The sequence below is a fragment of the Micromonospora mangrovicola genome (genome assembly GCF_047200535.1).
Taxonomy (GTDB): domain Bacteria; phylum Actinomycetota; class Actinomycetes; order Mycobacteriales; family Micromonosporaceae; genus Micromonospora.
The window spans coordinates 1-52,886 of the sequence record NZ_JBJZOG010000044.1 but is presented as its reverse complement, the minus strand read 5'-3'; the positions used below and the strand labels follow the sequence as shown (position 1 = coordinate 52,886).

Sequence of the window (52,886 nt, the reverse complement as noted above, 5' to 3'; positions counted from 1 at the left end):
GGTGGGAGGGTTGGTGGGGGGGCTGGGCCGTGGGGGGGGGGGGGGGGGGTGGGGGTGGGGGGGGGGGGGGGGGGGGTGGCCCCCCCCCCCCCCCGCCCCCGGGTTCGGCCGGCCCGGACTACGGAACCGGGCCGGCCGAACCCACCGGTCAGCCGCGCAGGTCGACCACCGGGCCGACGACGAAGACCGCCGGCGGCCGCACCTCCTCCCGCGCGGCCAGCGCGCCCAGCTCGTCCAGCCGGGACGACCACGACCGCTGTCCGGGGTGCCCGGCGTCGCGTACCACCAGCACCGGGGTGTCCGGGGCGCGGCCGTGCTCGACCAGGGCCCCCGCGATCTTCGCGATGCTCTCCACCGCCATCAGCAGCACCACCGTGCCCCGGCCGCGGGCCAGCGCCGCCCAGTCGACCAGCGAGTCGGGATGCCCCGGCGGCAGGTGCCCGGAGACCACGGTGACGTCGTGGGCGACGCCCCGGTGGGTCACCGGTACCCCGGCCAGCGCCGGCCCGGCGACCGCGCTGCTCACCCCGGGCACCAGGACCGTGCCCACCCCGGCCGCGGCGCAGGCGAGCACCTCCTCGTGGCCGCGCCCGAAGACGTACGGGTCACCGCCCTTGAGCCGGACCACCCGCCTGCCGGCGCGGGCGTGCCCGATCAGCGCGTCGTTGATGGCGTCCTGGGTCATGGCCGGGCCCCGGGGCACCTTGCCCGCGTCGACCACCAGCACCCCGGGACGCAATCCGCGCAGCAGCCCGGCCGGGGCGAGCCTGTCGGCCACCACCACGTCCGCGGCGTCCAGCATGGCCTTCCCGCGTACGGTGATCAGGTCGTCGGGGCCGGGACCGCCGCCCACCACGGCGACCTGGCCGGGGCGCAGCGCCGGCTCGTGGTGGTGGTCCCCGTGGTGATGGTGGTGGCCGTGCCCGTCGGCCGGGTCGTCGGGGTGGTGGTGCGGCGTCTGCGGCCGGCCCACCTTGTCCGCGAAGCCGGGCAGCGCCACCCGGTACGCGCAGGTGTCGCAGTTCATCCGGATGTCGCCGCGCAGCGCCTCGGCGTGCCGCTCGAGGACCAGGTCGGCCAGGGCGTCGCAGTCGCCGATCACGCCGGCCACCCGCACGTCCAACTCCCGGTGGCCGGCGGCGTACGCGTCGGACTGCGCCCCGATCCGTTCGGGCAGCACCCCGGCGAAGAGGAAGTACGGGGCGACCACGATCCGTCGGGCGCCGAGCCGGCGCAGCCGCTCCAGCACGGCCGGTACGGACGGCTCGGCGAGGGAGACGAAACCGGGTTCGACACCCGCGTAGCCGCGCCCCTCCCACAGCAGCCGGGCCACCTTGGCGACCTCGGCGTTGGCGTCCGGATCGGTGGAGCCGCGGCCGATCAGCGCCACCCAGGTGCCGGCCCGGTCGTCCCCGTCCAGCGCCGCGTCGATGCGCCGGGCGAGGACCTCGTGCAGCAGGGGGTGCGGCCCGAGCGGCCGGCCGTACGCGTACCGCAGGCCGGGGTGGCGCTGCCGCTCCCGGGCGAGGGCGGCCGGGATGTCCCCCTTGCCGTGCCCGGCGGCGGCGAGCACCAGCGGCAACGCGACCAGCCGGCGGTGGCCCCGGGCGACCAGCGCGCCGACCGCGTCGGTGAGCGGCGGGCGGGACAGCTCGATGAAGCCGCCGTCGACGTCGTCGACGGCGGCCCGGCGGCGGATCCGCTCGACCAGCGCGGCGAACTGGGCAACGCCGGCCGCGCTGCGCGTGCCGTGCCCGACGATCAGCAGCGGGCTGCGGTCCATCACTTCTCCTCCAGGTACAGCAGGGCGTTGAGCGCGGCGGCGGCGACGGCGGAGCCACCCTTCTCTCCCACGTTGGACACGGCTGGCAGGCCGCCGGCCCGCAGCGCCGCCTTGGACTCGGCGGCCCCGACGAAACCGACCGGCAGGCCGACCACCAGCGCCGGGGCGACGCCCAGGTCGATCAGCTCGACCAGCGCGGTCGGGGCGCACCCGACCACCCACACCGCGCCGGGGCCGACCCGGCCGTACGCGATCCGGACCGCCGCCGCGGCCCGGGTGAGCCCGGCGGCGCGGGCCAGCTCGGCGGTGGCCGGCTCGGCGACCGGGCAGACCGGCGGCCGGCCGGCCCGGGTGATCCCGGCGGCGACCATCCACACGTCGGTGACGATCGGCGCGCCGCCGCGCAGCGCGGCCAGCCCGGCGGCGAGGGCGTCCTCGGCGCAGACCAGGTCGGTGACGTAGTCGAGGTCCGCGCTGGCGTGCACCACCCGCTCGGTGACCGCTCGGGTCAGCGGCGGCAGGTGCGACAGGTCGACACGGTCCCGCAGGATCCGGTACGACTCCGCCTCGATCGGGTGCACGGTCCTCATGAGGTCGCTCCGCCGTAGCGGCGGTCGTGGCCGCGCAGCCGCCAGAGGACGATCGCCCCGCCCCAGGCGAGCGCGAAGAGCGTCACCACGGCGTAGCCGAGCTGCTCGAAGTGGTCGGCGATCGCGGCGTACCCGGTCAGCGCGGTGACGCCGAACTGGTCGGCGAGCAGCCCGGCCAGGTACACGCTGGCGACCAGGCCGCCCACCACCACGGTCATCCCGGTGGTGGCCAGGTTGTACCAGAGCCGCCGGGCCGGCTGCCGGTACGCCCACGAGTAGGCGCGGCTCATCAGCAGGCTGTCCGCGGTGTCCATGGCGGACATCCCGGCGGCGAAGAGCAGCGGCAGGGTGAGCAGGGCCAGCACCGGCAGCCCGCCGGCGGCGGCGGTGCTGGCCGACAACGCCAGCAGGGTCACCTCGCTCGCCGTCTCCAGGCCCAGCCCGAAGAGGAACCCGACCGGGGCCATGTGCCAGGAGGACCGGACCAGGGTCCGCGCCCGGGCGCCGAGGATCCGGTTCAGCAGGCCCCGGTTGAGCAGCAGCAGGTCCAGTTCGGACTCGTCCAGGCCGCCGGCCCGCAGCCGCCGCCAGAGCCGGGCCAGTCCGGCCAGCACGGCCGCGTTGAGCGCGGCCACCAGCAGCAGGAAGCCGGTCGCGGTGACCACCGCGACGGTCGCGCCGACCTCCTGGAGACCGGCCAGCCCGGCACCGCTGAGCCGGGTGGAGGCGAGCCCGATGACCAGGGCGAGCAGCAGCACCACCGCGCTGTGCCCGAGGGCGAAGAAGAAACCGACGCCGACCGGGCGCCGGCCGCGCAGCAGCATCAGCCGGGTGGTGTCGTCGATGGCGGCGATGTGGTCGGCGTCGAAGGCGTGCCGCACGCCCAGCACGTACGCCAGGGTGCCCGCGCCGGCCAGCCCGCCGGCGGCGGCCGGCTGGTCGTGCCAGTACAGGTAGAGGCTGACGCCGGCGACGTGCAACGCGGCGACCGCGCAGACGATGCCGCCGAGGCGTACCCGCTCGGCGCGGCTCCACCGGCCGGTGGGTGGCGCGGCGGCGGTCGGGGTGGCGGTCATGGCTCTCCTCGGGGTTCGGGGTCGACGCGGATCGCGTCCACGGGGCAGATCTCCAGGCACTCCAGGCAGCCGGTGCACCGGTCGGTGACCCGCAGGCCGGCGGGAGTGGGGCGGATGGCGTGGGTCGGGCAGGTGAGCAGGCAGGCGCCGCAGCCCTGGCAGGGGCCGATGGTCACCGGGACGGCGGTCACGGCCGCCACCGGTAGCCCCGGGGGGTAATCATGCGGCCGGCGACGACCCGGGTCTGCGAGCTGCCGACGACTACCACGCTGTACATGTCGACCAGCGCGGGGTCGAGGGTGGCCAGGGTGGCCAGGTGCACCCGCTCACCGGGCCGGCTGGCGTTGCGGACCACGCCGACCGGGGTGTGCCCCGGCCGGTGCGCGGCGAAGGTCGTCAGCGCCGCGCCGAGCTGCCAGTCCCGGGTCCGGCTGCGCGGGTTGTAGAGCAGCGCCACGAAGTCGCCCTCGGCCGCGGCGGCCACCCGCCGTTCGATCACCGGCCAGGGGGTGTGCAGGTCGGACAGGCTCAGGTAGACGTGGTCGTGCCCGAGCGGCGCGCCGAGCAGCGCGGACGCGGCCAGCCCCGCGGTCACCCCGGGCACCCCGAGCACGTCGATCCGCTCGTCGGCGCCCTCCAGGGCGGGGCTGGCCATCGCGTACACCCCGGCGTCGCCGGAGCCGACCAGCGCGACGGCGTGGCCGGCGGTGGCCTCGGCGACGGCGGTGCGGGCCCGCTCCTCCTCGGCGCCGAGTCCGCTGGTCAGCACCCGGGTGCCGGGCCGCAGCAGCGCGCGGACCTGGTCGACGTACTGGTCGAGGCCGACCACCACGGCGGCGCGGCGCAGCTCGGCGACCGCGCGCGGGGTGCGCAGGTCGGCGGCGCCGGGGCCGAGACCGACCAGCGCTAGCCGTCCGCGCGGGGCGTGCCGGGCGATCGCGACGGTGGCCATCGCCGAGGCGGTCTTGGGCACCAGCAGGGTGCCGCCGCCGCGCAGCGCCGCGGCCTCCGCGACGCTCGGCGTGCCGACGACCGCGCGGACCACCTCGCTGGGGTGCGGCACGTCGACCGCCGCCAGCTCCGCCGCCGGCCAGGTCTCCAGGGGTACGCGGTACGCCTCGGCGGTGGCCCGGATGCCCGCCTCGTCGGCCTTCAGGTCCACGCTGGCCAGGCACCGGAGGCTGGCCGGGCTCAGTCCGGCGTCGGCGAGCGCCCGGCGCAGCAGGCCGGTCACCTCGGCGGCGGACACGCCCCGGCTGGAGCCGATCCCGGCGACCAGGGACGGGGGTCGCAGCACCACGGTTCGCCCGTCGAGCGGCACGACCCGGTCGGTGACCAGGATCCGCCAGCGATGGCCGTCGGTTTCGGCGGCCGGCGGGGCGGCGGGCGGCGGGGCGGTCTCGACGCGGACGTTCGGCGGGAGGGCGGGCATCGGCCAGGTGCCGTCGGCGACCAGCCGGACCGGCTCGCCGTCGAGAACGGCCCGGGACACCGCCGCGACCGCGCCCTCCGCCGGCCAGCCGAGGGTGTCCAGCCCGGGCAGGCCGACCGCGTCGGTGGCGGTGGTGATCACCGGCTGGGCGTCCAGCAGCGCGCCGACCTCGGCGGCGAGCGCGTTCGCGCCGCCCGCGTGCCCGCCGAGCAGGGCGACCGCGTGCCGGGCCGCCTCGTCGACGACCACCACGGCCGGGTCGACGCGCTTGTCGCCGAGCAGCGGCGCGAGGATCCGGACCACCGCGCCGGTGGCCAGGAACGCCACCACGGCGTCGCACCGCGTCCAGGCGGCGCGCAGCGCGTCGGCGGTGGCCCCCGCCTCGACCAGCCGGGCGGACGGCCAGGCGGCGGCGAGGATGCCGGCGTGCCGCCGGCCGGCGGCGGTGGCCGCGACGAGGCCGATCGTGGTCATGGCTGCTCCCAGGTGGACGGTGCTTCTGCGGTCAGCACGACCACCGGGTTGGTCGCGGCGAGGCGCAGCGAACCGCCGGGCAGGTCGGCGAGGCGGGCGGCGGTGAGCTGGCTGCCCTCGACCGCGTACCCGCTGGCGCGCAGCAGGTGGACGGCCGGCGCCACCCGGTCGAGCGCGGCGAGGGTGGCCACCACCCGGGCGGGGCGGCGGGCGGCCACGGCGGCGAGCACGTCGATCCCGCCCCCGCCGACGAAGGCGGCGTCCGGGTCGGGCAGCCCGGCCAGCGCGGCCGGAGCCGTGCCGGTCACCACCCGGAGGTCCACGCCGTGCCGGGTGGCGTTGGCCCGGATCGGTGCCCGCGGGTCGCGCTCGACGGCGATCACCGCAGCGCCGAGCAGGGCGCACTCGATGCCGACGGAGCCGCTGCCCGCGCCGACGTCCCAGATCAGCCGGCCGAGCCGGGGGCGCAGCCGGGCGACCGCGAGGGCACGCACCTCCGCCTTGGTGATCATGGAGCCCCGGTGCGCGTACGCGGCCTCCGGCAGCGCCCAGCCCCCGCGGGGCGCGGCTGCGGCCTGGTTGTCGGCCCGCACCCCCGTGGCGGCCGACGGGGCGAGGCTGAGGACGACGTGCGGGTCGGGCCAGGCCGTCGCGGCGGCCTCCTCCGGCGTGGTCCGGGTGACCCGTTCGTCAGGGCTGCCGAGCCGCGCGGCGACGAGGAGTTCGCGGGGCCACCCGGCCAGGCCGGCACCGAGCTCGGCCGCCCCGGCGCCGGGCGCGGTGAGCACCGCGACCACGGGCAGCGCCCGGCAGGCGTTGAGCGCGGGCCGCAGGTCGCGCCCGTGCGCGCTGACCACCACCGCGCCCTCCCAGGGCAGGCCGGCGCGGGCGAACGCGGCGGCGACGCTGGACACGGCGGGCAGCAACCGGACCGGCAGCCCGGCGGCCCGCAACCGGCGGGCGACACCGAAGAAGCCGGGATCGCCGCTGGCCAGCACGACGGCGGGGGTGCCGGCGGCGACAGCGGCGGCGAGCCGGTCCAGCGCGGGGGCGAGCGGTCCGAGCGTGACGGTGGCGCAGCCGGGCGGCGCCGACACGGCGGCCAGGTGCCGGGCCGCGCCGACCACCAGGCCGGCGTCGGCCAGCAACCCGGCGAGCGCGGGGTGCGCCGGCCGGCCGGCGGCGTCCACACCCACGACGGTCACCGGGACGGCGGACACAGTCGGAGGTGCATCGACCGCGGCAGGGTCCCGCGGGGCGGCCGACGCGACGCCGGCGGGCCGGCCCTCGCCTGCCGCGGTGGCGGGCACATCGCCCGGGAGCGGTATGCCGCTCAGGCATGAATGTGCCTCAGCGGCATACCGCTCAGAAGTGATCCGCTGGCCGGCGGCGTCACCGAGCGTCACGGCTTCGCCGGGACGGAGGGACGGGGGCGTCATGCCGCCCACCGCGCGGACGAGGCCACCACCCGGGAGCCGGCGAAGTCCACCATGGCCACGTCCACGGTGACGGCGTGGCCGGCGAAGCGGCGCAGCACCTGGCGGACCCGGCGGCACAGCAGGTCCCCGGCCGGACGGAGCAGCCCGGCGGCCTCCCACAGCTCGTAGGCGTGCCGTCCGGTGTTGGCGGCGGCGACCGCCGCGACCAGGTCGCGGTCACCGCCGGCCTCCGCGGTAACCGCGCCGAGCAGCGACAGGTCCACCTTCGACCGGGTGTAGTGGGTCATCAGGATGCCGGCGGCGAGCTTGGCGAGCTTGCCCGCCATGCCGACGAAGACGACCCCGGCCATCCCGTCGCCGACGGCGGCGGTGACCGCAGCGCCGGTGAAGTCGCCCACCTCGACGAAGCACACCTCGGGCAGTTCGGGCAGGAGCGCACGGGCGGCCCGCTCGGTCCGCCCGCCGGTGCAGAGCACGACGGTCCGCTCCCCCTGGGCGGCCATCACGTGCACCGCCTGCACCACGCTGGCCCGCCAGGAGGCGGTGGAGAAGGGCCGCACGATCCCGGTGGTGCCGAGGATGGAGATGCCGCCGAGGATGCCGAGCCGCCGGTTGGTGGTCTTCCGGGCCATGATCTCGCCGCCCGGCACGCTGATCACCACCCGCACGCCGATCTCGGCCAGGTCGACCACCTCGGCGACGGCCGCACCGATCATGCGGCGCGGGGTTTCGTTGATGGCCGGCCCGCCCACCGGCAGGCCCAGCCCCGGTCTGGTGACCGTCCCGACGCCCGGCCCGCCGTCCAGGCACAGCCCCGGCCGGTCGCGCCAGTCGACGGTGGCGGTAAGTTCCGCGCCATGGGTGACGTCCGGGTCGTCCCCGGCGTCCTTGACCACCACCGCCTCGGCGCGCCGGGCCGGCTCCAGGTCGCACCGGGCGACCGCGAAGGTGACCCGCCGGCCGGCCGGCAGCCCGATCTCCACCTCCCGCTGCGGCACCCCGCTGACCAGCGCGGTCAGCGCGGCCTTGGCCGCCGCGGTGGCGCAGGCGCCGGTGGTCCAGCCGGTGCGCAGCGCGGTCGGCCGAACCTTCGCGGTACGCGGCAGGTCCGGCTCGCGCAGCGGCGGTTCGGCGTACCTCATCGGCCGTCCCGGGGGTGGTCGGCGCGGGCGCGACGGAGGCCGGCGCGGGCGGCGGGCTCGGCCCGGCGGTAGGTGTGGAAGTGGCCGGGGTGGTAGAGGTGCGAGCGGGTGCCGGTGGCGGCGAGGGCCGGCCCGACCAGGAACAGGGTGTGCTTCCAGAGCTTGTGCGCCCGGACCGTGTCCGCCAGCTCGCCGAGGGCGCACCGGAGCAACAGCTCGTCCGGCCAGGTCGCCTGGTAGGCGACCACCACCGGGGTGTCCGGCGGGTAGCCGCCGGCCAGCAGCTCGGCCTGGGCCTGCCCGGAGCGGGCGGCGGAGAGGAAGAGCGCCATGGTGGTGCCGTGCCGGGCGAAGTCACGGACCCGCTCCCTGGGCGGCATCGGCGTCCTGCCACCCTCTAGCCGGGTGAGGATCACCGACTGGGCCACCTCGGGGATGGTGAGTTCCCGGCCGACGCGCGCGGCGACGGCGGTGAACGAGGAGACCCCGGGAACGATCTCCACGGCCAGGCCGAGCGCCTGGCACGCGTCGAGCTGCTCCTGCACCGCGCCCCACAGCGCCGGGTCGCCGGAGTGGATCCGGGCCACGGTCAGTCCCTGAGCGGCGGCCCGTCGGTAGAGCGGCAGCACCCCCTCGACGGGCAGCCGGGAGGAGTCGACGATCTCGGCGTCGGCGCGGGCGTGGACAAGCACGTCGGCGTGGACCAGGCTGGCCGCCCAGATCACCACGTCGGCCTCGGCGATCACCCGGGCGGCGCGCAGGGTGAGCAGGTCGGCGGCGCCGGGGCCGGCCCCGACGAACCACACCTTTCCGGCGGTGGTCACAGTTTTCCTCCCCGCCGGTCCCGGTGGGCCGGGACCAGCAACGTCGACAGGTACGGCAGGTCGTCGGCGTGGTCGTCCAGCGGGCCGATCCACTCGTCGGCCAGGCCGAGGGCGCGGCCGAGCAGGGCGTCGGCGTGGCGGCCCTGCCGGCGCAGCTCGCGGACCAGGTCGGGGTGGCGGCGCCAGCCCTTGTAGACCACGACGGTCCCGGGCCCGGCGAGTGCGTCGGCGACCGGCGCCAGCCCGGCGGTGGCGGGCAGCAGGGTCAGCGGTTCACGGCCCTCGCAGAGCGGCACGCCGGCACGGGCGGCCAGTTCCTGCATGGCGGTGATGCCGGGGACCGTGCGTACCGCGACGTCCGGTCGGCGGGCACGCACCCCGTGGGCCAGGTAACCGAACGTGGAGTAGACGTTCGGGTCGCCGATGGTGGCGAAGGCGACCGCCCGGGCGCCGCCGTCGAAGGCGTCCACCACGGCCGCCGCCGCCGCGTCCCAGGCGGCCTCGCGGCGGGCGGTCACCCCGCCCCGGTCGTCCAGGGCGAACGGCAGCCGGCGCAGCCGCTCCGCCGCGACGTACGCGGCCACCGTGACCCCGGCGCGACCCGGGGACGCGCCGCCGTCGGCCGCCGCCCGGTCCGGCACCGGTACGAAGACCAGGTCGGCCTCGCGCAGCACCCGTACCGCCTTCAGCGTCAGCAGATCCGGGTCGCCGGGGCCCACGCCGACGCCGGTCAGGGCCGGGCTCACCGGCTCGCCGCCTCGACCAGCCGGCGCGCCGCCCCGGGGTGACCGGCCCAGTGGGTGTGCAGGTAGGAGGCGTGCACCCGACCGGTGACGAAGCCGTGCGCGGCGCCGTCCCAGCGCCAGGCCGGCCGGTCCCCGTGCCCGGGGTCGGTGACGGTGCGGTGGAACTCGTGTCCCCGTACCGGGTCGCCGGCCCGGTGCGCCGGAGAGTCGGCGACGGCCACCGCCTCGCGGTAGCCGAGGGTGAGCCGGCCGGTCATCCGGGCGGTGTGGTCGAGCCGCCCGCACATCGGCACCCCGTCGAGGGCCCGGCCCAGGTAGAGCAGCCCGGCGCACTCGGCGACAACCGGCCCGTCGAAGTCGGCCAGCTCGGCGCGGAGCGCGGTGTTGCCGCCGAGCGCCTCGGCGTGCAGCTCCGGAAATCCGCCGCCCAGCAGCACGGCCCGGGTGCCGGCGGGCAGGGCCGGGTCGCGCAGCGGGTCGACGGAAACCACCGCCGCGCCGGCCGCGGCGAGCAGTTCGGTGGTCTCCGCGTACGAGAAGGTGAAGGCCGGGCCGCCGGCGACGGCGACGACCGGGCGGAGCGTGCCGGCGGGCCCGCCGACCTCGATCGCCGGGTCCCAGGCCGGGGCGGTCAGCGGCGGCGCGGTCCGGGCCAGATCGAGCACGGCGTCCAGGTCCACGGTGGCGGCTACCAGGTCGGCGAGCGCGGCGACCGTGGCGACCGACTCGGGCGCGCGTTCGGCGACCGGCACGAGGCCGAGGTGGCGCGACGGCGCAGCCACCTCGGCGGCCCGGCTGACCGCCCCCAGCACCGGCACGTCCACCTCGGCGAGCGCGTCGCGGAGCAGCGTCTCGTGCCGGGGCGAGCCGACCCGGTTGAGGATCACCCCGCCGATGCGTGTTTCGGGATCGAAGGCGCGCATGCCGAGCACCAGGGCGGCCGCCGAGCGGCCCTGCGCGGTGGTGTCGAGGACCAGCAGCACCGGCGCGTCGATGAGCGCGGCGACGTGCGCGGTGGAGGCGTACGCCCGTTGTCCGACGGCGCCGTCGTGCAGCCCCATCACCCCCTCGACCACGGCGACGTCGGCCGGGGTGGGGACGGTCGCGCCGTGGCGCAGCAGCGGGGCGATCCGCTCCGGGCCGACCAGCCAGGGGTCGAGGTTGCGGCCGGGACGGCCGGCGGCGAGCGCGTGGTAGCCGGGGTCGATGTAGTCGGGTCCGACCTTGTGCGGGCTGACGGTCAGGCCGTGGCGGCGCAGCGCGGCGAGCAGCCCGGTGGCCACCGTGGTCTTGCCGTGCCCGCTGGCCGGGGCGGCGACGACCAGCCGCGGCAGCGCGAGGGGGGTCACCACTCGATGCCCTTCTGGCCCTTCTGGCCGGCGTCCATCGGGTGCTTCACCTTGGTCAGCTCGGCGACCAGGTCGGCCGCCTCGACCAGCCGGGGGTCGGCGTCCCGGCCGGTGATCACCACGTGCTGGAACCCGGGCCGACCGGCCAGGGTCTCGACCACCTCGTCGACGTCCACCCACCCCCACTTCATCGGGTAGGTGAACTCGTCCAGCACGTACAGGCCGTGGCGCTGGGCGGCGAGGTCGCGTTGGATCTGCCGCCAGCCCTCCAGGGCGTCCGCCGCGTGGTCGGCCGCCCCGGCGCGTTGGATCCAGGACCAGCCCTCGCCCATCTTGTGCCAGCTGACCGGCGCGCCCTGCCCGGTGCGGGCGTGCACCTCGCCGAGGGCGCGGAAGGCGTTCTCCTCACCCACCCGCCACTTGGCGCTCTTGACGAACTGGAACACCCCGATCGGCAGGCCGGCGGTCCAGGCCCGCAGCGCCAGCCCGAACGCGGCGGTCGACTTGCCCTTCATCTGTCCGGTGTGGACGACGAGCAGCGGCCGGTTGCGCCGCTGCCGGGTGGTCAGCCCGTCGGCGGGTACGTGGGTCGGCTTCCCCTGCGGCATCAGGCGGCGCTCCTGGTGGTGACGAGGGCGGACAGCGGGTGGTGCGGGGCGCGGAGGTGGGCGGCGAGGCGCCGGGCGAGGTGCAGGCGGACCGGTCCGGACTCGCAGTCGACGACGACACAGGCGGCACCGGTGGCGCCGAGCACGGCGGCCGCCCGCTCGGCCCGGTCGAGGGGACGGTCGCCGGCGGTGGCCCGGCCGTCGGTGACGACCAGGACGAGGGGCCGCCGTTTCGGGTCGCGCAGCCGCTCCAACCGAAGCAGCTCGGCCGCCGCGAGCAGTCCCTCGGCGAGCGGGGTACGGCCGCCGGTGGGCAGCTCGGCCAGCCGGGTGGCCGCGGCCAGCACCGACGAGGTGGCCGGCAGCAGGGTCTGCGCCCCGGCGCCCCGGAAGGCGACCACGGCCACCTTGTCCCGCCGCTGGTAGGCGTCCCCGAGCAGGGCGAGCACCGCGCCCTTGACGGCGGACATCCGCTGCCGGGCGCCCATCGACCCGCTGGCGTCCACCACGAACAGCACGAGGTTCCCCTCGCGCCCCTCGCGGACCGCCTCCCGCAGGTCGTCCGGGCGCAGCCGCAGCGGCCCGCCGGCCCGGCCCCGGGCGGCCTGGTGGGGCGCGGCGGCCCGCACGGTCGCCGGCAGATGCAGCGCGCCGGGCCGGCCCGCGGGCACCCGGGAGCCGGTGCTGCGGCCGCGCCCGGTGCGCGCCCGGGACCGCCGGCCCGGCACCCCCTCGCCCACCCCCGGCGCGGTGAGCAGCCGCGCCCGCAGGCCCCGGTCCGGTGCCGCCACCGGGCCCGCGGGCCAGGCCGGGCCGGCGTCACCCGGCCCGGTCCGGCGCGGCCCGGCGGGACCCGGCGAGGCGTCGCCACGGCCCGCCGCGGACCCCCCGGCCGCTGCGTCCGGATCCCCGTCGGCGTGACCCTCGCCCGCGCCGGGCCGCCCGCCGCGCACCCGGTCAGCGGCTTCGTCGGGCCGGCGCCGACCGCCGCCGCCGCCGTCGTCGGCGGTGGACCGCTCGTCCGCGCCGTTGACCGGCCAGCGGGCACCGGCCCGGTCGGGCCGGCCGCCTGTCGCCGCGCCGCGCGGATCCTGCTGCGCGACCGGTCCACCACCGTCGGCCGGTCCACCCCGACCAGGTCCGCCGCCGCCCGGGCCGCCGGTCGGGCCGCCGCCAGCGCCCGGGCCGTCCGGGCCGTCGTCGTCTGGGCCGTCGTCGTTCGGGTCGTCGTCGGGGTGGGCGTCGCGGGCCCGGCGCAACGCCTCGTCGAGGCGTTGCTCGTCCAGGCCAGGGGTGTCGAAGGGGTCGCGTCGGCGGCGGTGCGGCAGGGCGAGCCGGGCGGCGATCCGCACGTCCTCGGCGCCCACCCGGTCCCGGCCCTGCCAGGCGGCGTGCGCCACGGCGGTACGGGCGGTGACGATGTCCGCGCGCATGCCGTCCACGTCGAACGCGGCGCAGACCTCGGCGATCTGCCGCAGCGCCGCGTCGGGCAGCACCACCCGACCCAGCCGGTGGCGGGCGGCCGCGACCCGGCGGGCCACCTCGGCGTCCGCCCCGACCCAGCCGGCGGCGAAGCCGGTCGGGTCCGCGTCGGCGGCCAACCGGCGGCGGACCACCTCGGCGCGCACGGCGGGATCGCGGCTGGCGGCCACCTCGACGGTGAGCCCGAACCGGTCGAGCAGCTGCGGGCGCAGCTCCCCCTCCTCCGGGTTCATGGTGCCGACCAGCAGGAACCGGGCGGCGTGGCTGACCGAGACGCCCTCCCGCTCAACGTGGCAGCGGCCCATCGCGGCGGCGTCGAGGAGCAGGTCGACCAGGTGGTCGTGGAGCAGGTTGACCTCGTCGACGTAGAGCACGCCCCGGTGGGCGGCGGCGAGCAGGCCGGGCTCGTAGGCGCGTACCCCCTCGGCGAGGGCGCGTTCCAGGTCCAGCGAGCCGACCACCCGGTCCTCGGCGGCGCCGACCGGAAGTTCGACCAGGTGGGCGGGGCGACGCTCGGCCGGCGGGCCGGCCGGGTGCGGCCCGTCCGGGCAGCCCGGGTCCGGCGCGGCCGGGTCGCAGGCGAAGCGGCAACCGGCCACCCGGTCCACCGGCGGCAGCAGCGCGGCGAGCGCGCGGACGGCGGTGGACTTGGCGGTGCCCTTCTCGCCCCGGACCAGCACCCCGCCGATGGCCGGGCTGACCGCGTTGAGCAGCAGGGCGAGCCGCATCTCGGCCATGCCGAGCACCGCGCTGAACGGGTAACTGCTCACTGTGCCATCTCCTCCAGGTCGCCCTCGCTGACCAGGTACGTCTCGTGGAGCCGGTCGAGGGTGGCCGGCTCGGGCGCGGCCCACAGGCCCCGGTCGGCGGCCTCGAGCAGGCGTTCGGTGATGCCGCGCAGCGCCCACGGGTTGGACCGCTCCAGGAACTCGCGGGTGTCCGGGTCGAAGAGGTACGCCGCGGCGAGCCGCTCGTACATCCAGTCGTCGACGACCCCGGCGGTGGCGTCGTAGCCGAACAGGTAGTCGACGGTGGCGGTCAGCTCGAAGGCGCCCTTGTAGCCGTGCCGGCGCATCGCGGCGATCCAGCGGGGGTTGACCACCCGGGCCCGGAACACCCGGCGGGTCTCCTCGCCGAGGGCGCGGGTCCGCACGTCGTGCGGGATAGCCGAGTCGCCCACGTACGCGGCCGGCGAATCCCCGGTGAGGTGGCGGACCATCGCCACCATCCCGCCGTGGTACTGGAAGTAGTCGTCGGAGTCGACGATGTCGTGCTCGCGGGTGTCCTGGTTCTTCACCGCCACGGAGATCCGGGCAAAGGATCGTTCCATGTCCTCCCGGGCGGCCCGCCCGTCCAGGCCCCGGCCGTAGGCGTATCCGCCCCAGACGGCGTACACCTCGGCCAGGTCGGCGTCGGTGCGCCAGTTCCGGGCGTCGATCAGCGGCAGCAGCCCCGCCCCGTACGCCCCGGGCCGGGAGCCGAAGATCCGCGCGGTGGCCCGCCGCTCGTCGCCGTGCGCCGCGACGTCCGCGTCGACGTGCGACTTCACGTAGTTGTCCGCGGCCGGCTCGTCGAGGGCGGCGACCCGCCGGACGGCGTCATCGATCAGGGTGACGACGTGCGGGAAGGCGTCCCGGAAGAAGCCGGAGATGCGGACGGTGACGTCGACGCGTGGGCGGCCCAGATCGGCCAGCGGCACCACCTCGACGCCGGTCACCCGGCGGGACCGGTCGTCCCACCTCGGGCGGCACCCGAGCAGCGCCAGCACCTCGGCGATGTCGTCGCCCTGCGTGCGCATTGCGCTGGTCCCCCACACGGTCAGCCCGACCGAGCGCGGGTACGCCCCGGTGTCGGCCAGGTGCCGGGCCAGCAGTGAGTCGGCGAGGGCGACCCCGACGTCCCAGGCGTTGCGGCTGGGGATGGCCTTCGGGTCGACGGAGTAGAAGTTCCGGCCGGTGGGCAGCACGTTGACCAGCCCGCGGGTGGGTGAGCCGGACGGCCCGGGCGGAACGAACCGGCCGGCCAGCGCGCCGAGCACGCGGTCGATCTCGTCGGTGGTGCGGTCCAGCCGGGGCACCACCTCGCGGGCGGCGAAGCGCAGCACCTCGACGGCGTCCGGCACGGCCAACCCGACCACCTCGGCGACCACCGCGTCGGCCTTGGCCGCGTCCCAGCCGAGGGTCTCCATGCCGAGGACCAGCCGTCGGGCGAGGGCCTCGATCAGGTCCACGGCGTCGGCGGCGGTGGCGGCCGGCCCGTCGACGGCCTCGGTCAGCGCCGCCGGCACGGCGAGCCGGGCGCCGGGCGTGGCCAGCAGCGCCGCCTCGTCGAGGCCGACGTGCGCGGCGAGTGCCTGGCGCAGTCCGGGCAGCGCCCGCACCCCGCCCCAGACCTGGGGGGCGCGCAGCACGGCGAGCACCAGGTTGACCCGGGCCTCGCCGGTGGGCGCCTCGGCGAGCACGTGCAACCCATCGCGGATCTGCACGTCCTTGATCTCGCAGAGGTAGCCGTCGAGGTGCAGCACGAAGTCGTCGAAGTCGTCGGCCGCCGGCATCTCCGCCTGGTGCAGGTCGTGGTGCAGCTCGGCGGCGCGGACCAGGTCCCAGATCTGCCGCCGCACCGTCGGCGCCTTGGCCGGGTCGAGGGCCTGCACGGTCGCGTACTCGTCCAGGAGCTGTTCCAGCTTCGCCAGGTCGCCGTACGTCTCGGCGCGGGCCATCGGCGGCACCAGGTGGTCGACCACGACGGCGTGCGCGCGGCGCTTGGCCTGCGTCCCCTCGCCGGGGTCGTTGACGATGAACGGGTAGACCAGCGGCAGGTCGCCGAGGACCGCGTCGGGGGCGCAGTCGGCGGCCAGCCCGAGTCCCTTGCCGGGCAGCCACTCAAGGGTGCCGTGCTTGCCGAGGTGGACCACGGCGTCCGCGCCGAAGCCGCCGTCGGCGACCGGCGCGGCCAGCCACCGGTAGGCGGCCAGGTAGTGGTGGCTGGGTGGCAGGTCCGGGTCGTGGTAGATGGCGACCGGGTTCTCCCCGAAGCCGCGTGGTGGCTGGATCAGCAGCACCACGTTGCCGAAGCGCAGCCCGGCCAGGACGATGTCGTCGCCGTCGGTGTAGAGCGTGCCGGGCGGCTCGCCCCAGTGCTCGCGCATCCGCTCCCGCAGCGGCGCCGGGACCACGTGGAACCAGCGCCGGTAGGTCTCCCCCGGCACCCGGGCCTCGGCGGCGGAGAGCTGCTCCGGGGTGAGCCATTCGACGTCGTGGCCGCCGGCGGCGATCAGGGCGTGGATCAGCGCGTCCCCGTCCGTCGGCACCGGCCCGTCGCCCAGGTGGTAGCCGGCTTCGGCGAGGGCGGCGAGCAGGCGGACCGCCGAGGCCGGCGTGTCCAGGCCGACGGCGTTGCCGACCCGGGAGTGCTTCGTCGGGTACGAGCTGAGCACGACCGCGACCCGCTTCGCGGCGTTGCGCAGCTGCCGCAGCCGGGCCTGCCGGACGGCGATGCCGGCGAGCCGGGCGGCCCGCTCCGGGTCGGCCTCGTACCCGGAGAGCCCCTCGGCGTCGATCCGCTTGAACGAGAACGGCACCGTGACGATGCGGCCGTCGAACTCGGGGATGGCCACCTGCATCGCCGCGTCCAACGGGGAGAGTCCGGCGTCGCCGGCAGCCCACTGGTCGCGGGTGCTGGTCAGGCAGAGCGCCTGCAGGACGGGCACGTCCAGGTCGGCGAGCGCGCCGACGTCCCAGGCGTCCTCGTCGCCGCCGCCGGAGGCGTCGGCGGCAACCGTGCCACCGGCGGCGAGAACCGTCACCACCAGGGCGTCGCACCGGCCGAGAAGGTCGAGCGGGCCGGTGCCGGGGGTCAGGCCGCGCAGCGAACCGCAGAAGATCGGCAGCGCCCGGCCGCCGGCCGCGGTCACCGCGTCGGCGAGGGTCTCCACGAAGGCGGTGTTCCCGGCGAGGGCGTGCGCCCGGTAGAACACGATGCCCACGACGGGTCGGCCGTCGTCCGCCGGGCCCGGGTCGGGTCCGAGGATCCCGTACGGCGGGGTGGGCGCGGGCGGGGCGAAGCCCTCGCCGGTGAGCAGCACCGTGTCGGAGAGGAACCGGGCCAGTTCGGCGAGGTTCTCCGGGCCCCCCTCCACCAGGTACGCGAGGGCCTCGGCGGCCACCCCGGCGGCCACCGTGGACGCCGCCATCAGCTCCGCGTCCGGCACCGACTCGCCGCCGAGGACCACCGTCGGCACGCCGGAGGCGAGCACCGCGGTCAGGCCGTCCGGCCACGCCTGCCGGCCGCCGAGCAGGCGTACGACGGCCAGGTCGACGCCGTCGAGCAGGGCGGGCACGGCGTCGGCGGCGACCCGGGCGGGGTTGGCCGGCCGGTAGCCCGCGCCGCTGGCGCGGGCGGCGAGCAGGTCGGTGTCGGCGGTGGAGAGCAGCAGGATGCGCACGGACGGCTCCGGAGCGTGACGCCCGACGGCGCGGCGAGGCGGCGGCGGGCAGGAGGTGGACGCGGATTCAGCGGGTGCGCGGGTCCGGCCGGCGGCTCACCGGCGGCTGGACCGACGGTGACACCCGGCCGGGTGTGGACCCGGGCGGGGCGGAACTCAGCGGCGGGCGGCGTGGCCGGCCGCGACGCCGGGACGGCCACGGGCGCCGGCGGCGCCCGGGCGATCCGCCACGGCCGCACCGGCGCGACCGACGGCAGCGCCGGGGGCGCGGCCGGGTCGGGGCGCGGTGGGGTGAGCGGTCAACGGCGCGTCGGTGCGCGCCGGCCGAATACGACGATCAGCGTCGATGGCACAGGGGCCGTGCATCGGGTCCTCCTCGGGTGTCCACGCCCTGGGGCTCGCCGACGGCCGAAGTATCCTGGCTCCCGGATCGACGCTCACCCCCGGCCTTCCAACCGCGCACGCACGGCCGTGACTCACGAGGGGGGATCGCTCCCCGGTGACAGTGGCGGGACCGCGCCGGATTCACACCGGCTTCCTTCACTGCCGTCCGGCCGCGAATGCTGCCACAGCCGCCCGGCCCGGGTCAACGGAGGGTCCCGGACCGGACCGGCGCACCGCAGTGAAGCACCGGCGTCGATACCCTCGGGCTGCCACATCCCGCCGTTCGCTAAGACGGGAATCGATCCGGACCGGATCGCGATCGCCCGCCCGACCGGCATTTCCGGAAGACCCGCCGGCAGCCGCGCGGTATCGCGTCCGGGCAGGCGGGACGGTCCGAACCGGCGCGGGCCGGTAGCATCGGGAATCGACAGTGGACACTCGTCGCATTCGCGAAGGAAACCGCCGCCATCGACAGCATCACACCCGTTCAGCTGGCCGGCCGGGTCTGGTTGTTCCCCGGCGATCCGGACCCGTACGCGATCCGCCCGACCGTGGCCCTCGTCGCCGACGACCGCGGAAGTGTGATCGTCGACGCGGGACAGAGCCCGGCGCACGCCCGCGAGATCCACGCCGGACTGCGCGCCGCCGGACTGCCCGCGCCGCGCTGGCTGGTCTACACGCACCACCACTGGGACCACGTCTGGGGCGCCTGCGCCTGGCCCGGCGTCGAGATCGTCGGGCACGCGGCCGGTGTCGCCCCGCTGCGGGCCGAGGCGGCCCGGCCGTGGAGTCACCGGCACCTGCGGGAGGAGGTGCGCGCCAACCCCCGCCTCGGGCACAGCTACCGGGCCCGGGCCCTCGCCGTGGACTCCTGGGACGACTTCGCGGTGCTCCCGCCGACCCGTACCTTCACCGACGAGCTGGCCCTGCCCACCGGGGTCGTCGTGCGGCACGTGGGTGGCCGGCACGCCCTCGACTCGTCGGTGGTCCTGGTGCCGGACTCGGGGGTGCTGCTGCTCGGGGACTGCTGGTACCCGCCGCCGACGCACCTGCGCACCCCGGACGACGGGCCCGACCTGGCGCTGGCGCGCGGCCTGCTCACCGACGACGTCGAGTGGTACGTCTCGGCCCACGACGAGCCGGTACGGCTGGCCGAGGCGCGCGCGGCCCTGGACGGCTGAGTGACGTCACCCCCGAGCCCGGGTCGGCTGTCCTATCCTCGGCCGGTGCGGGACCGCCGGGTGATGCTGCTGTGGGCCGCGTTCGCGCTGTCCGCCATGGTCTCCGTCGGGCTGGTGCTGCGTCGCCCGGACCACCTCTCCGACCTGCACATCTACCGCGGAGCCCTGGCCGATCTGCGGGCCGGGCGGCCGCTGTACGGGTACGTCGCGGAGAACGGCGGACCGTTCACCTACCCGCCGTTCGCGGCGCTGGTGCTCTGGCCGGTCGCCACGCTCCCGGAGTCCGTGCTGGGGGCGGTCTGGCTGCTGCTGACGATCGCCGCCGTGGTCGCCGTCGCCGTACCCGTCGGTGCGGCGCTCGCCGCCGGCCGGTCCGACCGGCCGCTGGCGGTGGCAGCGACCGCCACGGTGCTGATGCTCTCCGCGCCCGTGCAGAGCAACCTGCGCTTCGGGCAGGTGAGCATCTTCGTCGTGCTGCTGGCCCTGCTGGACGGCGTGGGTGTCGCACCGCCCCGGTGGCGTGGGGTGCTGGTCGGGGTGGCCGCCGCGGTGAAGCTGACGCCGCTGCTCTTCGTGGCGTACTTCCTCGTCGCCCGCCGGCACCGCGACGCCGCCCGCGCGATGGGCGCCTTCCTGGCCTGCGCGGCCGTCGCCGCCGTCGTGCTGCCGGCGGAGAGCCGGACCTACTGGGCCGGCACGGTGGTGCAGACCTCCCGGATCGGCGACCTGGCCTCGCTGGGCAACCAGTCGGTGCATGGGATGCTGCTGCGCGTCGGGCTCTCCCCGGCGGCCCTGCCGGTGGTCTGGGCCGTGCTGGTGGCCGGCATCTGCCTCGCCGCGCTGCTGCGGGCCCGGCGGCTCGCGGCGGACGGCCGGCCGGGGCACGCCGCGGTGCTGGTCGGCTGCGCCACGGTGGCCGCCTCACCGGTCTCCTGGACTCACCACCAGATCTGGCCGGTGCTGGCCGGGATGCTGCTGGTCGGCGCCACCGGGTTGGCTCGCAGGGTCGCCGGGGCCGCCCTGCTGGTGACCATGGTGGTGTCGCTGGGTGTGGTGCTCGGTCCGGTGTCGCTCCGCCCCGGCGTGCAGTTTCTCCTGGAGAACGCCCGCGCGCTCGGGGTCTGCGCGCTCTGCCTGGCCGGGTTCGGCGGCGTGACGGCCGCGGCGACCCGGCGCGGCACGGTCGGCCGGGCCTGGCTGCGGCTCGGCGTCGCGGCCGCGGCGACGCTGGCGTTCTTCGCCGTGCAGCCGCTGCCGGCCGGGGCCGACCCCACCTTCAAGTCCTACTCCCTGGCGGACGTGGCCAACCCCCGGTACTTCTTCGTCTGCCGTGGCCCGGCCGCGTGCGCCGCGTACGGCGGGGGCGGGCCGGTCACCTTCGGCACCGCCGTCGAGCCGACCAAGGTACGGGTCAACGGGGTGGTGTCCCCACAGGTGGCCCGCCTGGAGTACTACTCCGCGCCCGGCGGGGCGCCCCGGGTCATCCCGCTGCTGGCCGCCTACCCCGGCTCCCGCACCTTCTCGTTCCGGTCGGCGACGATGACCCACGGCCGGCTGGTGGCGTACGGGGTGGACGGGCGCCGGCTCGCCGTGTACGACGACGAGCTGGCCGCCGCGTTCCGCTGACCGGGCGGCGCGGGGTCAGCGGGCGCGTCGCTCCGGGTGGGCCCGGTTCCAGGCCCGCATCCGCTCCGGGTAGCCGGTGCGGGCGGCCTCGTACAACGGGACCGCGCGCCGCTTGGCGATCTTGGCAGCGGCCCGGGGTGAGCCGGTACGGCGGCGAATCCACTCGCCGTCGTGGGCGATGGCGACCACGGTGGTGTCGGTCGCCGTGGTCTCCGGCTCCAGATAGAACTCGACCCCGCGCCGGCTGGTCACGAAGGCCTCGAGGGCGGCCAGGTCGTCCCGGTTCGCCTCGCGGTCGAGCTTGGTCGGGGTGGTCGGGTCGGTGGCCCGGCGGCTGAACCAGCCCATGGCCGCCTCCTCTCCTCGGCGTCCTCCCAGTGCAGCACCTGTACCTGTCAATCGGCTGCGAGCCGGGTGGGAGTCGGCTGATGACCGACCCCGGTATACCGCACATCGCGGCTTCAAAGTGGCTGGAAGGACCGGACTGGGGCAACCAGAGGCGATCATGGCCCGAGGCGCCCGCGCGCCGGCCGAGCGGGTCAGCGGGCGGGTCAGCGGGCCGGCGGGCGGAGCACCGGGACGAGCGCGAGCGTGGGCAGCAGGAGCAGCGGCACCAGCCCGAGGGCGGAGAGAATGCCCAGGTGGTCACCGAGGAAACCGAGCAGCGGCGGGCCGCCGAGGAAGGCGGTGTAACCGATCATGGCGACCACGCTGACCCGGGCCGGCGCCCGGTCCTCGTCGTCGGCGGCGGCGCTCATCCCGACCGGGAAGCCGAGCGACGCGCCGATCCCCCAGCACGCCACGCCCACCACGGCGAGCGGCCCGGAGCCGGCCAGCACGGCCAGCGTGGCGCCGGCCGCGGCCAGCCCGATGGTGCCGGAGAGCACGCGTACCCGGCCCCAGCGGTCGATGGCCACGGTGCCGGCGGTCCGCCCCAGCGTCATGCCGACCACGAAGACGCCGAAAACGGTGGCGCCGGCCGCCTCGCTGACCCCGTGCCCGTCGACGAACGCCACCGCCAGCCAGTCGTTCGCACTGCCCTCGGTGAACGCCATCACCAGCACGAACAGCCCGATCAGCAGGGTGCGCGGCTCCCGCCAGGTGGCCAGCAGCGCGCGCCGGCGGGCGGCCGCGTCGGCCGGCCCCGCCGGCTCGGCCGGGGCGGGCAGGAAGGCACGGGCGCCGAGCAGGGTGCCGGCCAGGACCACCACCGCGACCGTGGACAGGTGCCACCCGACCGGTACGCCCAGCCGGGCCGCCCCGGCGCCGATCCCGGCCCCGGCCACCGAACCGAGGCTCCAGGCGGCGTGGAACCGGGGCATGATCGTCCGGCCGAGCCGCTTCTCCACCGCGGCGCCCTCGACGTTCATCGCCACGTCGCAGGCGCCGGAGCCGTACCCGAGGGCGAAGATCCCGATCCCGACGCCGGCCAGCGAACCGGCCAGGGCGGCGGAGAGGCCGGCGCCGGTGAGGCCGAGCGCGACCAGCACGGTCGACGCGACCACCGTGCGGGCCGGACCGAGCCGCAGGGTGACCAGGCCGGCGGTGGACATCGCCACCAGCGCGCCGGCCGACATGGCCAGCAGCAGCAGGCCGAGCTGGCCGACGCTGAGCCCGAGCGCCTCGCGGACCGCGGGCACCCGGGAGAACCAGCTGGCCACCGCGAGCCCGTTGAGGGCGAAGACCACGGTCACGCCGGTGCGGGCGGCCAGGACCGGGCGCGGCACGGCCGGCCGGTCGAGCGCCGCCGCGTCGATGGTGCTGCTCACCGTGTCGTCGTCCTCTCCCCCGGATCGTCCGCCGACCATCGCACACCTGAGAGCGCTACCAGCACAAGCGCTCCCACCCCTTACCTCGGGTGACCCGAGCGGGCATGATGCCGACATGGGCACGCCGACGACACGACCCGCCACCCTCGACGACGTCGCGCGGGCGGCCGGGGTCTCCCGGGCCACCGCCTCCCGGGTGCTCGGCGGCTACGGATTCGCCTCCGGGGACGCCCGGGACCGGGTCGCCGCCGCCGCCGACCGGCTCGGCTACGTGCCGAACACCGCCGCCCGGGCGCTGGTACGCGGCGGCGGGGTCCGCCTCGTCGTGGCCGTCGTGGGCCGGGACGACGCCCTCTTCGACGACCCGTACGTCGACCGGGTGGTGAGCGCGGCCGCCCGGGTCTGCGCCCCGCGCGGGCTCGGGGTGACCCTCGAGTGGCTGTCCCGGCACGCCCCGTCCGACCTGCGGCGGCTCGGCGAGGACCGGAGCGTCTGCGGGATGGTGCTGGTCAACACCACCCAACCCGTGCTCGACGCGGTGCCGGCCGGGCTGGGCGGCCGGGTCGCCTCGATCGGCATCGGCTCGCCCACCGTCCCCTCCTTCGACGTGGACAACGCCGGGGGCGCCGAGGAGGTGCTGCGCCACCTGTACGCCGGCGGCCACCGGCGGATCGCCATGATCACGGGTCCGCGCTGGCTCAGCTGCGCCGAACGGTCGGTGACCGCGTACCGGTCGCTGATGCGGGCGGCCGGGCTGCCGGCGCGGGTGGTGCGGGGCGACTTCACCGCGGCCCGCGGCGGCCGGGCCGCCCTGGCGGTCCTCGACCAGTGGCCGGACACCGACGCCATCTACGCGGCCAGCGACGCCACCGCGCTGGGCGCGATCGCCGCGCTGCGCGAGCGCGGCGTCCAGGTGCCGCACGACGTGGCGGTCGCCGGTTTCGACGACATCCCGTACGCGGCGGTGAGCAGCCCGGCGCTGACCACCGCCACCCACCCGGTCGCCCGGATCGCCACCGCGGCGGCCACCGCCGTGCTGGAGGAGCGGTCCGCGCCCCCGGTCACCGCCTTCCCCTCCACCCTGGTGGCCCGGGAGAGCGCCTGACCCGCGCGGTTGGACCGGCGGCAGCCGGGTAAGCCCCGGCGACCCGAGCGGCGGCACCGGGGTGAGCGCCGCCGGCCCGACCGACGAGGGGGCGAGCACGAGGTGACCGAGCCCGCACCGCCGCACCGGCAGCCCGAGCAGGGACACCGGCACGGCCGGCTCAGCGCCGGCGCGACCGTGGTGGCCCAGCCCGCGCCGCCCGGAACCGCCCCGCTGGCCGACCCGTGGGGCGGCCGGCCGGGGCTGCGGCACGTCCCGCCGGGCGACGGGCCGTACCGGCTGGTGGTGCTGCTGCACGGGGCGGGCGGGTCGGCCGGGCAGGGGCTGGACCTGCTGCTGCCGCTGGCCGACGCGCACCGGCTGCTGCTGCTCGCCCCGCAGGCCACCGCGAGCACCTGGGACCTGATCGCCGAAGGGTACGGCCCGGACGTCGCCCGGATCGACGCGCTGCTGGCGGAGGCCCTCGGCACCTATCCGGTGGACGGGGTGACGTTCGGCGGCTTCTCCGACGGGGCCTCGTACGCCCTCTCGCTGGGGTTGACCAACGGCGACCTGGTCGACGCGGTGCTGGCCTTCTCCCCCGGGTTCGCCGCGCCCCTGGTGACCCACGGCCGTCCCCGCGTGTTCGTCTCGCACGGCGCGGACGACCGGGTGCTGCCGGTGGACGTGTGCAGTCGGCGGCTGGTCCCGCGCCTGCACACCCTGGGCTATCCGGTGGAGTACGCCGAGTTCACGGGCGGCCACGAGGTGCCGACGGAGATCCGGCGGCGGGCGGTGGACTGGCTGGTCGGCTGACCGACGTCAGTGCCCCGGCCCGGTGACCGCCGCGTCGACCCGGCTGAGCACCGTGGCGTCGTCGTCGACGCCGACCCCGCGCAGCAGGTCGATGGCGGTGGCCCGGACCTGCCCGATGATCATCGCGAGGGGCAGGGTCTGGCCCGGGGTGAACAGCCGGCCCGCCATCCGGACCGCCTCCAGCGCGGCGGCGTCCGCCCGCTCGGCGTGGGCGTCGGCGATCGTGTCCTGCCCGGCGAGGTCGGCGGCGAGGGCGTCGCCGGCCGAGCGGACCGCCCCGGCGAGGCTCCGCACGGCACCGCCCAGGTCGGCCGGGACCGGCCCCGGGCCACGGGTCAGGGTTACCGCGGCCCGCGCGAGGACCCGGACGTTGCGGACCGCGTAGTCGATCTGCCGGATCGAGCCCTCCACCGAGCGCAGCCGGCCGAGGTGCTCCCGGCGCCGTAGGTTGAGCCGGAGCGCCTCGCCTGCGGCCTGCACCGCACCGCGCAGCCGCTCCACCCCGGCGTCGGCGTGCCGGGCCCGCTCCAGCGCGGCCAGGGCCGCCTCGTCGTCGTCCCGGTCGAGCGCGGCGGCGATCTCGTCGAGCACCCCGGCCAGCTCCTCGAAGGTGTGCCGGAACTCGGCGACCAGCGGAGCCAGCGGCCGGCGGGCGTCGACGAGTTGGCTGGCCACCACCGCCACACCGCCGCCGATCAGCGCGTCGACGAACCGGAACGGGACGAGTCCCTCGGTCGGCGGCGCGACGACCACCAGGTAGAGGGCGGAGACGGCGGCCTGCACCACCGTGACCGAACTGGCGCCGATCGCCACGGCCAGGGCGACGGTGAGCAGGATGACGGTGAACACCGTCGAGGTGGTACGCGGGCCGAGCGCCTGCACCACCAGGTCGGCGACGAGCACCCCGGCGGCCACCCCGAGCACCACCTCGACGGCCCGGCGCATCCGCTGGCCGCGGGCCTGACCGAGCACGATCAGCGCGGCGGCCGGGGCGAAGAACGGCTGCGGATGGCCGACCAGCCGGGTGGCGAGGATCCAGGCGACGGTGGCCGCGAGGGTGGCTTCCACCACCGGCAGCCAGCCCCGCCGCAGCCGCCCGGCGGCCTCCCGGACGACCGCGCCGGGTCGTCGCTTGGCGTCGGACCCGCCGAGCCGGGGTGGTCGGCTCCTGCCCCGCCACCTCATCATCGCCGTCTCCCGTCGCCGCACCCACCACATCCTGCGTCGTGGCGAGCGGTTCGGCAGCGGTCGGCGCCACTGTCCGCCGGTGGCGCCGCTCACTGCCTCCACCGCGGCGGCCTGCTCCGGGAGCTGATCCGCTCCAGCCGATTCGGGCCGAGGTCAGCCGGCCGGGTCCGGGGCGGTGGCCAGCTCGGCGTACTCGGCGGAGGCCAGGAAGCGGGTGAGGACCTCCGCGGTGCCCGGGGTGTACGGCCGCCCGTCCAGCACCTGCGCCAGGGCGGTGAAGACGATGGCCGCGCCCTCGCCGACCACCACGTCCTCCTGCCGCGCACAGGTCGGGGCGTAGAAGTAGTGCTTGACCCGGTCGACGTCGGGGAGCTCCTGGACGGCGTAAGGCCGCAGCGGCGTCGTCGGGCGCAGCCCGGTCTCCTCCCAGAGCTCCCGGACCGCCGTCTCCTCGGGGGTCTCCCCCGGTTCGCCGTGCCCGCCGGGCAGCCCCCACACGTTCGGGTGGTGCGGGGCGTGCTCGTCGCGGAGCTGGAGCAGCAGCCGACCGGCGGGGTCGACCAGCATTACCACGGAGACCGGGTGCATCCCGCCAACGTAGTACGACCACCACCGGCCGGCGGCCCGAGGATCCGCTCGGCGGGCGATCAGGACCAGCACCGCCCGCCCGTACAGCAGGCCCGGTCGGACGGCGCCCTCCAGGTGCACGTGCAGTTCGACTTTCGGCGCCTGCCGCCGGCGAGAGTCATCGGGTTCCGCCACGAGGACGGCGCGGACCGCCCCAGGGTGACGGGGAAACCCGGCCGGGGCTTCCCCCGAAGGGGGGAGAGAATCTCCCCGGGAACCAGAAAATGGTCAACCCTTCAGAATATCGATCCGCGGACTTTTCCGGGGTCGGCCGAATGGGAGGGGTCGCCGGTAAGATCGGCGACAAGCGTGTGACTGATCGCTGACTGCGGGTGTGAGAGCGATCACACACACTGTCCGCATGAATACGGGACTCCGCCGCAGCCGGGCATTCCGCCTCGCGGTGTGTCTCGCCCTCGTGGCGGCGCTGACCGGCTGCATGCAACTCAATCTCGGGTTGACCGTGAACCCCGACGACACGGTCAGCGGGCAGCTCCTGGTGACCGCCGACAAATCCCTGCTCAAGAACCGGAACCCGGACGTGCAGACGGCCTTCGCCGACATGCGGCGGCAACTGCCCACGCTGCCCGCCGGCGACGAGAGCCGGTACGAGGACGCCCGGTTCTACGGCGTGCAGGTGGCGTACCGGAATAAACCGCTGTCGCAATTCACCAGCGACAGCGTGAATCTGGTTCGCGTCGGCGACCGTTACCGGTTCACATTTCCGCTGGACCCCGATAAATACGCCGGAAAGGTGGCCGAGAAGGATCCGGCGACCCGGCGGGCATTCGTGACCTTGATGTCCTTCGAGATATCGGTGACCTTCCCCGGCCGGGTGGTCTCCAGCAATGGCATCGTCAACGGCCGGTCGGTCACCTGGAAGGTGGACTCCAACCGGGCCAAGCCGGCCGAACTGGTCGCCGAGGCGGAGGCGCCCGCGCGGGCGTCGGCCAGCGCGACCGGCGACCCGACCGCCGCCGGCGGCAGCTTCCCCTGGCTGCTGGTGGTCGGTGGCGTGGTCGTCCTGCTGCTGGTCGCCGTGGTCGTCGTTCTCCTGCTCCGCCGCCCGGACGCGCCGGCCGAGGCCACTCCGACCGACCCCGCCCCGCCCAGCACCGCACCGGCCGCCACCAGCCCCGCGCCGACACCCCGGACCGACCCACCGGCCTGACCTCGGCGCGACGCCGCCACCCGGGCGACCGGTCCCGCCGCCGGCCGCCGCACCTCACCCCGATCGCACCACCGCACCAGCCGAAGGGAGATCGCCGTGAACGACCTCTTCACCTGGGCCGCGCTGGGGAGCCTGACCGGCGCCAGCGCCGCCACCCTGCTCGCCACCAACGTCATCGGCGGACTGCTCGGCCCGAGCGGCGACCAGGCCCGCAAGTGGGTCGCGCTGGGCATCGCCCTGGCGCTGTCGTACCTGACGGCGGCGTTCGCCGCCGACGCCGGTCCCGAGAAGTGGATCATCGCGTTCTTCAACGGGCTGGTCATCTTCTCCGCCGCCCTCGGCATCAACCAGCTGCCGCCCGGCAACCGGCAGGCGACCCAGGCGTCGCCGACCCAGCTCGCGCAGGGACGCGAGCCCCGCTACATCCGCTCGTGGGTCTGAGAGAGGTGACCCCCATGGTCTTCGGCATCATCAGCGCCGCCGTCCACATCGTCCTCGGCGCTCTGCTCGGTCAACTGGCCGGCGGCACCGTCGGCCTGCTCGTCGGAGCGGTCGTCGGGCTTCTGATCGGCGCGCCCTTCGGCTGGGCGGTCGCCTCGGCCGGCACGTACGGCGCGGACCCGAAGGGGATCTTCCTCTTCGTGGTCGACCACACCTGGAGCCTGCTCAACACCGCGGTCGGCGCGCTCTACCTGGCCCTGCACCTGGTCTTCGGGCACCAGCTCGACCGGGTGGTCTCCCAGGCCAGCGGCCGGGTCAACCTGGTCGAGGGGGTCTCCCCCCGGTACGCCACCACGATCGGCACCGTCTGCGCCGGGTCCAGCCCCGGCATCCAGCGCCACGAGGACGTGCACATCCTCCAGGCCCGGCTGCTCGGCCCGCTCTACCTGCCGCTGGTCGTGCTCAACTACGTGCTGTTCGCCGTCGCGCCGGTGTGGCTGCTCTGGCACGACCACGCCAACGCGCCGATCAACCGGTTCACCCGGTACTTCGAGATCGGCGTCTACCCGCACGTGTGGAACGAGGCCATCGCGTACCGGATCCAGGGGACCCCGCCGCGATGACCGGTGCGATCGAGGCGGCCGTCGCGGACCTCGCGGCCTGGCTGACCGGGGCGGCGGGCCATCCCGTCCCGGTCGGCCCGCCCCGCGACGACCGGGACGGCGGCCTCACCGTCTGGCCGCTGGAGCTGCGGCCGGCCCGGCAGACCGCGAGCGGCGGCGGGGCGCGCGAGCCGTACCGGTTCGTGGTCCGGCTGCTGGTCAGCGGCGCCGGACCGGCCGCGCTGCCCGCGCTGGACCGGGTGCTCGCCGCGGCCGCGACGGCCGGCGAGCCGGAGGTGGTGCTGGCCGCCGGGGACCCGCAGTTGTGGCGGGCGTTCGGGGTCGCGCCCCGACCGGCCCTGCTGGTCGACGTGCCCGCGCAGATCGCCCGGCCGGTCCCGGCCGCCCCGCCGGTGCGGCATCCGCTGCGGCTGCGGCAACTGGACATGCTCACCCTCGACGGGCGGGTGGTCGGGCCGGAACGGCAGCCACTCGCCGCGATGCGGGTCGAGCTGGTCGGCACCCCGTACGCCACGGAGACCGACCCGGCCGGCCGGTTCCGCCTGGTCGGCGTCCCGCACGACCCGCAGGCCCCGGACCGGCCGGTGAGGGTACGGCTGTTCGGGCGGGGCCGCACCCTCACCGCCGACCTCGACCCCGCCGACCCCGACCTCGTCATCGTCTGCGCCCCACCGGCCGACTGAGCCGACTCCCCGAGGAGGACCGATGCCCAACTACTTCTCCCCCGGCATCTACGTCGAGGAGGTCCCCAGCGGCGCCCGCCCGATCGGCCCGGTCGGCACCAGCACCGCCGCCTTCGTCGGGGTCGCACCGGACCGCGCCGCCCACGTCGACAAGGCCCTCGCGGTGAACAGCTGGTCGGAGTTCCTGCGGCTGTACGCCGACGGGGACCACCTGGAGAGCACCCCGCTCGCCCGGGCGGTCTTCGGCTTCCTCGACAACGGCGGCACCCGCTGCTGGGTGGTCAACGTCGGCGAGGGTGGCCGGCTCATGGGCACCGGTGGGCGGCGCGGCGGGTTGCAGAAGTTGGAGGCCGTCGACGAGATCTCCATCCTGGCCGCCCCCGGCTACCACGACCCAATGTCGCACGAGGCGCTGATCAGCATGGCCGAGCGGCTGCGTACCATGGTGGCGATCTGCGACCCGCCGCCGGAGGTGCCGGACGTCTCCGCCCTCACCCGGGTGGCCCGGCCGGACGACGGCAAGCCCGCCGGCAAGCCCGGCGACGGATCGGCCAAACCCGCCGACGGGCCCGCAAAGCCCGGCGACGACGATGACGGGCCGGACGGCGACCGGCCCCGGGAGTCGAGCTTCGCCGCCTTCTACTACCCCTGGATCAAGGTGCGTGACCCGCTCAGCGGCGACCTGGTGCTCACCCCGCCGAGCGGGCACGTGGCCGGCATCTGGGCCCGCACCGACGCGCTGCGCGGGGTGCACAAGGCCCCGGCGAACGAGCCGGTACGCGGCGCCGTCGACCTGGCCTACCTGGTCACCCGGCCCGAGCACGACGTGCTCAACCCCAAGGGCGTCAACGTCATCCGCTACTTCGCCGGTGAGGGGATCCGGCTCTGGGGCGCCCGGACGCTCGCCGCCGAGGCCAGCGAGTGGCGGTACCTCAACGTCCGGCGGCTCTCCATCGCCATCGAGCAGGCCATCGCCAACGGCACCCGGTGGATGGTCTTCGAACCGAACGACTACACGCTCTGGCGCTCGATCCGGCGGGACATCGGGGCGTTCCTGACCCGGGTGTGGCGCGACGGCGCGCTGCTCGGCCGGACGGCGGAGGAGGCGTTCTTCGTCAAGTGCGACGAGGAGACCAACCCGTCCGACGTCCGCGACGCCGGGATGGTGGTCGCGCACATCGGCATCGCGGTGGTCAAGCCCGCGGAGTTCGTGGTGTTCAAGCTGAGCCAGTGGGCCGGCGGCACCGAGACCGAGACGATCGGAGGCTGACATGCCGACCACGGCCACCCCGCAGCCGGGCGCGCCCGTCGACCCGTACCGGGCGTACCACTTCAAGCTGCTCATCAACGGGATCACCAACGGGCACTTCACCGAGGTCAGTGGCCTGGAGGTGCACATCCCGTCGGTGACGTACCGGGAGGCCGGCAACGAGCGGATCCGCGCCGTGCCCGGCCAGGCCGAGTACGCCCCGGTAACCCTCCACTTCGGCCTGACCCAGTCCCGGGAACTCTGGGACTGGGTGAACGCGGCGGCGAAGGGCACGGTCAGCCGGCGCAACGTCTCCGTCGTGCTGCTCGACCCGGCCGGCACCGCCGAGGTGCTCCGCTGGAACATGATCAACGCGTGGCCGACCCGGTGGCGGGGCGCCCATCTCAACACCCTCGCCCATGAGATCGCCATCGAGGCGCTGACCCTGGCGTACGAGGGGCTGGAACTGGAGTCGGGCAGTGCGGCCGCCCCGACGTCCGCGTGACTGGCTGGCCCGGGCGCTGCGGGCGACCGCCGACCGCCTCGCCCCGCCCGCGCCCACCGTCGCGGCGGAGCCCGCCGCGGCCGCGCCCCGCCGTCCCCACGGGCCGCCGGAACACTGGCTGCGCCTGGTGGCCGCGCACGCCCCCGGCCTGCTGCGCGACCTCCCCCACCCCGCGTCCACCCCGCACGCCGCCACCGACGAGGAGCCTCCGGTCGGCTTCGGGCCGGCCGGCGAGGCGAACCCCCTGACCGACGGGAACGGCCGGTCGACCGGGGACGGGTGGGACAAGGCCGGCGAGGCGGCGGGACCGGGCGGCACCGCCGGCCCGTCGGCGACGGCCCGGCCGGGGCAGCCGGACGGCACGCGACCGGAGGCCGTCACCGCCCGGCCGGCGCAGCCGGCACCCGCCCCGACGGAGCGCCCGGGCAATCGGGGCGACCGTCCGACTCCGCCGGAGACCCACCGCGGCGGACGGTCCGGGGACGGCCGCTCGGGCGCCAGGTCCGCCGACGGCGTCGCCCGCCGGGGGCGCACGCCGGACGGCGCGCGGGACGCGGACGGCGCCCGGACCGGGGCGTCCGGGCCGAACGGGGCCACCGACGCGACCGGCGCCGGCGATCCGCCCGGCGGTGGTGCCCGGCGGTCCGGCACCGACCGTGCCGGCGGGCGGCGGACCGCGGCGCGTCCCGGCGACGGCGGCGCCCCCCGCTCCACCACCGGCGACGCCGTGCGGGCCCGGCGCGGCCCCGACATCGCCCGCCCCGCCCCGCCCCCGGCCGCCCCCGGCGCACAAGAGCGGCCCGTCCGCGCCGGGCCCGGGTCTGCCGGGTGGGCCGGCGCACCCCCGGACCAGCCGGCGTGGCGCGGGGACGCGCCGGCTCGCGCGACCCGGGCCGGCCGGGCGCCGGACGATCCCCGAGCCGCCGCCGACGCGCCCCGGTCGGACCGGAGGCCGACGCCCGACCTCCGGGCACATCCGCCGGACGGCCGGCGGACGCGCCGGGACCGGGCCCCGACCCGCCCGCCGGCTCCGGAGTGGACCGGAGCGACCGCCGGGCACTGGCCGACGCTGCCCGACGAGGCCACCGCGGTGCCCGGCGGGACCGCCGCCACCCGCAGCGCGGACCACCGGCCCGGGCGGGACCCGTGGCCGGCGCTGCCCGACGACCGCGAGCTGTGGCAGCCGGCGGCAGGCCCGACCGACGCGGCGTACCTGCGCCGGCTCGACCGGGAACAGGCGGGTGCCTGATGGAACGCGTGGCCTTCCTCGTGGACGAGTCCGGCACCCGGGTGGACTGCCTGCTCAACCCGGAGACGGTGCAGGTCACCCGGCTGGCCGGGGTACGCCCCCGCGGCGTGCCGGACGGTCGGCTCACCGGGGTGGGCCTGGCCGACGATCCGCTGGTTTTCACCGGCGGTGGGCGTACCGAACTGGTGCTGGACCTGCTCTTCGACATCGACTTCGTGGAGACCCAGGTACGCCCCGAGGACGTGCGCGCCCTCACCCGTCCACTGTGGCTGCTGGCGGAGAACTCCACCACCGAGCACGGCTGGCTGCGCCCCCCGCTGGTCCGGCTGGTCTGGGGCAAGACGTGGAACGTGCCCGGCGTCATCGTGGCGATCGCGGAACGTTTCGACGCGTTCAGCCTCACCGGCACCCCCCGCCGCTCCTGGCTGCGGCTCAAGCTGGTCCGGGTGGCCGAGAACGCCGAGTCCGCCCAGGCCGGCTTCGAGGAGGAGCTGGCCGCCGCGAGCAGCCCGACGGTGCCGCCCGGCTCGGCGGTCGTCGCCGCCGCCGACGGCGCGGCCGAACCCGGCTGGTCCGGGGTGCGCTTCGACCTGCTCGCCCACGACGCGCTCGGCTCGCCGCTGCGCTGGCGGCTGCTCGCCGAGCACAACCGGATCAGCGACCCGCTGACCGTGCCGGCCGGCACCGCCCTCGCCGTCCCACCGGTCACCGCCGCCGGCGCGACCCCGCCCGGCGGTCCGGCTGGGCCGGGAGGTGCGCCGTGAACCGGGCCGCCACCGTGACCGTCGACGGCACCCCGCTCAGCGACCCGCGCCGGCTGCGCGGCGTCCGGGTCGCCGCCCGCCTGGACCGGCCGACCCAGTGTGAACTCACCCTCGCCACCGCGCCCGGCACCGCCGCCCTCGACCCGCCGGTACGACCCGGCGCCGCCCTCGACGTCCGCCTGGACGGCCAGCCCGACGCCCTGTTCATCGGCGAGGTGACCTGCGTCGAGGTGGAGTACGCCGCCGACGGCGCGGCCCTGCTCCGGATCCGGGCGTACGACCCGCTGCACCGGCTGCGCAAGCGGCAGGAGCTGCGGGTGTTCGAGTCGGTGACCGTGGCCGACCTGGCCGCGACGCTCTGCGCCGACCTCGGCCTCACCGTCGACGCGGACACCGACGGGCCCCGGCTGGACCGGCTGCTCCAGCACCGGCACACCGACCTGGAGCTGCTGCGCGAGGTCGCCGGGCGGGCCGGGCTGCACCTGGCGGTGGACGGCGACCGGCTGCGCCTGCTCACCCTCGACGGGTACGGCGACCCGGTCCCGCTCGCCCTCGGCGACACCGTGCACGCCCTGCGGGTCTCCGAGAACCTGGACCGGGCCGGCGGGGAGAGCGTCGCCCTCGGCTGGCACCCGCAGCGCGCCGAGCCGCTGCGCCAGCAGGCCGACGAGGCCCGCTCCGGCCGGCGGGTGCCGCTACGTCCCGCGCCGGGCGACGTGGGCGCGGACGGCGCCCGTACCGCCGTCGACCAGCCCGGCCGCAGCGACGACGAGCTGGCCGCCCTCGCCCAGGCCGGGCTGGACGCCCGGGTCGCCGCGCTGGTCACCGTCGAGGGGACGGCCGAGGGCGATCCGGCGCTGCGGCCCGGCCGGCGGATCGCCCTGACCGGCGTCCCCGACCCGGTCGCCGGGGTGTACGTGCTCACCGAGGTGGTGCACACGGTCGACGCGAACGGCCACCTGAGCGGCTTCTCCACCGTCCCGCCGGAGCCGTCGGCGGTCGCCGCGCCCGCGCCGGCCACGGTCACCCTCGGCACGGTCACCGACGTCGACGACCCCGACCGGCTCGGCCGGGCCCGGGTGACCCTGCCCGCGTACGGGGACCTGGATGCGGGCTGGCTGGCTGTGGTCTGTCCGGGCGCGGGGCGGGGCAAGGGCATCGTCGCGCTGCCCGACCCGGAGGACACCGTGCTGGTGGCGCTGCCCGGCGGCGAGCCGGCGTCCGGCATCGTGCTCGGCTCCTTGTTCGGGGCGGTCGAGCCGTACGACGCGGGGATCGTGTCCGGGCGGTCCCGGCGCTGGTCGATGCGGACCGGCACCGGCCAGTCGATCGTCATCGACGACGACGGGCGCACCCTGCGGCTGGCCACCGACGCGGGCAGCTTCGTCGAGCTGCGCCCGGAGCTGACCACCGTGCACGCGGCCGGCGATCTGGTGCTCTCCGCGCCCGGCCGGGCCATGGTGGTCCGCGCCCGGACGGTCGACTTCCTGCGGGCGACCGCCACCGAGGACGCCGACACCGCCGCTGCGCAGGCCCGCTCCCTCGCCCGTGCCCACGGAGGTGGCTGATGCGCTGGATCCACCGGGACTCGCTGATCACCTGCGACCACGACGGCCGGGTGCAGAACCGCCCCTCCCAGCAGTGGGTGACCGTGCAGGGCGTACCGGTGCTGGTGGCGACGGACCCGGAGGGCAGGGACATCACCGCCTGCCCGAACTACGGGCCCACCGTCAGACCCTGCGCGAAGACGCTGAAGGTGACCGTCGGCTACAGCGCCTGGCTGCGGGTAAACGGGCACCGGGTAGTGCTGTCCAACCTGGACGGCCTCACCGACGGCACCCCGCCCGGGTTCGTCCATCACACCGTCCGCGACCCGCGGCAGACCTTCCTGGGGGCGGACGCATGAGGGCCTTCCGCTTCGTCGGCGCCGGCTTCGACGCGGGTCGCGCCGGCGGGCTCGCGCTGACCGCCGCCGGCGGGCTGGCCATGACCGACGGCGACGAGACGGTACGCCAGGCGCTGTTCCTGCTGTTGTCGACCACCCCCGGGGAGCGGCTGATGCGGCCCGGGTACGGCTCCCGGCTGCACCGGCTGGTCTTCGCCCCGAACGACGACACCACCGCCGGCCTGGCCATCCACTACGTCCGGCAGGCGGTCCGGCGGTGGGAGCCCCGGGTGGAGGTGCTCGACGTGGACGCCGGATCCGACCCGGACGACCCGTGGCGGCTGGTCATCCGGCTGGACTACCGGGTGCGGGCCAGCCTCTCCCCCGGCCAGCTGGTCTTCTCCGTCGACCTGCTGCCCGACGACGACCCGGACGACCACGCCGAGGAGGCCACGTCATGACGCTGCCGGTGCCGCACCTCGACGACCGCGCCTTCCTCGACCTGGTCACCGAGGCGCGGGAACGCATCCGCGCGTCCTGCCCCGACTGGACCGACCTGTCCGCACACGACCCGGGGATGGCGCTGCTGGAGGCGTTCGCGTACCTCACCGAGGTGATGATCTACCGGCTGAACCAGTTGCCGGAGAAGGCGTACGTCGCCTTCCTCAACCTGCTCGGGGTCTCCCGGCACCCGCCCACCGCGGCCTGGGCGCAGGTCCGGTTCAGCCGGACCGGTTCGGACCGCGGGCCGGTCCGCCTCCCCGCCGGCACCCGGGTCGCCGCCGCCCGCGGCGCCGACCCCCGGCCGGTCGTCTTCGTCACCACCGAGCCGGCCCTGCTGCCCGCCGGGGAGACCGAGGTGACGGTACGCATGCACCACTGCGAGCCGGTCGAGGCGGAGCTGCTCGGCACCGGCACCGGCCAGGCCGGCCAGGTGCTGCGGGCGGCCCGGGCTCCCCTCGCGCGCACCGCCGAAACGCTGGACCTGCTGCTCGGCGTCGAGGTGCCGAGCGGCTCGGTGGACCTGGGCGCGGCGGCCCGCGAGCACGAGGGCCGGACGTACGAGATCTGGCGGCCGGTGGACAGCTTCGCCGGCCTCGACCCGCAGGCCAAGGCGTACCTGGTGGACCGCGCCTCCGGGGTGGTCACCTTCGCGCCCGCGCTGGACCTGCGGCCGGCCCACGGGTCCGGGCCGGACGTCGAGGGGGCGTCCGGTCCGGTGACGGTGGCGGCGGTGCCGCCGGCCGGGCGGCAGATCCGGCTCTGGTACCGCTGCGGTGGCGGCCCCGCCGGGAACGTCGCGGCGGGCACGCTGACCAGCCTGCGCGACCCGCTGCCCGGGCTGAAGGTGACGAACCCGGAGCCGGCCGGCGGCGGCCGGGACCTGGAGTCCCTGGAGTCGGCCCTGGCGCGCGGGCCGTACCAGTTCTTCGCCCAGCAGCGGGCGGTGACCGCCCGGGACTACGAGATCCTCGCCGCCGGCTCGGGGGCGGTGGCCCGGGCCCGGGCCTTCACCCGGGCAGCCGTCTACAGCTTCGCCCGCCCCGGCGAGGTCGAGGTGGTGCTGGTGCCGTACGTGCCGGATCAGGCCCGCCCGGGCGGCCGGCTGCCGGTCGACGTGCTGCGCGAGCACGAGGTCGACGAGGCCCGGCGGGGGGTGGAGGCCGACCTGGAGCGGCGCCGCGCGCTGGGCACCACGGTCCGGGCGAGCTGGGCCCGCTACAAGGCGGTCTCCATCCGGGCCCGGGTGGTGGTCCGGCGGGAGGAGGACGTCGACGCGGTCCGCCGCCGCATCCACGACCGGCTGCACCAGACGCTCAGCCCGCTGCCCACCCCGCTCAACCCGGCCGGCTGGGCGTTCGGCGAGCCGCTGCGCGCCTCCAACGTGTACCGGATGCTGGAGCACGCCGAGCCGGGCGTGCGGTACGTGGAGTCGGTGCGGTTCGTGGTGGACGAGGCGCCGGACGCGCAGGTGCGCACCCTCGCCGTCGACCAGTACCAGCCGGGCACCTGGTACGCGGGCCGCGGTCCGGTGCTGTTCCGCTCCACCAACGCCGGGGCGGGTTGGGAGCCGGCCGGCCGGCTCGAAGCCGAGAGCGTGGTCCGGGTGGTCCCCGCCCCGGCGCCGGCACGCCCCGGCATCGTGCCCCGGGCCGGCTCGGTGGCCGTGGTCACCACCCGGGACTCCGGGGGCTCCCGGGTGCGGCTGAGCACCGACCTCGGGGAGACCTGGACGCTCCTGACCGACCTGGACTCCCGGGTGCAGGACCTGGCCTGGATCGACCGGGACGGCGCGGGCGCGCTGCTGCTCGCCACCGACACCGGGCTGTTCGAGGTCTCCCTGCTGCCCGGCGCGGTGCCGTTGCAGATCCTGGTCGACCCGGCCGACGCCGACCGCGGCTTCTACGCCGTGCGGGCGTTCGTCTCCGAGCGCGGCGCGCCCGGGGTGGCGGTGGCCGCGCAGGCCGGGTTCGGGGTCTACCTGTCCACCGCCGCCGGCCGCCCCGGCACCTTCGCGCACGTGGGCCTGGCCAACGTGGACAACCGGGTCCTCGCCGTGCAGTACGACGGGCCGGCCACCCTGCTGTGGTGCGGCGCCGGCGAGCCGGACCCGAAGAAGCCGGGGCAGGGCTGCCACCGCACCCGGCTGTTCGAGTCCGACGTCAAGTGGCAGGCGGTGCAGGCCGGCTGGATCGGCGGCACCTGCCGGGACCTGGCGTTCAGCGGAACCTTGGCGGTCGCCGCCACGCAGAGCGGCGGGGTGGTCCGGCTGGACACCCTGGCCGGGCAGTTGCAGTGGCAGCCGGTGGTGGTCAACTGCGGCCTGCCGTTGCGGGACCGGTCCCGGTTCGTCCCGGTCGACGCGATCGCCGCCACGGCGCCGTCCGGCGGTGGCGCCGAGCGGCTGATCCTCGCCGGCGGTGAGCGCGGCGTGTACCGCAGCGGCGACGCCGTGGACTGGGCGGCCAGCGCCAACCAGGCCACCGCCGACGTGGTCACCGTCCCCGGCACCTGGCTGCTCTGCTCCGGAGAGCACGACATCGAGGTGGTGCGGCAGGATGCGTCGAGCGGCGATTGAGCGGCTGCTGCCGGCCGCGTACCAGCGGGCCGCCGGCCCGGGCAGCGTGCTGGGCGCGCTGCTGGACGTGATGGAGGCGTTGCACGCACCGGACGAGGCGGTGCTCGCCGACGTCGACGCGCTCTTCGCGCCGTACCGGACGCCGGACGGGTTCGTGGCGTACCTGACCCGGTGGGTGGCGATGGACCACGTGGTCGCCGCGCCCCGGGCGGACGCGCCGCTGCCGCTGCCGGCGGGCCGGCTGCGGGACCTGGTCGCGCACGGCGCGCTGCTGGCCCGCTGGCGGGGCACCCCGTACGGGATGCGCACCGCCCTGGAGCTGGCCACCGGGGTGACCGGTTTCGGGCTGGACGAGCCGGCGGACCGTCCGTTCCACGTGGTGGTCCGGGTGCCGCCGGCCGCCGCCGACCAGCTCGCCGTGATCACCCGGATCGTCGAGGCGGAGAAGCCGGCCGCGGTGACCGTGGAGATCGTCGCGGGGGTGACCCCGGACCCCGCCGTCCCGGGACCGGCGGCGCCCGACGGCCAACCCCCGCCGGACCCGACCGACCAGGCGCCCGGGGTCGCGGCCGTCCGCGCGGTCGGCCGGGCGCACGTCCCGTCCCCCGCACCCCGCGACCAGCAGTAAAGGAGCAGTCATGACCACCGAATGGGCCGTCGTCGCCGCCGCCGAGCAGTTCACGCTCGACGCGCGCAACAGCGGCGAGCTGACCTTCACCGTCTCCAACCCGGGCGAGGCCCCGGACACCGTGGTCTTCGACGTGGCGCCCGGCGAGGGCACCCAGCGCGGCTGGTTCACCGTCGCCGAGCCGCAGCGGGTGGTGCCCGGTCAGGGTTCGGTGTCCTTCCTGGTCCGCCTCACCGTGCCGCCCGGCACCCCGCCCCGGCGCTACGACATGACCGGGTTCGCGTACTCGGCGAACACCGCGCCGGAGGAGAGCTCCCGCTCCAGCGGCCGGGTGACGTATGACGTGAAGGCGGCCGCGGCCCCGAAGCGCACCCCGTGGCCGTGGATCGCCGCCGCGGCGGTGCTGGTGCTGGTGGTGGCCGGGGTGGTCGTCTTCCTGGTGACCCGCGGCGGCGACCCGCCGCCGGCCCCGCCGCAGGCGCAGGAGGTGACGCTGGAGGCGGAGAGCCTGGTGGCGGGCGCCACGGTGCAGTCGGCCGGACCGACCGCGGCGTCGGTGCTGGAACAGAAGAACTGCTGCCTGGTGACCTGGTCCGGCGACGCCCAGCTGTTCTTCCTGGGCCGGTCCGTCGGCGACCGGGTGACCGTCACCGTGGACCTGCCGGCCGACGGGACCTGGCAGTTCTCCACTGTGCGCACCACGTCGTTCGACTACGCCAACACCATCTTCCTGATCGACGGCCGGCAGGTCGGCGGCACCTTCTTCGGCTTCAGCCCGACCGTGGTGAGGACCGACTGGATCGACGTCGGCACGGTAAGCCTGACGGAGGGACCGCACAAGGTCACCCTGGTGGCGGTGAGCAAGACGCAGGGCACCAACCGGTACTTCGCCGGGGTGGACCAGATCCGCTTCACCCAGCTCCTGGCGCCATGAGCGGGCGGCAGAAGCTGCTGCTGGCGGCCCTCGCCGCGCTGCTGGTGGTGTTCTACGTGGTGGCGGTCGGCGGGGGCCGGCACGACCGGGGCGACCCGGCCGCCCGGCCGGGCTGGCTGGGCCGGCTCGGCGGCGGCAGCACCGCCGTCGACCCGGCCGATGTCGAGGTCCGCTGCGCCCCGCCCGCCGCACCGCCCAGCGCGTCGGTCGAGGGCACGGTGCTCAGGTTCACCACCGGCTGCGTGCTGCGGGTCGCCGATCCGGGCGGCCTGCGCACCCTGGTGCTGCGCAGCCGGGCCCCGTTCGAGGTGACCGCCCCGGCGCCGCGGCAGGCGGAGGTCACCGTCCACGACGAGGTGACGCCCGGCGACGACGGTACGGCGGTGGCGAAGGTGGCCGTCGACCGGGAGACCGACGTCGCCCTGGGCTGCCCGGGGGGTGGCGAGTGCACGGTCACCGTCGCCCGGTCCTGATCGGCGGGGAGGTACGCCATGGGTGAGCTGCGCAAACCGTTCCTGCTGCTGGCGCTGCTCGCGGTAGCGCTGGTCGTGGGGCTGGAGCTGGGGTCGGCGCTGCTCACCGGCGGCGGGGACGCCGGCGGGGCGCTGCGGGACAGCGCCGGTCGGCTCGGCGTCGAACTCGGCGACGTCGGCGCGGTCACCGAGCCGCCCGGCCGGGGCACCGGCTACCTGGCGCTGATCGACGTGGTGGCGCTGTGGACCACCGGACTGTTCAGCCTGAGCCTGGTGGTGCCGGACCGGATCCAGGGACGGGTGCAGGGCGTGGCCACCCTGATCTTCTCGATCGTGCTGCTGATCGTGTCCTTCGTGCTGCTGATCGTGGCCTTCGTCGAGCTGACCATCATGGTCTCGCTGTTCCTGGCGGCGCCGTTCGGCACGCTGGCGTACCTGGCGCTGTGGGGGTTCTTCCCGGTCGGCGAGGCGTCCGCGCTGCTCGGCCTGGTGCTGCTGCTCAAGCTGGTCTGGGGCGGCCTGCTGCTGCTCGCCCAGCCACGTTTCCTGCAGAACAAGGGCCTGGTGTTGCTGGCGCTGACCACGCTGCTCTGTACGGTGGTGCTGGAGTTCCTGCACCGGCTGGTCCCGGGGATCCTGGTCAGCATCACCGACGACCTCGGTGCGCTGGTCTTCGCCGTGGTCGCGATCATCTGGGCGCTGGTTCTGCTGATCGGCTCCATCCCCGCCATTGTCAAGGCCGCCCGGACCACGGCCACCACCTCCCGGCCCACCGCCCGCACCCGCTGATCCGGCTCCCCGACGGTGGTTCCGGGAGCGGCGGAGTGATCTCCACCGATCAGGCAAGGGCTTTCCTGGCGGCCCTGCGGTAGCCTCTCGGCGACCCGGGGTGAGCAGGGGGGTGGCCTGGCGACGCTGGCCGGCGTCGCCCGCCGGGCGGGCGTCTCCCCCGCGACCGCGTCGCGGGTCATCAACGGCAGCAGCATGCCGGTCGCCGACGCGCTGCGCGAGCGGGTGCTCAAGGCCGTCGCCGAACTGCGGTACGTGCCGAACGCGCACGCGCAGCTGCTGGCCCGGCCACGGCGCAGCGTGGTCGGGGTGGTCGTGCACGACGTCTCCGACCCGTACTTCGCGGAGGTGATTCGGGGACTGCAACGGGTCGCCACCGAGCGGGGCCGGCTGGTCATCATCTGCAACAGCTACCGAGACCCGGAACGGGAGCTGGAGTACGTCGACCTGCTCCGCGCGCAGCAGGTGGCCGCGATCGTGCTGGCCGGCTCCGGCTACCACGACGACGACGTCAACGCGCTGCTGGACGAGCGGCTCACCGCGTACGCGGCCACCGGCGGGCGGGTGGCGGTGATCGGCCGGCACCGGCACCAGGGCGACGCGGTGCTGCCGGCCGACCAGGACGGAGCCCGGCTGCTCGGGGCGGAGCTGCGCCGGCTCGGTCACCGCACGGTCGGCGTCGTCGCCGGGCCGGCGGCGCTCACCACCACCAGCGACCGGGCTCGCCGGCCTCTGCGCGGGGGTACGGACCGTACCGGCGCCCACGAGGCGGTCACGCCGCCGGCCCGCCTCGACCGCGGCCCGCAGCCCGGGCAGCGCGTCCGGGGTACGGATGGGCACCTCCACCACGTCGATGCCGAGGTCCCAGGCCCGCTCGGAGAGCCGGACCGTCTCGTCCGGCGGCAGGTCCCGCAGGATCACCATCACCCGCGCGGCACCGAACACCGGCCCGAAGTCGTGCCTGCTCATCCCCTGCTCCCTCCACTGTGGTGGCCGGCCGGTGCCAGCACCGCCCAGTCCGCGTCGGCCAGCGCCAGCGCCCGGGCCGTCCAGACCGGGTCGGGCGGCGGCGCGGTGTCACCCGACTCGGCGAGCGCCGGGGCCGCCGACGTTGCTGGGTGCATCTGCGCTCACTCCTCGGCTGCGGGAGGCGACGACGTCACCGGCGGCCGTCCACGGGCCGCCCGGGTCCGCACGGCGATGCGGGCCCGGGCCACCAGTCAGGGCCCGGCGACGTCCCGACCGGGCGGTGGGACGGGCCCGGTCGAGTCGCGGACGACCAGTCCGGTCTGGAGCATTACCTGTGCGGTGGTGCGACGGTCGCCGGCCGCCACAGCCCGGCCCCGGGCGCCGCGGAACGCGCCGGAGTCGTGTTGCAGCAGCATGTCGACGGCCGTCCGGCCGGCGGCCGCGGTCGGCGTGGCCACCGTCGTCAACTTGGGGCGGGTGAGCCGGCTCAGCGCAATGTCGTCGACGCCGATGACGCTGACGTCCTGCGGCACCCGCAGCCCGAGCGCGTCGAGCCCTTCGATCAGGCCGATCGCCATGAGGTCGTTGTAGGCGAGCACGGCGGTGACGCCGCTGCGGCGTACCGGCTCGGCGAGGGCGCCGCCGCCGGTCTCGGTGGGCTGGTTCGGCCCGAGGACGGTCAGCTCGGCGCCGCCGGTGCGGGCGGCCGCCGCGGCGGCCCGGCGCATCTCCCGGTTGGTCCACGAGCCGCGCGGGCCGCCGAGCAGCGCGATCTGCCGATGGCCGAGGCCGAGCAGGTGCTCGATCGCGGCCCGGGCCCCCTGTCCGACGTCCATCACCACGCAGGGCAGGCCGGCGACCTGGCGATTTATCACCACCACCGGAACTTCCCGGCTGACCTGCTCGATCAGGCTGTTGCTCATCCGGGGGCTGCACAGCAGCACCCCGTCGACCTGCTTCGCGAGGGCGTGGACGAGCTGCTCCTCGGCGGTCGGGTCCTCGTTGGTGTCGGCCACGAACACGTGGTAGTCGCGGTGCCGCGCCTGCCCCTCGGCCGCCTTGATCAGCGGCGGGAAGAACGGGTTGGCGATGTCGGCCACGATCAGGCCGATGTTGTGCGTACGGCCGGTGATGAGGGCCCGGGCCGCCCGGTTGGGCCGGTAGCCGAGGTCCTCCGCACAGGCCAGCACCCGGACCCGGGTCTCCGGGTTGACCAGGTGCGGCGCCGAGAACGTGCGGGAGACGGTGGAGATGTGCACGCCCGAGGCCCGGGCGACGTCCCGGATGGTGGCTGGCACGACGGGCTCCCTCGTCCGATGTGGTGGTGGTCACGTGGGGTGGGGTGCCGCCAATTAATGCAAACGGTTGCTCCAGTGTCAACGGGGGATTGTTGCGGGTCGATTGCGGCACCGCTCCCGGACGGGCGTGCGGCCCGGGGTTAATCCGGACAAACGCGACGAGTTTGTCATCGGCCGTTGACGAGCTCTTCTCGGGCGTGCTTTCTTCGACTGCAAACCTTTGCAGCAATCCGGGGAGGTCGACGCCATGTCACCACCGGCCCGGGAACGGGTCCGCCACGCCCTGGTCGGCGCCGGGGCGCGGGCCGAGATGTTCGTCCGCGCGCTCGCGCTCGACCACGCTGACACCGCCGACCCGTTCGCCCTGCGGCTGGCCGACCACCCCCGGCTGCGTGAGCTCTACCTCGACGCCGAGGCCGAGGACGGCTACCAGCGCGACCGCAACGTCTTCGCCCCCGGGGTGGCCATCGAGGACGACCTCGCCGTGCTGGCCCCTACTCCACCGGCGCGACGATGACCTACCACCTCACCGCGTACGCCCCCTGGGAGGACTACCGGGTCATGGTCAACGGCAGCCGGGGCCGTCTCGAACTGGAGGTCACCGAGAGCGACCACGTCAGCCCCGCCGGGGCCGGGGCGCTCAAGGGCGCCGCGCTGCACGGCGACGAGGCCGCCGCGGAACACGGGGCGGCCCGGCTCACCCTGCGACCGTTCTGGGCGCCCCCGGTGCCGGTGCCGGTGGGCGGCTGGACCCGGCAGGGGCACGGCGGCGCGGACGCCCGGATGACCCGGGTCCTCCTCGGCGGCGCGCCCGACCCGCTCGACCGGGCCGCCACCGCGTACGACGGCGCGCTCGCCCTGCTCACCGGCCTGGCCGCCAACCGCTCGCTGGACACCGGCACGCCCGTCCGCGTCGCCGACCTGCTCACCCTGCCCTGACCGAGGAGCCCGCCCCGTGCCGACCATCTCCCGCAGCGATCTGCTGCTGCCCGCCGAACCCGGCCAGCGCGCCCTCGCGCGCGAGCTGTACGCCCTGGCGGCCGAGCAGCCGATCATCTCCCCGCACGGGCACGTCGACCCCGCCCTGCTGGCCGAGGACCGGCCGTTCCCCGACCCGGCCCGGCTGCTCGTCGTGCCCGACCACTACCTCACCCGGATGCTGCTCAGCCAGGGCGTACCCCCGGCGGACCTCGGAGTGCCGACCGTCGACGGCAGCCCGGTCGAGACCGACGGGCGGACCATCTGGCGGCGCTTCGCCGCCCACTGGCACCTGTTCCGGGGCACCCCGTCCCGGCTCTGGCTGGAGCAGACCTTCCGCGACGTGTTCGCGGTGACCACCCCGCTCTCCCCAGCCACCGCCGACACCGTCTACGACGAGCTGGCCGCCCGGCTCACCGAGCCGGAGTTCCGCCCCCGGGTGCTGTTCACCCGGTTCGGCATCGAGGTGCTCGCCACCACCGAGTCACCCCTCGACGACCTGGGCCGGCACGCGAAGCTCGCCGCCGACGGGTGGGGCGGGCCGGGCGGGCGGGTGGTCACCACGTTCCGCCCGGACGACGTGGTGGACATGGAGTTCGGCAACTGGTCGGCCAACGTGGACCGGCTCGCCGAGGTGTCCGGCGAGGACACCGGCACCTACGCGGGCTACCTGGCCGCGCTGCGGCAGCGCCGGGCGGCGTTCATCGCGGCCGGCGCCACCTCCTCCGACCACGGCCACCCGACCGCCCGAATCCTCGGTCTCGGTCCGGCGCAGGCGACGGCCCTGTACGACAAGGGGCGGCGCGGCCTCGCCGACGCCGCCGGCGCCGAGGCGTTCCGGGCGCACATGCTGCTGGAGTTCGCCCGGATGTCGCTCGACGACGGCCTGGTGATGCAGCTGCACCCGGGCGCGGTGCGCAACCACAACCGCCGGCTGTACGCCCGGCACGGGCGGGACGTCGGCGGGGACGTGCCGCAGGTGACCGAGTACGTGCACGGGCTCGCCCCGCTGCTCGACGCGCACGGCAACGACCCGCGGCTGACCGTGGTGCTCTACACCCTCGACGAGGGCACCTTCACCCGGGAACTCGCCCCGCTCGCCGGCGGGTACGCGGCGCTGCGCCTCGGCGCGCCCTGGTGGTTCCTGGACTCCCCCGAGGTGCTGCGCCGGTTCCGGGAGGCGGTCACCGAGACCGCCGGCTTCTACAACACCGCCGGGTTCGTCGACGACACCCGCGCGTTCTGCTCCATCCCGGTCCGCCACGACGTGGCCCGCCGGGTCGACGCCGGCTTCCTGGCCCGCCTCGTCGCCGAGCACCGGCTGCCCGAGGACGAGGCCGCCGAGACCATCGTCGACCTGGCGTACCGGCTGCCCAGGCAGGTCTTCAAGTTCGGGGAGGGGCAATCATGACCAGGATCGTCGACGTCGAGGTGCACGACGTGCGGTTCCCGACCGCCGCCAGGGGCGACGGCTCGGACGCCGTCAACCGGGGCGACTACTCGGCGACGTACGTGGAGTTGACCACCGACGGCGGGCCGACCGGCGCCGGGTTCACCTTCACCAACGGCCGGGGCAACGAGATCACCTGCGCGGCGGTGCGGGCCCTCGCGCACCACGTCCGGGGCCGTACGGTCGCCGAGATCACCGCCGAGCCGGTGGCGTTCTGGCGGTCGCTCACCGCCGACGTGCAGCTGCGCTGGCTCGGCCCGGAGAAGGGGGTGATCCACATGGCCACCGGGGCGCTGGTCAACGCCGTCTGGGACCTGCGCGCGCGGCTGGCCGGCAAGCCGATGTGGCGGTTCCTCGCCGAGGCGCCCACCGACGAGCTCGTGGCCGCCGTCGACTTCCGCCACATCACCGACGCGCTGACCCCCGACGACGCGGCGGCGATCCTGGACCAGGGACGCGACGGTCTCGCCGAGCGGATCGCCGCCCTGGAGCGGGACGGCTTACCCTCGTACACCACCTCGGTCGGCTGGCTGGGCTACCCGGACGACAAGGTGCGCGCGCTGACCCGGGCCGCCCACGCCGCGGGCTGGCGGGCGGTGAAGATGAAGGTCGGCGGCCCGCTCGCGGACGACCTGCGCCGGGCCCGGATCATCCGCGCCGAGATCGGCCCGGACGCGCTGCTGATGATGGACGCCAACCAGGTCTGGGACGTGGACGAGGCGATCACCGCGATGACCGCGCTGGTGGAGGTCGACCCGTACTGGATCGAGGAGCCCACGCACGCCGACGACGTGCTCGGTCACGCCCGGATCGCCCGCGCGGTCGCCGAACTTTCCGAGGGGCGCTGCCGGGTGGCGACCGGCGAGGTGGCCGCCAACCGGGTGATCTTCAAGCAGCTCCTGCAGGCCGGGGCGATCGGCGTCATGCAGATCGACGCCTGCCGGGTCGGCGGGGTCAACGAGGTCCTCGCCGAACTGCTGATGGCGGCGAAGTTCGGGGTGCCGGTCTGCCCGCACGCCGGTGGTGTCGGGCTCTGCGAGTACGTCCAGCACCTGGCGGTCTTCGACCATCTGCGGGTCGGCACCGGCATCGACGGCCGGATGGTCGAGTACGTCGACCACCTGCACGAGCACTTCGTCGACCCGGTCCGCACCCGCCGGGGGCGCTACCTGCTACCCACCGCCCCCGGCTACAGCGCCGCCCTGCGCCCGGAGTCCGTCGCCCACTTCCGCTTCCCGGACGGCCCGGCGTGGCGCTGACCGTGAACACCGACCGGCTCGGCCTGGCCACCCTGCGCCGGCTGCCGGTGGAGTGCCGGCCGCTGCTGCGCCCCGGCACCGTGCCGGCCGGCATCGTCCACCTCGGACTCGGCGCCTTCCACCGCGCCCACCAGGCGATGCACACCGAGGCGGCCGTCGCCGCGGCGGGCGGCGACTGGGGCATCATCGGGGTCGCGCCCCGCAGCGCCGCCGTGGTCGAGGCCCTCGCCGCGCAGGACGCCCTGTTCAGCGTCACCGCGCTCTCCGCCGAGGGCGCGGCCAGCCGGGTGGTCGGCGCCCTGGCCGGGGTACGGCACGCCGCCGGTGACCCGGCCGCCGTGGTCCGCCTGCTCGCCGACCCGGCGATCCGGGTGGTGACGTTGACCGTGACCGAGAAGGCGTACCAGCTCGACCCGGTCACCGGGACGCTGCGCGCCGACCCGGAGCTGACCGCCGACCTCACCACCGACCGGCCGCCGCGGACCGTGCCCGGGCTGCTGGTCCGGGGACTGCTGGCCCGGGCCGCCGCCGACGCCGGCCCGATCGCCCTGGTCAGCTGCGACAACCTGCCCGCCAACGGGCGTCGGCTGCGCGGCCTGGTCGGCCAGTGCCTCACGCTGGCCCGGGTGCCCGACGAGACCGCCGACCGGGTGGCGCGGCAGGTCACCTTCCCGGGCACCATGGTCGACCGGATCGTGCCGGCCAGCACCCCGGAGACCCTGGCCACCGCCCGGCGGGTGCTCGGGGTCGCCGACCTGGCGGCGGTGGCCGCCGAGCCCTACTCCCAGTGGGTCATCGAGGACGACTTTCCCGGCGGACGCCCGGCGTGGGAGCGGGCCGGGGCGGTCCTCACCGGCGACGCCGGCCCGTGGGAGCGGCTGAAGCTGCGCGCCCTCAACGGGGTGCACTCGGCCACCGCCTACCTGGGCGCGCTCGCGGGCGCGGAGATCGTCGCCGAGACCCTCGCCCTGCCGCAGCTGACCACCGTGCTGCGTCGGCTGGTCGCCGAGGACGTCACGCCCAGCTTCACCCCGCCGCCCGGTGTTTCCGTGCCGGCGTACGGGGAGGAGGTGCTCACCCGGTTCGGCAACCCGGCGATCCGGCACCGCACCCTCCAGATCGCCACGGACGGTTCGCAGAAGCTGCCACAGCGGGTGCTGCACACCATGGCCGACCTGCGCGCCGCCGGGCGGCCGGCCCACTGGTGCGCCCTCGTGGTGGCCGCCTGGCTGCGCTTCCTGCTCGGTCACGCCGACGACGGCCGCCCGCTGCCGCTGGACGACCCGCTCGCCGACCGGCTGCGGGACGCGCTCGCCGCCGGCCGGGACACCCCCGCCGGGGTGGTCGACGCCCTGTTCGCCGTACGCGAGGTCTTTCCGGCCGAACTGGCCGCCGACGACGAGGTTCGCGCCGACGTGACCGGCTGGCTCACCGCCCTGCAGCGGCACGGCGTCCGCGCCACCCTGGCCGGTGCGCGGTGACCGGCCCGGCGGGTCGCGTGCCGACCGGCCCCGGTCCGGCCGCCGACGGGTCCGGCGCGGCCCGCGGCCGGCCGGCACCGGCCGGTGCCCCGCCCCGGCTGGCGCTGGTCGGGGCGAACGGGCACGGGCGCTGGCACCGGCGGGCCATCGCGCCGCTGCACGCCGCCGGGCGGCTGCGCCTCCACGCCGGGGCGGACGTGCTGCTGGAGAAGCCACCGGTGCTCGACCTGGCCGAGCACCGGGCCCTCGCGGCCGCGTCGGCCGCCACCGGGCGGGTCGTGCAGGTCGGCTTCCAGGCGCTCGGCTCGGCGGCGCTGACCGAGCTGACCGGCGCACTCGCCGCCGGCCGGCTCGGCCCGGTCACCGGCATCGCCACCGTGGCCGCCTGGGGACGCCCGGACGCCTACTACGCCCGCGCCCCGTGGGTGGGACGGCGTCGCCTGGACGGCCGGCCCGCCCTCGACGGCGCCCTGGGCCGGGTCGAGGTCGAGCGCTACCGGGTGCGAGCGATCGAGATAGACGACACCGCCGTGCTGCGCCCGGGCCGTGAACGGGGTTGCCCGGGGCGGCCGGCTCTGCCAGCATCGACGACATGATCGAGAGAAAGGGCGTGTACGCCCTGGCGCGATGAGCGCGCGTAACCGGCAGCGGGCCAGGCGCCGCGCCGGACTCGGCCGGGACCCGGCGGCCCACCTCGACCGCTGGTACCGGGCGGCGGAACTCCGCGACGACTGGCTACGGACCGCGCTGAGCACCGAGCCCGCCGACCGGGAGCGCGCGGAGCGGTCCATCACCGGCCTGTACGCCCGGCTCGGCCGGCCCCGACCCCGCTTCCACTGGGTGGCCAGCCCCCGGCAGGCCGTCGACCTGCTGGACGAATCCCCGATCCGCTTCGGCGACCCGCCCGACCAGTCCGCGCCCTGGCACGTGGCGCACCAGCTCGCCGTCGAATGGGCCGCGCTCGGTGACCGGCTCGACGGGGGCGAGGCCACCGCGGAGACCTGGTGGACCCGCAACCGGGCGGCGCGCACCCTGCCACCGGCCGAGGCGTTCGCCGTCGGCGCGAGCCTCGCCGACCTGCTCCGGGTCGGGGTACGCGAGTTGCTGACCCGGTCGGTGCACGACGCGGTGCGTGACCCGCTGCGGACCGCGCTGGCACAGGCGGTCGGCGAGCCACCCGGGCTGCGCTGGCACGGGCAGCACGACGTGCCCCGGGTGGCCTACCAGGACGTGCGGCGGCGGCTGCGCCCCGCCGTGTTCGCCCCCGACGACGATCGGCAGCTCGACCTGTGGGCCGAGGTGGCCCGCTCCGCCGGCTGGTGGTGGCCGCGGGAACGGGTCTGCCTGGTGACCGAACGGACCACCGTCGTGCACACCGAGGCCGCGCCGGGCGCGCGGCACGGTGAGATCCGCACGCACAACGGGCACGGGCCGGCCGTCGGGTACGCCGACGGTTGGGGTGCCCACTCCTGGCACGGCACCGCCGTACCGGACTGGGTGATCCGCGAGCCGACCGTCGAACGGATCGCCCGGGAACGCAACGTCGAGGTGCGCCGGTGCGCCATCGAGCACCTCGGCTGGGACGCCTACCTCGACCAGGCCCGGTTGCGGCTGGTCGCCGAGGCGCCCGACCCGGGCAACCCCGGCTGCCGGCTGCAGCTCTACGACCTGCCGCGGCAGGTGTGGGGCACTGCGGCGCGGGTGCTGCTGGCGGTCAACGGCTCCGTCGAGCGCGACGGCCGACGCCGCCGGTACGGGCTCATCGTCCCCGCCCACCTCGACGATCCCGTCGCCGCCGCCGGCTGGTCGTACGGCCTGACCGGCGAACAGTACGTCCTCCTGCTCCGCCGAACCTGAAGGTGACCACCATGACCATGACCCTGAACAAGCTGACCGACCTGACCGGCCTGACCGTGCTCGACCACCTCGAACAGCAGGTCCGCATCCCCGTCCTGGCCGGCCTCCAGGCCCAGGGGGATCTGCTCGTCGTCCCGCTGCACGTGCTCGACGACGTGCACCTGGCGGCCCGGGCGCGCTGGCGTCCGGTGCCGCCGGCCGGGGTTGAGCTGCTGCGCGGTGCGGCCGGCGGCAACCCGCACACCCTGGTCGCCGAACCGGGCGACGCCCACTGGAGCACCGACGTGGCCGACCCGGTGTCCCTCGCCGTCGGCGCGCTGCGGTGCACCGGGCCCGCCTACCTCGTCCACCCCGAGCACGGCGGCTCCGGCATCGCGCCGGGCACGTACCTCGTCCGCCGGCAACGCGAGCGGAACACGGGGTGGGGCGGCGACCACCTGGTGGCCGACTGAGCCGGCGCCACCCCCGGTTCCGCCCGGCGCGGGGCCGCACCGACGGCCGCACCGGGCCGTCCGCCGGACCGACGGGGGCCGACGGACGCCGGTGCCGCCCGGTTCAGGTCCGCCCCGCCGGCACCTCCCGCTCCCGGCGGGCGGCCCGGCGGGCGCGGACCACCCGCACCACCACCAGCAGCACCACCACGGCCAGCACCGCCTCGCCGCCCCAGCCGAGGCGCCGCTCCAGCAGCCGGTATGACGCGCCGGCGAGGTAACCGAGCACGGCCACGGCGACCGCCCAGAGCGCCCCGCCCGCCACGTTCGCCACGGTGAAGGCGCGACGCGGGATGCCGCTCATCCCGGCCAGCCCGGGCACCAGCGCGCGCAGCGCCGCCGCCCACCGCCCCAGCACCACCGCCACCGCGCCCCGGCGGCGGATCAGGTCCAGCGCTCGGCGCAGCTCCCCGGAGCGGACGAACCGCCGGGGCGCACGGTCCAACAGCCGGCGGCCGTACCGGCGGCCCAGCAGATAGCCGACCTGGTCACCGAGGGCCGCCCCGGCGACCGCCGCCACGATCACCGCCCAGAGTGGCAGCCGCCCCTCGTGAGCGAGCACCCCGCCGACCAGCACCGCCACCTCGCCGGGCACCAGCAGGCCGAGGAAGGTGGACGCCTCCAGGGCGGGCAGCAGGAAGACCAACGCCAGGACCAGTGCGGGCGGCAGCGCCACCAGCACCTCCAGCACCCGGTCCATCGGCTGATTGTCACCCGGGCGCCGTCGGCGTGCCCGCCGTCCCCGGGGACGGGGCGCCGGCAGCGGTGCGCAATGATCTCCTGGACCGGGGCGGCGCCGGGCCGACCGCCGGGTCGGGGAATGAACCACGCTCCCGCCGGGGACAATAGGTGAGGGCGGTGACAGCGCCAGCGAGCGCCCGGGCTCGGGGACGTGCGCGGGACAGGGGGCCGGACGTGGAGGGTGGGGCAGCCGCCGGGACCGGCGGCGGGGGCAAGGCTGTGCCCCGGCACCGGCCCGACCCGGTGCTCACCATCGCGGTGCCGGCCGACCCGGGGGAACTCGCCCCCACCCGGGAGCGGCTGCGCGGCTGGCTGCACGCCCTGGGCGTGGCCGAGTGGGACGTCGAGACGGTGTTGATCGCCACCGGGGAGGCCTGCGCGAACGCCATCGAGCACGGGTACCGCTTCGCCCCCGGCGGGATCACCACGCTCCGCGCCGAGCTGCGCGACGACCTGCTGGAGATCGAGGTACGCGACCAGGGCGGCTGGCGCACGGACGAAGGCGGGGACGGCGACGAGCGCGGCCGGGGCCGACTGATCATGGCCCGGGTGATGGACGAGGCGACCATCGTCGGCACCCCGGAGGGCACGACGGTGCGCCTCGTCAAGCGGCTCTCCGCCAACCGCTGACGGCCGTCGGGTGGACGACGGCCGACCCTGCCGGTAGTGAAGATCGGCTATAAGTGGACCATGGAGTTCCCCGCATACCTGGCCACCATGCCGATGCACGCGATCACCGAGATCCACGGCGAGCCGGGCCTGCTGGCGCGGTTCCGGCTGGAGATCGAGACGTTTGACGACGCCGCCCGCGAGCGGCTCACGGCCGCCCTCGGCCTGGCCGCCGAGCTGCACCGCGACGACCGCCGGGTGCGCGAGCCGTACCTCAACCACCTGCTCCGGGTGGCGATCCGGATGATGCACCACTACCACGTCCGGGACGTGGACGTGATCGTCTCGGGCCTGCTGCACGACGCCGTGGAGGACCACCCGGCGGAACTGGCCGGACCGGACGCCACGGGCGACCCCACGGCGGCGGCCCTCGCGGCGCTCGCCGACCGGTTCGGCCCGCGCGTCGCCCGGCTGGTCGGGGCGGTCACCAACCCCGCATACGACCCGGGGCGCGACCGGCACGTGCAGTACCGCGAGCACGTCGCGGCGAGCCTGGACCGGGAGCCCTGGGCCCGGGTGATCAAGATGTCGGACTTCACCGACAACGGGGTGGGCGTGATCCACACGGTCGGGCCGAAGGTGGCCCGGTCGGCGGCCAAGTACCGCCCCCTGGTGCCCGTCTTCCGCGACCTGATCGCCCGCCCGGACACCCCGCTCTCCGCCCCGGTGAAGCAGCACATCTTCGCCCAGCTCGACCTCGCCGAGGAACGCTTCAGCGCCATCCTCGACCACCCCAACTGACCCCACCCCTCCCCCACCCCAAGATCCGCGCTGTTTCACGGAAACAGCGCCCATGCCCCGCGCGGAGGCCACTCTTTCCGTGAAACAGGGCCGTCGCCGCCGTGTGGGCGAGCGCGGGGGGGCGAGCGCGGCGGGGGCGGGGCGGGGGCAACGGGGGTGGTCAGTGGGGGTCGGTGGGTGGGGCGCCGACGTGGCCGCCCAGCGCGGCGGCGATCCGGTGCCGCAGGGTGGGCAGCCGGTCGACGCGGGGACCTCGCGTGCCGGCGCGCGATCGCGCGTACGGGAGACTGCCCGGCCCGGGCGGGAGCTGCAGCCGCCGTGCGGCGGTGCCCGCCGGTCAATGCGGTGATGTTCGACGATGCCTGGTAAGGGGTGCGGGTGGGCGGCGGGGGGGGCCCCCCCCCCCCCCCCCCCC

The 52,886-nt window shown here is 76.3% G+C and carries 50 protein-coding genes, 1 pseudogene and 1 riboswitch; of the genes and pseudogenes, 31 read left to right on the top strand and 20 right to left on the bottom strand.

The genetic code is table 11. The annotated features are described in order from the left end of the window. Positions 1-148: 148 nt before the first annotated feature. From cobA to cobN, 13 genes are all read right to left on the bottom strand, one after another. Positions 149-1,783 (bottom strand): uroporphyrinogen-III C-methyltransferase, encoded by a 1,635-nt coding sequence (gene cobA / locus ACL02O_RS18880; RefSeq protein WP_412819408.1) that lies wholly within the window; start codon positions 1,781-1,783, stop codon positions 149-151. Further along, complete coding sequence (locus tag ACL02O_RS18875; RefSeq protein ID WP_412819407.1) at positions 1,783-2,373, bottom strand: precorrin-8X methylmutase; 591 nt, start codon at positions 2,371-2,373, stop codon at positions 1,783-1,785. The genes cobA and ACL02O_RS18875 overlap by 1 nt, the downstream gene beginning before the upstream one ends. After that, the gene (locus tag ACL02O_RS18870; RefSeq protein ID WP_412819406.1) at positions 2,370-3,449 is read right to left on the bottom strand and encodes a HoxN/HupN/NixA family nickel/cobalt transporter; all 1,080 of its coding nucleotides are present in this window, start codon (positions 3,447-3,449) and stop codon (positions 2,370-2,372) included. The genes ACL02O_RS18875 and ACL02O_RS18870 overlap by 4 nt, the downstream gene beginning before the upstream one ends. Further along, positions 3,446-3,649: a 4Fe-4S dicluster domain-containing protein gene (locus ACL02O_RS18865; RefSeq protein ID WP_412819405.1), complete on the bottom strand. Its 204-nt coding sequence runs from the start codon at positions 3,647-3,649 to the stop codon at positions 3,446-3,448. The genes ACL02O_RS18870 and ACL02O_RS18865 overlap by 4 nt, the downstream gene beginning before the upstream one ends. Further along, positions 3,637-5,355: a precorrin-3B C(17)-methyltransferase gene (gene cobJ / locus ACL02O_RS18860; RefSeq protein ID WP_412819404.1), complete on the bottom strand. Its 1,719-nt coding sequence runs from the start codon at positions 5,353-5,355 to the stop codon at positions 3,637-3,639. The genes ACL02O_RS18865 and cobJ overlap by 13 nt, the downstream gene beginning before the upstream one ends. After that, positions 5,352-6,665, bottom strand: coding sequence for a precorrin-6y C5,15-methyltransferase (decarboxylating) subunit CbiE (cbiE, locus tag ACL02O_RS18855; RefSeq protein ID WP_412819403.1), 1,314 nt, complete (start codon positions 6,663-6,665; stop codon positions 5,352-5,354). The genes cobJ and cbiE overlap by 4 nt, the downstream gene beginning before the upstream one ends. 125 nt (positions 6,666-6,790) lie before the next feature. Further along, positions 6,791-7,936: a cobalt-precorrin-5B (C(1))-methyltransferase gene (locus ACL02O_RS18850; protein WP_412819402.1), complete on the bottom strand. Its 1,146-nt coding sequence runs from the start codon at positions 7,934-7,936 to the stop codon at positions 6,791-6,793. After that, complete coding sequence (gene cobM, locus ACL02O_RS18845; RefSeq protein WP_412819401.1) at positions 7,933-8,760, bottom strand: precorrin-4 C(11)-methyltransferase; 828 nt, start codon at positions 8,758-8,760, stop codon at positions 7,933-7,935. The genes ACL02O_RS18850 and cobM overlap by 4 nt, the downstream gene beginning before the upstream one ends. Continuing rightward, positions 8,757-9,506: a precorrin-2 C(20)-methyltransferase gene (cobI, locus tag ACL02O_RS18840; protein ID WP_412819400.1), complete on the bottom strand. Its 750-nt coding sequence runs from the start codon at positions 9,504-9,506 to the stop codon at positions 8,757-8,759. The genes cobM and cobI overlap by 4 nt, the downstream gene beginning before the upstream one ends. Next, positions 9,503-10,858 carry a cobyrinate a,c-diamide synthase gene (locus ACL02O_RS18835; RefSeq protein WP_412819399.1) on the bottom strand — a complete coding sequence of 452 codons (1,356 nt, stop codon included), beginning with the start codon at positions 10,856-10,858 and terminating at the stop codon, positions 9,503-9,505. The genes cobI and ACL02O_RS18835 overlap by 4 nt, the downstream gene beginning before the upstream one ends. Next, positions 10,852-11,463, bottom strand: a complete 612-nt coding sequence (gene cobO, locus ACL02O_RS18830) for a cob(I)yrinic acid a,c-diamide adenosyltransferase (RefSeq protein ID WP_412819398.1) — start codon at positions 11,461-11,463, stop codon at positions 10,852-10,854. Before cobO ends, ACL02O_RS18835 begins: the two co-directional genes overlap by 7 nt. Beyond that, positions 11,463-13,682, bottom strand: a complete 2,220-nt coding sequence (locus tag ACL02O_RS18825; protein ID WP_412819410.1) for a VWA domain-containing protein — start codon at positions 13,680-13,682, stop codon at positions 11,463-11,465. Before ACL02O_RS18825 ends, cobO begins: the two co-directional genes overlap by 1 nt. A gap of 29 nt (positions 13,683-13,711) precedes the next feature. Continuing rightward, positions 13,712-17,389, bottom strand: a complete 3,678-nt coding sequence (gene cobN / locus ACL02O_RS18820; protein ID WP_412819397.1) for a cobaltochelatase subunit CobN — start codon at positions 17,387-17,389, stop codon at positions 13,712-13,714. A 411-nt stretch (positions 17,390-17,800) separates the two neighbouring features. Further along, a riboswitch (cobalamin riboswitch) is annotated at positions 17,801-17,930 on the bottom strand. Between the two features lie 352 nt (positions 17,931-18,282). On the opposite strand from cobN, the gene ACL02O_RS18815 reads away from it, so the two are divergent. Both ACL02O_RS18815 and ACL02O_RS18810 read left to right on the top strand, forming a co-directional pair. Further along, positions 18,283-18,954 carry an MBL fold metallo-hydrolase gene (locus ACL02O_RS18815; protein ID WP_412819396.1) on the top strand — a complete coding sequence of 224 codons (672 nt, stop codon included), beginning with the start codon at positions 18,283-18,285 and terminating at the stop codon, positions 18,952-18,954. A 45-nt stretch (positions 18,955-18,999) separates the two neighbouring features. Continuing rightward, complete coding sequence (locus ACL02O_RS18810) at positions 19,000-20,580, top strand: glycosyltransferase 87 family protein (protein ID WP_412819395.1); 1,581 nt, start codon at positions 19,000-19,002, stop codon at positions 20,578-20,580. A gap of 15 nt (positions 20,581-20,595) precedes the next feature. Here ACL02O_RS18810 and ACL02O_RS18805 read toward each other — a convergent pair whose 3' ends face one another. Next, positions 20,596-20,928: a hypothetical protein gene (locus tag ACL02O_RS18805; RefSeq protein ID WP_412819394.1), complete on the bottom strand. Its 333-nt coding sequence runs from the start codon at positions 20,926-20,928 to the stop codon at positions 20,596-20,598. Positions 20,929-21,131: 203 nt separating this feature from the next. Beyond that, positions 21,132-22,388 carry an MFS transporter gene (locus ACL02O_RS18800; RefSeq protein WP_412819393.1) on the bottom strand — a complete coding sequence of 419 codons (1,257 nt, stop codon included), beginning with the start codon at positions 22,386-22,388 and terminating at the stop codon, positions 21,132-21,134. Between the two features lie 76 nt (positions 22,389-22,464). On the opposite strand from ACL02O_RS18800, the gene ACL02O_RS18795 reads away from it, so the two are divergent. Both ACL02O_RS18795 and ACL02O_RS18790 read left to right on the top strand, forming a co-directional pair. Then, on the top strand, positions 22,465-23,454 hold the full coding sequence (locus ACL02O_RS18795) for a LacI family DNA-binding transcriptional regulator (RefSeq protein WP_412819392.1): 990 nt from the start codon (positions 22,465-22,467) through the stop codon (positions 23,452-23,454). A 102-nt stretch (positions 23,455-23,556) separates the two neighbouring features. Continuing rightward, positions 23,557-24,249 carry an alpha/beta hydrolase gene (locus tag ACL02O_RS18790; protein ID WP_412819391.1) on the top strand — a complete coding sequence of 231 codons (693 nt, stop codon included), beginning with the start codon at positions 23,557-23,559 and terminating at the stop codon, positions 24,247-24,249. Between the two features lie 6 nt (positions 24,250-24,255). Here ACL02O_RS18790 and ACL02O_RS18785 read toward each other — a convergent pair whose 3' ends face one another. After that, positions 24,256-25,458 (bottom strand): FUSC family protein, encoded by a 1,203-nt coding sequence (locus ACL02O_RS18785; RefSeq protein WP_412819390.1) that lies wholly within the window; start codon positions 25,456-25,458, stop codon positions 24,256-24,258. Positions 25,459-25,590: 132 nt separating this feature from the next. After that, positions 25,591-26,199: an NUDIX hydrolase gene (locus tag ACL02O_RS18780; protein WP_412819389.1), complete on the bottom strand. Its 609-nt coding sequence runs from the start codon at positions 26,197-26,199 to the stop codon at positions 25,591-25,593. Between the two features lie 226 nt (positions 26,200-26,425). Here ACL02O_RS18780 and ACL02O_RS18775 point away from each other — a divergent pair, with 226 nt between their 5' ends. From ACL02O_RS18775 to ACL02O_RS18695, 17 genes and pseudogenes are all read left to right on the top strand, one after another. After that, positions 26,426-27,235: an LppM family (lipo)protein gene (locus ACL02O_RS18775; RefSeq protein WP_412819388.1), complete on the top strand. Its 810-nt coding sequence runs from the start codon at positions 26,426-26,428 to the stop codon at positions 27,233-27,235. Between the two features lie 96 nt (positions 27,236-27,331). Further along, the gene (locus ACL02O_RS18770) at positions 27,332-27,676 is read left to right on the top strand and encodes a hypothetical protein (protein ID WP_412819387.1); all 345 of its coding nucleotides are present in this window, start codon (positions 27,332-27,334) and stop codon (positions 27,674-27,676) included. 14 nt (positions 27,677-27,690) lie between these two features. Beyond that, positions 27,691-28,299 carry a glycine zipper family protein gene (locus tag ACL02O_RS18765; RefSeq protein ID WP_412819386.1) on the top strand — a complete coding sequence of 203 codons (609 nt, stop codon included), beginning with the start codon at positions 27,691-27,693 and terminating at the stop codon, positions 28,297-28,299. Further along, positions 28,296-28,982: a carboxypeptidase regulatory-like domain-containing protein gene (locus ACL02O_RS18760; protein WP_412819385.1), complete on the top strand. Its 687-nt coding sequence runs from the start codon at positions 28,296-28,298 to the stop codon at positions 28,980-28,982. Before ACL02O_RS18765 ends, ACL02O_RS18760 begins: the two co-directional genes overlap by 4 nt. Before the next feature lie 22 nt (positions 28,983-29,004). Next, positions 29,005-30,252: a phage tail sheath family protein gene (locus ACL02O_RS18755; RefSeq protein WP_412819384.1), complete on the top strand. Its 1,248-nt coding sequence runs from the start codon at positions 29,005-29,007 to the stop codon at positions 30,250-30,252. 1 nt (position 30,253) lies between these two features. Continuing rightward, the gene (locus ACL02O_RS18750) at positions 30,254-30,736 is read left to right on the top strand and encodes a phage tail protein (RefSeq protein ID WP_412819383.1); all 483 of its coding nucleotides are present in this window, start codon (positions 30,254-30,256) and stop codon (positions 30,734-30,736) included. Continuing rightward, on the top strand, positions 30,711-31,985 hold the full coding sequence (locus ACL02O_RS18745) for a hypothetical protein (protein WP_412819382.1): 1,275 nt from the start codon (positions 30,711-30,713) through the stop codon (positions 31,983-31,985). The genes ACL02O_RS18750 and ACL02O_RS18745 overlap by 26 nt, the downstream gene beginning before the upstream one ends. Further along, positions 31,985-32,749, top strand: coding sequence for a CIS tube protein (locus ACL02O_RS18740; RefSeq protein ID WP_412819381.1), 765 nt, complete (start codon positions 31,985-31,987; stop codon positions 32,747-32,749). The genes ACL02O_RS18745 and ACL02O_RS18740 overlap by 1 nt, the downstream gene beginning before the upstream one ends. After that, on the top strand, positions 32,746-34,317 hold the full coding sequence (locus ACL02O_RS18735; RefSeq protein ID WP_412819380.1) for a phage baseplate assembly protein V: 1,572 nt from the start codon (positions 32,746-32,748) through the stop codon (positions 34,315-34,317). The genes ACL02O_RS18740 and ACL02O_RS18735 overlap by 4 nt, the downstream gene beginning before the upstream one ends. Then, the gene (locus ACL02O_RS18730) at positions 34,317-34,655 is read left to right on the top strand and encodes a hypothetical protein (RefSeq protein WP_412819379.1); all 339 of its coding nucleotides are present in this window, start codon (positions 34,317-34,319) and stop codon (positions 34,653-34,655) included. The genes ACL02O_RS18735 and ACL02O_RS18730 overlap by 1 nt, the downstream gene beginning before the upstream one ends. Beyond that, the gene (locus tag ACL02O_RS18725; RefSeq protein WP_412819378.1) at positions 34,652-35,095 is read left to right on the top strand and encodes a GPW/gp25 family protein; all 444 of its coding nucleotides are present in this window, start codon (positions 34,652-34,654) and stop codon (positions 35,093-35,095) included. Before ACL02O_RS18730 ends, ACL02O_RS18725 begins: the two co-directional genes overlap by 4 nt. Then, a complete protein-coding gene (locus ACL02O_RS18720; protein WP_412819377.1) occupies positions 35,092-37,713 on the top strand; it encodes a putative baseplate assembly protein in 2,622 nt (873 codons plus the stop codon). Before ACL02O_RS18725 ends, ACL02O_RS18720 begins: the two co-directional genes overlap by 4 nt. Next, a complete protein-coding gene (locus ACL02O_RS18715; protein WP_412819376.1) occupies positions 37,694-38,341 on the top strand; it encodes a phage tail protein in 648 nt (215 codons plus the stop codon). Before ACL02O_RS18720 ends, ACL02O_RS18715 begins: the two co-directional genes overlap by 20 nt. Before the next feature lie 10 nt (positions 38,342-38,351). After that, the gene (locus ACL02O_RS18710; protein WP_412819375.1) at positions 38,352-39,275 is read left to right on the top strand and encodes a carbohydrate-binding protein; all 924 of its coding nucleotides are present in this window, start codon (positions 38,352-38,354) and stop codon (positions 39,273-39,275) included. Further along, positions 39,272-39,748 (top strand): hypothetical protein, encoded by a 477-nt coding sequence (locus ACL02O_RS18705; protein WP_412819374.1) that lies wholly within the window; start codon positions 39,272-39,274, stop codon positions 39,746-39,748. The genes ACL02O_RS18710 and ACL02O_RS18705 overlap by 4 nt, the downstream gene beginning before the upstream one ends. Before the next feature lie 18 nt (positions 39,749-39,766). Beyond that, the gene (locus ACL02O_RS18700; protein ID WP_412819373.1) at positions 39,767-40,537 is read left to right on the top strand and encodes a hypothetical protein; all 771 of its coding nucleotides are present in this window, start codon (positions 39,767-39,769) and stop codon (positions 40,535-40,537) included. A 48-nt stretch (positions 40,538-40,585) separates the two neighbouring features. After that, positions 40,586-41,200 (top strand): annotated as a pseudogene (locus ACL02O_RS18695) (LacI family DNA-binding transcriptional regulator); the annotation flags it as partial. Between the two features lie 302 nt (positions 41,201-41,502). Here the strand turns inward: ACL02O_RS18695 and ACL02O_RS18690 are convergent. Both ACL02O_RS18690 and ACL02O_RS18685 read right to left on the bottom strand, forming a co-directional pair. Further along, positions 41,503-41,661 carry a hypothetical protein gene (locus tag ACL02O_RS18690; protein ID WP_412819372.1) on the bottom strand — a complete coding sequence of 53 codons (159 nt, stop codon included), beginning with the start codon at positions 41,659-41,661 and terminating at the stop codon, positions 41,503-41,505. Positions 41,662-41,757: 96 nt separating this feature from the next. Beyond that, complete coding sequence (locus ACL02O_RS18685; protein ID WP_412819371.1) at positions 41,758-42,804, bottom strand: LacI family DNA-binding transcriptional regulator; 1,047 nt, start codon at positions 42,802-42,804, stop codon at positions 41,758-41,760. 247 nt (positions 42,805-43,051) lie between these two features. Here ACL02O_RS18685 and ACL02O_RS18680 point away from each other — a divergent pair, with 247 nt between their 5' ends. From ACL02O_RS18680 to ACL02O_RS18645, 8 genes are read left to right on the top strand one after another with little or no spacing between them, the layout of a single operon-like run. Further along, positions 43,052-43,321, top strand: coding sequence for a hypothetical protein (locus tag ACL02O_RS18680; protein ID WP_412819370.1), 270 nt, complete (start codon positions 43,052-43,054; stop codon positions 43,319-43,321). Then, positions 43,318-43,743 carry a hypothetical protein gene (locus tag ACL02O_RS18675; protein ID WP_412819369.1) on the top strand — a complete coding sequence of 142 codons (426 nt, stop codon included), beginning with the start codon at positions 43,318-43,320 and terminating at the stop codon, positions 43,741-43,743. The genes ACL02O_RS18680 and ACL02O_RS18675 overlap by 4 nt, the downstream gene beginning before the upstream one ends. A 16-nt stretch (positions 43,744-43,759) precedes the next feature. Continuing rightward, entirely contained in the window at positions 43,760-45,193 is a 1,434-nt protein-coding gene (gene uxaC, locus ACL02O_RS18670; protein ID WP_412819368.1) for a glucuronate isomerase, read from the top strand. Further along, positions 45,190-46,491 (top strand): enolase C-terminal domain-like protein, encoded by a 1,302-nt coding sequence (locus tag ACL02O_RS18665; protein ID WP_412819367.1) that lies wholly within the window; start codon positions 45,190-45,192, stop codon positions 46,489-46,491. The genes uxaC and ACL02O_RS18665 overlap by 4 nt, the downstream gene beginning before the upstream one ends. Further along, positions 46,482-47,972 carry a mannitol dehydrogenase family protein gene (locus ACL02O_RS18660; RefSeq protein ID WP_412819366.1) on the top strand — a complete coding sequence of 497 codons (1,491 nt, stop codon included), beginning with the start codon at positions 46,482-46,484 and terminating at the stop codon, positions 47,970-47,972. The genes ACL02O_RS18665 and ACL02O_RS18660 overlap by 10 nt, the downstream gene beginning before the upstream one ends. Then, positions 47,969-48,568 (top strand): Gfo/Idh/MocA family oxidoreductase, encoded by a 600-nt coding sequence (locus tag ACL02O_RS18655; RefSeq protein WP_412819365.1) that lies wholly within the window; start codon positions 47,969-47,971, stop codon positions 48,566-48,568. The genes ACL02O_RS18660 and ACL02O_RS18655 overlap by 4 nt, the downstream gene beginning before the upstream one ends. Before the next feature lie 31 nt (positions 48,569-48,599). Further along, positions 48,600-49,829, top strand: coding sequence for a DUF6745 domain-containing protein (locus ACL02O_RS18650; RefSeq protein ID WP_412819364.1), 1,230 nt, complete (start codon positions 48,600-48,602; stop codon positions 49,827-49,829). Positions 49,830-49,840: 11 nt separating this feature from the next. Then, positions 49,841-50,281, top strand: coding sequence for a hypothetical protein (locus ACL02O_RS18645; RefSeq protein ID WP_412819363.1), 441 nt, complete (start codon positions 49,841-49,843; stop codon positions 50,279-50,281). 103 nt (positions 50,282-50,384) lie between these two features. Here the strand turns inward: ACL02O_RS18645 and ACL02O_RS18640 are convergent, their stop codons facing one another. Continuing rightward, positions 50,385-51,020 (bottom strand): DedA family protein, encoded by a 636-nt coding sequence (locus ACL02O_RS18640; protein WP_412819362.1) that lies wholly within the window; start codon positions 51,018-51,020, stop codon positions 50,385-50,387. Between the two features lie 215 nt (positions 51,021-51,235). Between ACL02O_RS18640 and ACL02O_RS18635 the strand changes: the two genes are divergently transcribed. After that, positions 51,236-51,691, top strand: coding sequence for an ATP-binding protein (locus tag ACL02O_RS18635; protein ID WP_412819361.1), 456 nt, complete (start codon positions 51,236-51,238; stop codon positions 51,689-51,691). A 60-nt stretch (positions 51,692-51,751) separates the two neighbouring features. After that, the gene (locus tag ACL02O_RS18630) at positions 51,752-52,471 is read left to right on the top strand and encodes an HD domain-containing protein (protein ID WP_412819409.1); all 720 of its coding nucleotides are present in this window, start codon (positions 51,752-51,754) and stop codon (positions 52,469-52,471) included. Positions 52,472-52,886: the final 415 nt, after the last annotated feature.

Bases quoted from the DNA above. Each gene is read 5' to 3' on its own strand.
- cobA (WP_412819408.1), bottom strand. From the start codon at position 1,783: ATGGACCGCAGCCCGCTGCTGATCGTCGGGCACGGCACGCGCAGCGCG.
- ACL02O_RS18875 (WP_412819407.1), bottom strand. From the start codon at position 2,373: ATGAGGACCGTGCACCCGATCGAGGCGGAGTCGTACCGGATCCTGCGG.
- ACL02O_RS18870 (WP_412819406.1), bottom strand. From the start codon at position 3,449: ATGACCGCCACCCCGACCGCCGCCGCGCCACCCACCGGCCGGTGGAGC.
- cobJ (WP_412819404.1), bottom strand. From the start codon at position 5,355: ATGACCACGATCGGCCTCGTCGCGGCCACCGCCGCCGGCCGGCGGCAC.
- ACL02O_RS18850 (WP_412819402.1), bottom strand. From the start codon at position 7,936: ATGAGGTACGCCGAACCGCCGCTGCGCGAGCCGGACCTGCCGCGTACC.
- cobO (WP_412819398.1), bottom strand. From the start codon at position 11,463: ATGCCGCAGGGGAAGCCGACCCACGTACCCGCCGACGGGCTGACCACC.
- ACL02O_RS18825 (WP_412819410.1), bottom strand. From the start codon at position 13,682: ATGGCCGAGATGCGGCTCGCCCTGCTGCTCAACGCGGTCAGCCCGGCC.
- ACL02O_RS18805 (WP_412819394.1), bottom strand. From the start codon at position 20,928: ATGGGCTGGTTCAGCCGCCGGGCCACCGACCCGACCACCCCGACCAAG.
- ACL02O_RS18800 (WP_412819393.1), bottom strand. From the start codon at position 22,388: ATGGTCGGCGGACGATCCGGGGGAGAGGACGACGACACGGTGAGCAGC.
- ACL02O_RS18795 (WP_412819392.1), top strand. From the start codon at position 22,465: ATGGGCACGCCGACGACACGACCCGCCACCCTCGACGACGTCGCGCGG.
- ACL02O_RS18775 (WP_412819388.1), top strand. From the start codon at position 26,426: ATGAATACGGGACTCCGCCGCAGCCGGGCATTCCGCCTCGCGGTGTGT.
- ACL02O_RS18765 (WP_412819386.1), top strand. From the start codon at position 27,691: ATGGTCTTCGGCATCATCAGCGCCGCCGTCCACATCGTCCTCGGCGCT.
- ACL02O_RS18760 (WP_412819385.1), top strand. From the start codon at position 28,296: ATGACCGGTGCGATCGAGGCGGCCGTCGCGGACCTCGCGGCCTGGCTG.
- ACL02O_RS18755 (WP_412819384.1), top strand. From the start codon at position 29,005: ATGCCCAACTACTTCTCCCCCGGCATCTACGTCGAGGAGGTCCCCAGC.
- ACL02O_RS18750 (WP_412819383.1), top strand. From the start codon at position 30,254: ATGCCGACCACGGCCACCCCGCAGCCGGGCGCGCCCGTCGACCCGTAC.
- ACL02O_RS18740 (WP_412819381.1), top strand. From the start codon at position 31,985: ATGGAACGCGTGGCCTTCCTCGTGGACGAGTCCGGCACCCGGGTGGAC.
- ACL02O_RS18730 (WP_412819379.1), top strand. From the start codon at position 34,317: ATGCGCTGGATCCACCGGGACTCGCTGATCACCTGCGACCACGACGGC.
- ACL02O_RS18725 (WP_412819378.1), top strand. From the start codon at position 34,652: ATGAGGGCCTTCCGCTTCGTCGGCGCCGGCTTCGACGCGGGTCGCGCC.
- ACL02O_RS18720 (WP_412819377.1), top strand. From the start codon at position 35,092: ATGACGCTGCCGGTGCCGCACCTCGACGACCGCGCCTTCCTCGACCTG.
- ACL02O_RS18715 (WP_412819376.1), top strand. From the start codon at position 37,694: ATGCGTCGAGCGGCGATTGAGCGGCTGCTGCCGGCCGCGTACCAGCGG.
- ACL02O_RS18710 (WP_412819375.1), top strand. From the start codon at position 38,352: ATGACCACCGAATGGGCCGTCGTCGCCGCCGCCGAGCAGTTCACGCTC.
- ACL02O_RS18705 (WP_412819374.1), top strand. From the start codon at position 39,272: ATGAGCGGGCGGCAGAAGCTGCTGCTGGCGGCCCTCGCCGCGCTGCTG.
- ACL02O_RS18700 (WP_412819373.1), top strand. From the start codon at position 39,767: ATGGGTGAGCTGCGCAAACCGTTCCTGCTGCTGGCGCTGCTCGCGGTA.
- ACL02O_RS18690 (WP_412819372.1), bottom strand. From the start codon at position 41,661: ATGCACCCAGCAACGTCGGCGGCCCCGGCGCTCGCCGAGTCGGGTGAC.
- ACL02O_RS18680 (WP_412819370.1), top strand. From the start codon at position 43,052: ATGTCACCACCGGCCCGGGAACGGGTCCGCCACGCCCTGGTCGGCGCC.
- ACL02O_RS18675 (WP_412819369.1), top strand. From the start codon at position 43,318: ATGACCTACCACCTCACCGCGTACGCCCCCTGGGAGGACTACCGGGTC.
- ACL02O_RS18665 (WP_412819367.1), top strand. From the start codon at position 45,190: ATGACCAGGATCGTCGACGTCGAGGTGCACGACGTGCGGTTCCCGACC.
- ACL02O_RS18650 (WP_412819364.1), top strand. From the start codon at position 48,600: ATGAGCGCGCGTAACCGGCAGCGGGCCAGGCGCCGCGCCGGACTCGGC.
- ACL02O_RS18645 (WP_412819363.1), top strand. From the start codon at position 49,841: ATGACCATGACCCTGAACAAGCTGACCGACCTGACCGGCCTGACCGTG.
- ACL02O_RS18640 (WP_412819362.1), bottom strand. From the start codon at position 51,020: ATGGACCGGGTGCTGGAGGTGCTGGTGGCGCTGCCGCCCGCACTGGTC.
- ACL02O_RS18630 (WP_412819409.1), top strand. From the start codon at position 51,752: ATGGAGTTCCCCGCATACCTGGCCACCATGCCGATGCACGCGATCACC.